A 56859-nucleotide genomic window follows, 5' to 3' on the forward strand; every position below is an offset into this window, starting at 1 on the left:
TCGGAGACCCCCGACATCGCAACGGCGCGTGCGCTCGTGCGTTTCGACTACGCGCACGGACGCGCCGTCGCCGAGGCTCTGCGCGCCGGAGTCATCGCCGACGCGCTACGCGCCCGCAAGTCGCGCAAGGATCGCGGCCCGAAGCCGCGCAGTACGCTCAGAGTCCGTCTCGACATCCCCGAACCCGACCTGTGAGCGGCACGCGCCTTCGGCCGACCGCCACCGTGGTCCGTGCCGGCGCACCCACCCAGACCCACCCGCCCCGAACCGCCTGAGGAGAACCATGCGCCTCGTCTTCGCCGGTACCCCCGCCGTCGCCGTCCCCTCCCTCCGCGCCTTGGCCGCCGGTCCTCACGAGATCGCCGCGGTCGTGACCCGCAGCGACGCTCCGCTCGGACGCAAGCGCGTGCTCACCCCGTCGCCGGTCGCTCAGGCCGCCGACGAGCTCGGCATCCCGACCATCAAGGCCGACCGCCTGGACGCCGACGTGACCGAGCGGATCGCCGAACTCGCGCCCGACCTCGGCGTGATCGTGGCCTACGGCGGACTCGTGCGCGAGCCACTGCTGTCGACCCCCGCGCATGGGTGGATCAACCTGCACTTCTCACTCCTCCCGCGCTGGCGCGGCGCAGCTCCCGTGCAGCGCGCCCTCATCGCCGGTGACACCGTGACCGGCGCCAGCGTCTTCCAACTGGTCGCGGCGCTCGACGCGGGCGACGTGTTCGCCGAGGAGCGCTACGAGGTGCCCCCCGGCGCCACCACCGCCGACGTGCTCGACGCCCTCGCCGACATCGGCTCTCCCGTGCTCGCCCGCGTGGTCGACGGCATCGCCGACGGCACGGCGGTCGCGACCGCGCAGCGCGGCGAACCGACTCTCGCGCCCAAGCTCACCCTCGACGACGGCGCTCTCGACTTCACCCAGGATGCCGAGACCCTCCTCCACCGCATCGCCGGCGTCACGCCCGAACCCGGAGCCCACACGACCCTCGACGGCGCCCGCTTCAAAGTGCTGCGCGCAGCTCCCTCCGAGGCGCCGCCGCTCACGCCGGGACGGGTCGCGGCATCCGGAAAGGACGTGATCGTCGGTACCGGCACGGCGCCCCTGCGCCTCGAGACCGTCCAGCCCGCAGGCAAGGGGGCGATGGCCGCCGGCGACTGGTTCCGAGGTCTGCGCACCGACGAACCGGTGCTCGGCGCATGAGCGTGCAGGGAGCGCGCGCCGTCGCGTACGAGGTCCTCCGCGCCGTCTCCGGCGACGAGGCCTACGCCAATCTGCTGCTGCCGCACGCGATCGTACGGGCGAAATTGGATGCCAAAGACGCCGGCCTCGCAACGGAACTGACCTACGGCACCCTTCGCCGGCGGGGAACGTACGACGCCATCATCGCCGCCGCGGCCGACCGCACCGTCGATCGCATCGACCCGAACGTGCTCGACGCGCTCCGCCTCGGGGTGCACCAGCTGCTGTCCACCCGCGTCGCCTCGCACGCCGCGGTCAACGAGTCCGTCGAACTCGCCCGTCGGCACGGCGGGGGAAAGGGCGCGGCGGGGTTCGCCAACGCCGTGCTGCGCCGCGTCTCGCGCGACACGCCCGGCCAATGGATGGACCGCATCGCCGCCGCCGCGCGCAGTGACGACGAGCGGATCGGGCTGACCACCTCGCACCCCGTGTGGATCGTGCGAGCTCTCCGTCGCGCGCTGACCGCAGAGGGCCGCGCCGACGAGCTCACCGCCCTGCTCGAGGCCGACAACATCGCCCCGCGCGTGGCCATGATCGCTCTCCCCGGACTCGCCGAAGTGCCCGACGATGCCGCACCCACACGCTTCGCTCCTACCGCGTTCACCACCCGCGGCGGAGACCCCGAGGGCCTCATCCGCGGCTCCGGCGGCCGCATACGCGTGCAGGACGAGGGGTCGCAACTCGCCGCGCTCGCCCTGAGCCGCGCCCTCCCCGTTCGCGAGGGTGAACGCTGGCTCGACCTCTGCGCCGGACCCGGCGGCAAAACCGCCTTGCTCGCGGCCGAAGCGCTCGCGCACGGCGCGACGCTGGATGCCAACGAGATCTCACCGGCGCGCGCCGGGTTGGTGCGACAGGCCCTGGCATCCGTGCCCCTCGAGGTCGAGGTGAGCGAGGAGGACGGGCGCGAGCGCGCGGCCCGGATGCCGGGGGAGTACGACCGCATCCTCGTCGACGCCCCGTGCACCGGCATCGGAGCGCTGCGCCGCCGGCCCGAGGCGCGCTGGCGCAAAACCCCCGCCGACGTACCCGATCTGACGGCCCTGCAGCTGGATCTGGTGCTCGCCGCGTTCGAGGCGCTGAAGACCGGCGGTGTCGTCGCGTACGTGACGTGCTCGCCGCATCTGGCCGAGACCTCCGGCGTGCTCGCCGAGGTCAAACGCGAGCTCGGAGACGCGGTCGAGGAACTCGATGCCCGCGCGGTCGTGCGCTCCGTGGCTGTCGACGAGATCGACCTGCCCGACCAGGCCGACGGCTCCCTCCGCGCGCAACTCTGGCCCCACCGCCACGGCACCGACGCGATGTCGATCGCCCTGCTGCGCAAGCGCTGACCGGTTGCTCGCCCGCTGCGAGCGGACAAGCCCGACCCCGCCGTGCGCGGACAAGCCCGGGCCCGCCGTGCGCTGACGGGCCCGACCCCGCCGTGCCCGGACAGTCCCGGGCTCGCCGCGAGCTGGACGGGCCCGACCCCGCCGTGCGCGGCCGGTCCCGTCCAGCTCGTCGAGTGTCCAAGACACGCCGCGCGGGAGCCCCGTCGAACGGCGTGTCTTGGACACTCGACTGGACGGCCCGGGGGAGCGCGGCGACGGGACGAGCGCAGTGCCCGCCCATAATGGTCGGGTGCCTACCGACGCCTCCCGCATCAACCCGAGCATCCTCGCCGCCGACTTCGTGAACATGGAGGCCGAGCTCGCGCGCATCGCGGGTGCCGACTTCGTGCACGTCGACGTCATGGACAACCACTTCGTGCCCAACCTCACGTTCGGGCCGCAGATGGTGGCGCGCATCCAGGAGACGAGCCCGGTGCCCCTCGACGTGCACCTGATGATCGACGACCCCGACCGCTGGGCTCCGGCCTACGCCGAGCTCGGTGCGGCATCCGTGACCTTCCACCTCGAGGCGGCTGCATCCCCGATCGCCCTGGCGCGCCGGTTGCGTTCCATCGGCGCGCGCGCCGGCGTCGCCGTGAAGCCCGGTACACCCGTGGAGAACCTTCTTGATGCTCTCAACGAGTTCGATCAGATCCTCGTGATGACCGTCGAACCCGGCTTCGGCGGCCAGTCCTTCATGCCCGAGACCATGCCCAAGCTCCGTGCCCTGGCCGACGAGGCGAAGCGGCGCGGCTCGAGCGTCTGGCTCCAGGTCGACGGCGGCATCGGCGAGTCCACGATCGCGCAGGCCGCTGAGGCGGGGGCCGACACCTTCGTCGCCGGGTCCGCGGTCTTCGGCGCAGACGACCCCGACGCGGCCATCCAATCGCTGCGCACCACGGCGTCCCGCCACCGCCATTGAGCAGGGCGCGGTCCGTCCTCGCTCGGCGTCCGCGGTTGCGTCGCGCCACGCGAACTCACGGATAAACGCGATCCATGCCCATAAACGCGCGCTCCTCGCGTTTCTGCGCGCAGCAAGCGTTTACGCGTGACGGAGACACGGCATCCGGATGCCAGATCCTCGGCCGAACCGCAAGCCCCGCGCCACGCCGAGCCCACGCCGGCACCCGCCCGACCTCGTCGAGGCAGCCCCGCTGCGCCCACCCGACCCTACGCATAAACGCGATCCACGCGCATAAACGCGCTCTCCTCGCGTTTCCGCGCGCAGCAAGCGTTTATGCGCGAGCTGCCCCGCACGCGGCGCCGCACGCACGCGCACCCCACGCCCCCCGCCCGCAAACGCACCGGCACCCACACCCAGGCCCCACTCACATACCCACCCCGCGCCACCCACCCCCATCCGCGCCACGCCCCGCGGCACCGCCCACCCCGGCCGACCCGATACCCTGGAACCGTGAAGACCTTCGACGACCTGTTCGCGGAACTCAGCGCCAAGGCCGTCGAGCGACCCGAGGGGTCCGGCACCGTCGCGCAGCTCGACGCGGGCGTGCACGCCATCGGCAAGAAGATCGTCGAAGAGGCCGCCGAGGTGTGGATGGCCGCCGAGTACGAGTCCGACGCCGCGACGGCCGAAGAGATCTCGCAGCTGCTGTACCACCTGCAGACCCTCATGCTCGCGAAGGGCCTGACGCTCGAAGACGTCTACCGACATCTCTGAGCCGTCACCCGTCCCGTTCGCTCACTTCAACACGAAAGCCCCCGTCATGCTGCGAATCGCCGTGCCGAACAAGGGGTCGCTCGCCGAGACCGCCGCCGAGATGCTCTCGGAGGCCGGGTACGCCGGACGACGCGACTCGAAAGACCTGTACACCGTCGACCCCGTCAACGAGGTCGAGTTCTTCTATCTCCGCCCCCGTGACATCGCGACCTACGTCGGCTCCGGCGCGCTGGATGTCGGCATCACCGGCCGCGATCTGCTGTTGGATGCCCGCATGCCGGGCGCCCGCGAGGTCGAATCACTCGGCTTCGCCGGCTCCACGTTCCGCTTCGCCGGTCGTCCGGGCCGCTTCACCGACGTGCACGACCTGCAGGGCCTGCGCGTCGCCACCGCCTATCCGGGCCTGGTCGACGCGTTCCTCGATGAACGCGGCATCGCCGTCGACATCGTGCCGCTCGACGGTGCGGTTGAGTCCGCCGTGCAGCTCGGAGTGGCGGATGCCGTGGCCGACGTCGTCTCCACGGGCACTACGCTCCGTCAGGCGGGACTCGAGATCTTCGGGCCCGTCCTGCTCGAGAGCGACGCTGTCCTGATCGCCGGCCCGCAGGAGGCCGAGGGGACCGAGACACTGCTGCGGCGTCTGCGCGGTGTCCTCGCCGCCCGCAAGTACGTCCTCATCGATTACGACCTGCCCGCCGCCCTCGTGGAGCAGGCCGTCGCCGTGGCTCCGGGCCTGGAGTCGCCGACGATCTCGCCGCTGCGCGACCCCGAGTGGGTGGCCGTGCGCGTCATGAGCCCGCGCCGCGACGTCAACCAGGTCATGGACGCGCTCTACGCGATCGGAGCCCGCGCGATCCTGGTGACCGAGATCCTCGCCGCGAGGCTCTGATGACCCTCGCACGTCGCGTCATCCCCTGCCTCGACGTCGCGGCCGGTCGCGTCGTCAAGGGCGTCAACTTCCTCGACCTGCGCGACATGGGCGATCCTGTCGAGCTCGCCAAGCTCTACTTCGACCAGGGCGCCGACGAGGTCACCTTCCTCGACGTGACCGCCACCGTCGACGAGCGCTCGACGACCTACGACGTTGTCCGCCGCACCGCCGAGCAGGTGTTCATCCCGCTCACCGTCGGCGGGGGAGTGCGCTCCGCCGACGACGTCGCCCGGCTGCTCTCGGTCGGCGCCGACAAGATCGGCGTGAACTCCGCCGCGATCGCCCGTCCCGCCCTCATCGACGAGATCGCCGACCGCTTCGGCGCTCAGGTGATCGTGCTCTCGCTCGACGTGAAGCGGGCGGCATCCACCCCCTCGGGTTTCGTGGTGACCACGCACGGCGGCCGCACCGAAACCACCCTCGACGCCCTGGAGTGGGCTCGTGAGGCCGTCGAACGCGGAGCCGGAGAACTACTGGTCAACTCGATCGACGCCGACGGCACGAAGCAGGGCTTCGACCTCGAACTCGTCCGCCTCATGCGCCAGGTCGCCGCGGTCCCGGTCATCGCGTCGGGCGGCGCGGGAGAGCTCGGCCACTTCGCCCCGGCCGTGCAGGCGGGCGCCGACGCGGTGCTCGCGGCATCCGTCTTCCACTCCGGTCAGCTCACCGTCGGACAGGTCAAGGACGCCATGGCCGCCGAGGGAATCGAGGTGCGCCGATGAGCGTCGACCGCGTGAAATACGACGCCGACGGCCTGGTGGCCGCCGTCATCCAGCAGTTCGACTCACGCGAGGTGCTCATGGTCGGTTGGATGGATGCCGAGGCACTGAAGCGCACGCTCACGTCCGGCCGCGTGACATTCTGGTCGCGTTCACGCCAGGAGTACTGGCGCAAGGGCGACACCTCGGGCCACATCCAGCTGGTGAAGGGTGCGCGTCTGGACTGCGACGGTGACACGCTGCTCATCGAGGTCGACCAGATCGGCGCGGCCTGCCACACGGGCGACCACACCTGCTTCGACGCCGACGACCTGCACCCGGTCGTGGGGGAGCGCTGATGCGGCGCGCCCGCTCGACGGCCGTCCTCGCCATGCTCGCCGCCGGAGCGCTGGGCGTGATCGCATCCACCCAGACGTGGATAGACGTCACCCTCGACGACGGCGCGCAGCAGACCCTGGCCGTCGCCGGCGCTGACGCCCTGCCGATCCTCACCCCGCTCAGCCTGGCCGCGCTCGCGTTGGGCGCCGCCCTGTCGATCGTCGGTCCCGTGCTGCGCCACGTATTCGGCGTCGTCGGCGCCCTGATCGCGGCGCTGGTGGGCTTGGGTACCGCGCAGCTGCTCGTCGGCCGCCCCGTCGCCGCCGCGGCCTCGACCGTCACCGAGGCCACCGGGATCTCGGGAACGGATGCCGTGGCCTCCCTCGTCACGGGGTTCTCGCTGACGCCCTGGCTGGCGCTCACCCTGCTCGCGCAGGCGGTGCTGTTCGCCGCTGCGGTCTTCACCCTCGTCACCGCCCGCCGCTGGGCATCGGGCGCGAGCCGCAAGTACCGCACGGCCACCGAGGCCGGCACCGGTCGCCCGCACGACGCGATCGACTCGTGGGACGACCTCTCCCGCGGCGACGACCCCACGGCCTGAGCCTCCCGCCGCGAGGCCCGAGCCGCCCGCGCGAGCCGTCGCACGGCGGAGCGTCGCGACATCCATGGCGTGCGGTCGATGGCGATGCGAAGCGTTGTCGCACGCGGAGCTTCGCGGCATCCACCAAGCGCGGTCGAGGAACGTGTTCGCGTGGAGGAAACGCCGTGAGGGCGCGTTTCTCCACGCCGATCGCGTTTCTCGAAGCGGAGGGGCGGTGGGTGGATCAGACGGCTGCGACGGCGGACCTCGCGACATCGAGACGTCGAAGCCGTGACCCCCCTTGCGCTTCGATAGACTGCATCGACGCTTTTCCCCGCGCCCGCGCGCGACTGTTAGGAGCCCCATGAGCAACCCCATCGGTGACCCCGGCCACGGACACTCGCCCGCCGCCTGGACGGCCGTGATCATCATGCTCGTCGCGTTCACGCTCGGCACGCTGTTCTTCTGGCTCGACATCCCCGCGCTCGTGTGGGCGTCGGTGGGTCTGCTCGTCGTCGGTGCGATCGTCGGCCTGGCGATGAAGAAGGCCGGCTACGGCGCGGACGGCGCGAAGTCCAACCCGAAGGCGCACTGACCGTGCTGGCCGATCTCACGGCCGGAGCGGTTCAAGATGCCGAGCAGCGCGCCGCGTCGCGTTCGCTCGCCGACGTCGAACGCGACGCCCTCGCACAGTCGCCGGCACTCGACGCCCTGGCGATGCTCGCCCCCGCAGACCGGGTGAAGATCATCGCCGAGGTCAAGCGTGCGAGCCCCTCGCGCGGCGACCTCGCCGCCATCCCCGACCCGGCACGCCAGGCGCGCCTGTACGAAGAAGGCGGAGCGTCGGCCATCTCGGTGCTCACCGAGGGGCGCAAGTTCAAGGGCAGTCTGGCCGACCTCGAGGCCGTGCGCGCCGCCGTGGGCGTGCCGGTACTGCGCAAGGACTTCTTGGCGACGCCCTACCAGGTGCTCGAAGCGCGTGCATCCGGCGCCGACCTCGTGTTGCTGATCGTCGCCGCCCTCGACCAGAAGACGCTCTCGGAGCTGTTCGCGCTGACCAACGAGCTCGGAATGACCGCCCTCGTCGAGACGCATTCGGCGGAAGAACTCGAACGCGCCGCCGACATCGGCGCGAAGCTCATCGGCGTCAACGCCCGCAATCTCTCGACGTTCGAGCTCGACCGCGATCTGTTCGGCTCGCTCGCCGACCGCTTCCCCTCCGACACGGTCAAGATCGCCGAATCCGCGGTGCTCGCGCCCGCCGACGTCGCCCACTACCGAGCCGCGGGCGCCGATGTGGTGCTGGTGGGCGAGGCCCTCGTGACCGGCGACCCCGTCGCCACCCTCCGTGCGTTCCTCCAGGAGACCTCATGACCACCCTCAGTGACCACGCACAGGGCGACCGGCCCGCGAGCCTTCGCGACCAGAAGGGGCCGTTCTTCGGCGACTTCGGCGGCCGCTACATGCCCGAGTCGCTGATCGCCGCGATCGACGAGCTCACCGAGGTCTACGAATCCGCGATGGCCGACCCGACCTTCCACGCCGAGCTGCGCGCCCTGCTCCACGACTACGCGGGCCGCCCCTCGGTGCTCACCGAGGTGCCGCGATTCGCCGAGCACGCGGGCGGCGCCCGGGTGTTCCTCAAGCGCGAAGACCTGAACCACACCGGCTCGCACAAGATCAACAACGTGCTCGGCCAGGCGCTGCTCACCAAGCGCTTGGGCAAGACGCGCGTGATCGCCGAGACCGGCGCGGGCCAGCACGGCGTGGCCACGGCCACCGCGGCGGCGCTCTTCGGCCTCGACTGCGTGGTCTACATGGGCGAGGTCGACACCGAGCGCCAGGCGCTCAACGTCGCGCGCATGCGTCTGCTGGGCGCCGAGGTCGTGCCCGTCACGACCGGCTCCCGCACCCTCAAGGACGCGATCAACGAGGCGTACCGCGACTGGGTCGCCTCGGTCGAGACGACCAACTACATCTTCGGCACGGCCGCGGGCCCCCACCCGTTCCCGGCCATGGTGCGCGATTTCCAGAAGATCATCGGCGAAGAGACACGCGCGGAGTTCCTCGAACGCCTCGGCCGCCTCCCGGATGCCGTGTTCGCGTGCGTCGGCGGCGGCTCCAACGCCATCGGCATGTTCGATGCGTTCCTCGACGACGAAGGCGTCGCGCTCTACGGCGTCGAGGCCGCCGGCGACGGCGTCGACACCCCCAAGCACGCGGCATCCATCGGTCGCGGCCGCCCCGGTGTGCTGCACGGCGCCCGCACGTACGTGCTGCAGGACGAAGACGGTCAGACCACCGAATCCCACTCGATCTCGGCGGGCCTCGACTACCCGGGCGTCGGCCCCGAGCATGCGTGGCTCGCCGACCTGGGTCGCGCGAAGTACATCCCGGCCACCGACGACGAGGCGATGCAGGCCCTGCGCCTGCTGTCGCGCACCGAGGGCATCATCCCCGCGATCGAATCGGCCCACGCCCTGGCCGGCGCCCTCCGCGTCGGACGGGAGATGGGTCCGGATGCCGTCATCGCCATCAACCTCTCGGGTCGCGGCGACAAAGACATGGACACCGCGGCTCGCTACTTCGACCTCTATGACGCCGAGCACGCGTCGGAGGAGACGGACGGCCCCGCGCAGACGCGCGCGGCCGAGGCCGTGGCATCCGCACCCGGCTCACCGGTCGATGTGACAGCCGCGCCCGACGCCGCGAGCGGTGCGGGGGTCGAGCTGTGACCTCGCGCGTCTCCGCCGCCATCGACGCCGCGCGCGCAGAGGGCCGCGGCGCGTTCGTGGGATACCTGCCCGCCGGCTTCCCCGATGTGCAGACGAGCATCGACGCCGCCGTCGCCCTGGCCGAGGCCGGTGCCGACGTGATCGAACTCGGCCCGCCGTACAGCGACCCGGTGATGGACGGTCTGGTCATCCAGGAGGCCACGCAGACGGCGCTCGCCAACGGCTTCCGCATGAGCGACCTGTTCACGATCATCCGCGAGGTCACGGCGCGCACGGATGTGCCGGTCCTGGTGATGACGTACTGGAACCTCGTCGAGCAGTACGGCGTCGACCGGTACGCCGACGAGCTCGTCGCCGCAGGCGGCGCGGGTCTCATCACCCCCGACATCACACCCGATGCCGGCGCCGCATGGATCGCCGCGAGCGAACGAACGGGTCTCGACCGCGTGTTCCTCGCCGCTCCCACCTCGTCGGACGAGCGCCTGCAGATGATCGTCGAGGCCTCCACGGGCTTCGTCTACACCGTGTCGACCATGGGCATCACGGGGGAGCGCACGCAGCTGGATGCCGCAGCGCGCACGCTCGTCGGGCGTCTGCGCAGCTTCGGCGCAGAGCACGCGTGCGTGGGTATCGGCATCTCCAATGCCGAGCAGGTCGCGGGCGTCGTCGACTACGCCGACGGCGCGATCGTCGGTACCGCACTGGTCAAGGCGCTGCGCGACGGCGGCGTCGAGGGGCTGTCGGACCTCGCGCGGGAGCTGTCCGCGGGCACGACGCGGCGCGCCTTAGACTCGTTCGCATGACGTTCGCCCTCTCGAGCGCCGCCTCCGGCGCGCTCGCCAGCATCCCGAGCCCGACGATCTCCTACGTCGATCTCGGTCCGCTCCGCATCCACTTCTACGCGCTCTGCATCATCGCGGGCATCATCGTGGCGGTCTTCCTGACGAACGCGCGTCTGACGCGTCGGGGGGCTGAGAAGTGGGTCGTCATCGACATCTGCCTGCTGGCGGTGCCGCTCGCCATCATCGTGGCGCGCATCTACCACGTCGTCACGCACCTTGGTTTCTACTTCGGTCCGGGATCCAACCCCTGGAACATCACCCAGCCGGGCTCCGTGTGGGCGATCTGGGAGGGTGGCATCGCCATCTACGGCGCGCTGATCGGTGGCGCAATCGGCGCGATCCTCGGATGCAAGTGGACCGGCATCCGGTTCTGGACCTTCGCCGACGCCGTCGCACCGGGCCTCATCATCGCGCAGGCCATGGGCCGCTTCGGCAACTGGTTCAACCAGGAGCTCTTCGGCCAGCCCACCGACCTGCCCTGGGGCCTCGAGATCGCCGCCGGCAACCCGGCCATCCCCGTCGGGCTGCCATCCGGCACTCTTTTCCAGCCGACCTTCCTCTACGAGGTCATCTGGAACCTGCTCGGCGCCGCCGTCATCCTGTGGGCCGGCAAGCGCTTCGGGCTGCAGTGGGGCAAGCAGTTCGCGATCTACCTCGTGTGGTACTCGGCGGGCCGTATCGTCTGGGAATCCATCCGTATCGACCCCAGCGACATCATCCTGGGCCTGCGCACCAACGTCTGGGCGGCCATCTTCGGCGTACTCCTGGGCATTGTGATCTTCGTCGTGCAGTCCCGTCGTCACCTCGGTCTCGAGCCGTCGCCGTACGTGCCCGGTCGCGAGGGCAAGGCTCCTGGGGCTGTAGACTCAGGCGACCCCTCTGACTTCGTCGACGTGAGCGAGCCGCCCGCGACGAGCGACACCGTCGGCACCAGCGCCACAAGCAGCCCCGCCACGAACTAACACTCTGGGCCGACGTCGTCCCATCCGAAGCATCAACGTGAGGACGGTTGAAATGGCTTCCAGTCTGCGTTCCGACACCGTCGGAGGCTCATTCCCGGCCCGACAGGGAATGTACGACCCGTCGTTCGAGAAAGACGCCTGTGGCCTCGCCATGGTCGCCACTCTCCGCGGCGAAGCGGGTCACGACATCATCGACCTGGCGCTGACGGCGCTGCGTAACCTCGAGCACCGCGGCGCCATCGGCTCCGACGCGGGCACCGGCGACGGCGCCGGCATCCTGACGCAGATGCCCGACGCGTTCCTCCGCGCCGTCGTCGACTTCACCCTGCCCCCGGTGGGGGAGTACGCCGCCGGCATGGTGTTCCTGCCGCTCGGTCACGACGAACGCGCCGCGATGAAGGCGGGCATCGAAGAGATCGCACGACACGAGAACCTCGAGGTGCTCGGCTGGCGCGAGGTGCCCGTCGAGCACGAGAACCTCGGCAAGCTGGCCTACGAGGCGCGGCCCGCGTTCGAGCAGCTGTTCGTCGCACGCCCGGCCGTGGGCGACCAGCCGGCACTGTCGGGCATCGCGCTCGACCGCCGCGTGTACCGCCTGCGCAAGCGCGCGCGTCACGAGATCGACGCCTACTTCGTCTCGCTGTCGAGCCGCACGCTCGGCTACAAGGGCATGGTCACGACCCTCCAGCTCGAGCCGTTCTACCCCGACCTGTCGGATGAGCGTTTCACCTCCGAACTGGCCGTGGTGCACTCGCGCTACTCGACCAACACGTTCCCGTCGTGGCCCCTCGCCCAGCCGCTGCGCATGCTCGCGCACAACGGCGAGATCAACACCGTCAAGGGCAACCGCAACTGGATGCGCGCCCGCCAGTCGCAGCTGGAGTCCCAGCTGATCGGCGACGTGCGTCCGCTTCTGCCGATCTGCACCGAGGGCGCCAGCGACTCGGCATCCTTCGACGAGGTGCTCGAGCTCCTCACCCTCACCGGCCGGAGCCTCCCGCACGCGATCATGATGATGGTCCCCGAGGCGTACGAGAAGCAGGCGACGATCGACCCCGCCCTGCGCGCCTTCTACGACTATCACTCCATGCAGATGGAGCCGTGGGACGGCCCCGCCGCCCTGATCTTCACCGACGGCACGCTCGTCGGCGCCACCCTCGACCGCAACGGCCTGCGCCCCGGGCGCTGGACCGAGACCACCGACGGCCTCGTCGTCATCGGTTCCGAGACCGGTGTGCTCGACTTCGCGCCCGAACGCATCAAGCGCCGCGGTCGCCTGCAGCCGGGCCGCATGTTCCTCGTCGACACGGCCCAGCGCCGCATCGTCGAAGACGAAGAGATCAAGGCCGACCTCGCCGCCCTGCAGCCGTGGGGCGAGTGGGTCGACAAGGGTCGCGTGAAGCTCAGCGAGCTGCCCGAGCGCGAGCACATCGTGCACCCCATCGCCTCGATCACCCGCCGCCAGCGCACCTTCGGCTACACCGAAGAAGAGGTGCGCATCCTGCTCACCCCCATGGGTCAGGGCGGTGCCGAGCCGCTCGGCGCCATGGGCAGCGACGCACCCGTCGCCGTGCTGAGCGACCGCCCCCGCCTGCTGTTCGACTACTTCTCGCAGCAGTTCGCGCAGGTGACCAACCCTCCGCTGGACTCCATCCGCGAAGAGGTCGTCACCTCGCTCTCGCTGGGCCTCGGTCCTGAGCGCAACCTCCTCGACTGGGGACCCGACCACACCCGCACGGTGACGCTCGACTTCCCCGTGATCGACAACGACGAGCTCGCCAAGATCCAGCACATAGACACCGCGCTCCCGGGCCGGTCGTCTGTGACGGTGCGTGGCCTGTACCGCGTCGAAGCCGGTCACAAGGGGCTGCAGAAGCGTCTCGTGCAGATGTGCTCCGAGGTCGACGCGGCCATTGAAGACGGCGCCGAGTTCATCGTGCTCAGCGACCGCGACTCCAACAAAGACCTGGCGCCGATCCCGTCGCTGCTCATGCTCGCGGCGGTGCACCACCACCTCATCCGCAAAGAGACCCGCATGAAGGTCGGCCTCGTGGTCGAGGCGGGCGACGTGCGCGAAGTGCACCACGTCGCCACCCTCATCGGGTACGGGGCCTCGGCGGTCAATCCGTACCTCGCGATGGAGACCGTCGAGTACCTCGTACGCGCCGGCTTCATCAACGACGTCACGCCCGAAAAGGCCGTCAAGAACCTGATCTACGCGCTCGGCAAGGGCGTGCTGAAGATCATGTCGAAGATGGGTATCTCGACCGTGTCGTCGTACGCCGGCGCCCAGGTGTTCGAGGCCGTCGGTCTGTCGCGCGACTTCGTCGAGGCCTACTTCACCGGCACCGAATCCAAGCTCGGTGGTGTCGGGCTCGACATCATCGCCGCCGAGAACGCCGCACGTCACGAGTACGCCTACCCCCAGGATGCCGCGGCCCGGGCGCACGAGCGCCTGTGGACCGGTGGCGAGTACCAGTGGCGCCGCGACGGCGCCCCGCACTTGTTCAACCCCGACACGGTTTTCCGTCTGCAGCACGCCACGCGCGAGCGCCGGTACGACATCTTCCGTGAGTACACGCAGCTCATCGACGACCAGGCGCACGAACTGAAGACACTGCGCGGCCTGTTCGGCCTGCGTACGGGCACCCGCCCCGCCGTGCCGATCGACGAGGTCGAGCCGGTCTCGGCCATCGTCAAGCGCTTCTCGACCGGTGCGATGAGCTACGGCTCGATCTCGAAAGAGGCGCACGAAGTGCTCGCGGTGGCGATGAACCAGATCGGCGGCAAGAGCAACACCGGTGAGGGCGGAGAAGACGTCGACCGTCTGCTCGACCCCACCCGTCGCAGCGCCATCAAGCAGGTGGCGTCCGGTCGGTTCGGTGTGACGAGCCTCTACCTCACCGAGGCCGACGACATCCAGATCAAACTCGCCCAGGGCGCCAAGCCCGGCGAGGGCGGTCAGCTGCCCCCGACCAAGGTGTACCCGTGGGTGGCGCGCACGCGTCACGCGACCGCGGGCGTCGGCCTGATCTCGCCGCCGCCGCACCACGACATCTACTCGATCGAAGACCTCAAGCAGCTCATCTTCGACCTCAAGCGCGCCAACCCCTCGGCCCGCATCCACACCAAGCTGGTGAGTCAGTCGGGTATCGGCGCGGTCGCCGCGGGTGTCGCCAAGGCGCTGAGCGACGTCATCCTGGTCTCCGGTCAAGACGGCGGCACGGGCGCGAGCCCGATGAACTCGCTCAAGCACGCGGGCACCCCGTGGGAGCTGGGCCTCGCCGAGACGCAGCAGACGCTCATGCTCAACGGCATGCGCGACCGCGTGGTGGTGCAGGTCGACGGTCAGATGAAGACCGGTCGCGACGTCATCATCGGCGCGCTGCTCGGAGCCGAGGAGTTCGGTTTCGCCACCGCCCCGCTGGTGGTCTCGGGCTGCATCATGATGCGCGTCTGTCACCTCGACACGTGCCCCGTGGGCGTCGCGACGCAGAACCCCGTGCTGCGTCAGCGCTTCACCGGCAAGGCCGAGTACATCGTCACCTTCATGGAGTTCATCGCGCAGGAGGTGCGCGAGTACCTCGCCGCCCTCGGCTACCGCTCGATCGACGAGATCGTCGGTCACGCGGAGTTGCTCGACGCCAACGAGGCGATCCAGCACTGGAAGGCGCGCGGGCTCAACCTCGCACCGATCCTCGAAGGACCCCGCTTCGCCGACGACGAGCCGCGACGCCACGGCCGCAACCAGAACCACGAGCTCGAAGACCACTTCGACGTGCAGCTCATCGAGCGCGCCCAGGATGTCATCGCGCACGGCGGCCAGCTAACGGTCGACCTGCCCATCCGCAACACCGCCCGTGCGGTCGGAACCATGCTCGGTCACCACGTCACCAAGGCACGGGGCGAGCACGGCCTGCCCGAGAACTCGATCGACGTGCGCCTGACCGGCTCCGCCGGACAGTCTTTCGGTGCGTTCATGCCCGCGGGCATCACGCTGCGCCTCGAGGGCGACTCGAACGACTACGTCGGCAAGGGCCTCTCGGGCGGCACGATCGTGGTGCGCCCGCCGCGCGGGTCGTCGTTCGCGGCATCCGAGAACGTCATCGCCGGCAACGTCATCGGCTACGGGGCCACGCAGGGGCAGATGTTCCTGAACGGCGTCGTGGGGGAGCGCTTCCTCGTGCGCAACTCCGGCGCCACGGCGGTCGTCGAGGGCGTGGGCGACCACGCGCTCGAGTACATGACCGGTGGTCTCGCCGTCATCCTCGGCGCGACGGGTCGCAACCTCGGTGCCGGTATGTCGGGTGGCCAGGCCTACGTCTACCAGCTCGATCGCGATCTCGTGAACCGCGATGCCATGGCATCCGGCGAGCTCGAACTCGGCCCCCTCGGATCCGGGGATGCCGAGATCCTCCGCGACCTGCTCGCAAAGCACGTCGCGGAGACCGATTCCACCCTCGGCCGTCGTCTGCTCGACGACTTCGAGACCGAGGTGGACAACTTCGTCCGGGTGCTGCCACGCGACTACGCCGCGGTACTGCAGACCCGCCAGGAGGCGATGTCGGAGGGGCTCGACCCCGACGGCGACGTCGTCTGGAAGCGCATTCTGGAGGTGACGGGTGGCTGACCCGAAGGGCTTTCTCAAGACCACGGAGCGCGAGCTCCCGAAGCGTCGACCGGTGCCCGTGCGCATCATGGACTGGAAAGAGGTGTACGAGCCGGGCGATTCGGCCGTCATCCGCCGCCAGGCCGGTCGTTGCATGGATTGCGGTATCCCGTTCTGCCACAAGGGGTGCCCGCTGGGCAACCTCATCCCGGAGTGGAACGACCTGACCTGGCGTGGTGAGGGGCGGGCCGCGATCGAGCGTCTGCACGCGACGAACAATTTCCCGGAGTTCACTGGTCGCCTGTGCCCCGCGCCCTGCGAGAGCTCGTGCGTGCTCGGCATCAACCAGCCGGCCGTGACGATCAAGCAGGTCGAGGTCTCGATCATCGACGAGGCCTTCGCCAACGGGTGGGTCGAGCCCGAGCCGCCGGAGCGCCTGACCGGCAAGACCGTCGCCGTCGTGGGCTCCGGTCCCGCCGGACTCGCGGCCGCCCAGCAGCTCACGCGCGCCGGCCACACGGTGGCGGTGTTCGAGCGCGACGACCGCATCGGCGGCCTCATGCGCTACGGCATCCCCGACTTCAAGATGGAGAAGCGCCACCTCGAGCTGCGCCTGCGCCAGATGCAGGCGGAGGGCACGCGCTTCCGCGCGGGCGTCGAGATCGGCAAAGACATCTCGTGGAGCGACCTGCGGGCGCGCTACGACGCCGTCGTGGTGGCCACCGGCGCCACCGTTCCGCGCGACCTCGCCATCCCGGGTCGCGACCTCGACGGCGTCCACTACGCCATGGAGTACCTCATCGAGGGCAACAAGGCGGTCGCGGGCGATCAGGTCCCCCAGCAGATCAGTGCCTCGGGCAAGCACGTCGTCGTCATCGGCGGTGGCGACACCGGAGCCGACTGCATCGGCACGGCGCACCGCCAAGGTGCGCTGAGTGTGACGAACCTCGCGATCGGCAAGCAGCCGCCGTCGGAGCGTCCCTCCGAGCAGCCCTGGCCGATGATGCCGAACCTGTTCGAGATGGCCTCGGCCCACGAAGAGGGCGGGGAACGTTCGTTCCTCGCCTCCACCGTGGAGTTCCTCGGCAATGCCGCGGGCGAGGTGCGCGCCCTGCGCGTCGCCGAGACCGAGTACCTCGACGGCCGCCGCGTGCCCAAGAGCGGCACCGAGCGCGAGATCCCGGCCGACCTGGTGCTCATCGCGATGGGCTTCACCGGTCCCGAGCGCGAGCATCTCGAAGACCAGCTCGGCACGCAGTTCACCGGGCGCGGCAACATCGAGCGCGACGCCACGTACGCCACGACCACGCCGGGCGTGTTCGTCGCCGGTGACGCCGGCCGCGGACAGTCCCTCATCGTGTGGGCCATCGCCGAGGGCCGCGCGGCCGCCGCCGAGGTCGACACGTTCCTCATGGGCGAGACGGTGCTGCCCGCACCGGTGCGCCCCACCGATGTCGCCATCGGCCTCCTGCCCGCCTAAGCTGGCAAGGGCCGATCGGCCACTTCCCGAAAATCCTCACGGAGCTTGAAAACGGATGAGACGCGCCAAGATCGTCGCAACACTCGGGCCCGCCACGTCGTCGTATGAGATGGTTCGCGCCATCATCGACGCCGGGGTGGACGTCGCCCGCCTCAACCTGAGCCACGGAGATTACTCCGTGCACGACGCCAACTTCGCCAATGTGCGCAAGGCCGCAGAAGACGCCGGCCGCCCGGTCGCCGCCCTCGTCGACCTGCAGGGCCCCAAGATCCGCCTCGGCAAGTTCGAGAACGGCCCCCACGACCTGCTGCCCGGCGACATCTTCAAGATCACCATCGAAGACATCCTCGGCACCAAAGAGATCGTCGGCACCACGTTCAAGGGGCTGCCCCACGACGTCAAGCCCGGTGATTTCCTGCTGATCGACGACGGCAAGGTGCGCGTGCGCGTCGTCGAGACCGACGGCACCGTCGTGACCACCGAGGTTATCGTCGGCGGCCCCGTGTCGAACAACAAGGGCATCAACCTGCCCGGCGTCGCCGTCAACGTCCCCGCACTGAGCGAGAAGGACGAAGCCGACCTCCGCTGGGGCCTCAAGGCCGGAGCCGACCTCATCGCGCTGTCGTTCGTGCGCGACGCCTCCGACATCGTGCGTGTGCACGAGATCATGGCCGAAGAGGGACGCTACGTGCCCGTCATCGCCAAGATCGAGAAGCCGCAGGCGGTCGACAACCTCGAAGAGATCATCGACGCGTTCGACGCCATCATGGTCGCCCGTGGCGACCTGGGCGTCGAGCTGCCGCTCGAGGCCGTGCCGATCGTGCAGAAGCGCGCCGTCGAGCTGGCCCGCCGTATGGCGAAGCCCGTCATCGTCGCGACGCAGATGCTCGAGTCGATGATCAACAACCCCGTGCCCACGCGCGCCGAGACCTCCGACGTCGCCAACGCCGTGCTCGACGGCGCGGACGCGGTCATGCTCTCGGGCGAGACCAGCGTCGGCGACTTCCCGGTGGTGGTCGTCGAGACGATGGCCCGCATCGTGGAGTCCACCGAGGAGCACGGTCTGGACCGCATCGCGCCCCTGACCAACAAGCCCCGCACCCAGGGTGGCGCCATCACGCTCGCCGCGGTCGAGGTCGCCGACTTCGTCGAGGCGAAGTACCTGTGCGTCTTCACCGAGTCGGGTGACTCGGCCCGCCGTATGTCGCGCCTGCGTTCGACCATCCCGATGATCGCGTTCACGCCCGAGCCCGGCATCCGTCGTCGCCTGGCGCTGACGTGGGGCGTGCGCTCGACGCTGGTGGAGCACGTGTCGCACACCGACAAGATGTTCCTGCAGGTCGACGACTACCTGCTCTCGCACGACCTGGCCAAGGTCGGCGACAAGGTCGTGGTCATCTCCGGTTCCCCTCCCGGAATCGCCGGGTCGACGAACGACCTGCGGGTGCACCGCGTGGGCGACGCCGTTCACGGCGCAGCCCCCGGGTACCAGGAAGTCTGAGCCCAGACGACGCGCGCCGGTGCATCCGGCGCGCGTCGTCGCGCTCCCGCCCGCTAGGTTGGGAGCGCAACACTTGCCGGTGTGGCGGAATGGCAGACGCGGGGCACTCAAAATGCTCTGTCGAAAGACGTGTGGGTTCGAGTCCCACCACCGGTACCCGTACAGCATCCCGTGCGATCCAGGGCTAGGCGCCCTTCCAGACTTAGGATGGTTCCGTGACTGATCAAGAAGCCGTTACCGGCAGCGCACCCGCGGCTCCCCGTCGCGTCGTCGTGGCGGAAGACGAGTCGCTCATCCGCCTCGACATCGTCGAGATCCTCCGCGACAACGGCTACGACGTCGTCGGAGAGGCCGGCGACGGTGAGACCGCTGTGCAGCTGGCGACCGAGCTGCGTCCCGACCTCGTCATCATGGACGTCAAGATGCCGCAACTCGACGGCATCAGCGCCGCCGAGAAGCTGAGCAAGAACCACATCGCCCCCGTCGTTCTGCTGACGGCCTTCAGCCAGAAGGAGCTCGTGGAACGCGCGAGCGAGGCCGGTGCCCTGGCCTACGTCGTCAAGCCCTTCACGCCCAACGACCTCCTGCCGGCTATCGAGATCGCCCTGGCTCGCTACGAGCAGATCATCACGCTCGAGGCCGAGGTCGCCGACATGGTCGAGCGCTTCGAGACCCGCAAGCTCGTCGACCGCGCCAAGGGCCTGCTCAACGAGAAGATGGGCCTCAGCGAGCCCGAGGCGTTCCGCTGGATCCAGAAGGCCTCGATGGACCGCCGCCTCACCATGCAAGACGTCGCGAAGGCGATCATCGAGCAGCTGGCCCCCAAGAAGGCCTGACGAGACGATTCGCCGAATGGATGCCACCGCGGTGGCATCCATTTCGCGTTTCCGGAAGAGGAGGCTGAACCCGCCGAGGGGTCAGTCAGCGCTGCGGTGCGTCCTTGATCATGTTCGTGATGCGCACGGTCGAGCAGCGGCGGCCCTGTTCGTCGGTCACCGCGATCTCGTGCACCGTCAGCGAGCGGCCGAGGTGGATGGGCGTGCAGACCCCGGTCACGACACCCGACGTCGCGGACCGCGTGTGCGTGGCGTTGATGTCGACGCCGACGGCGAGGCGTCCGGCGCCGGCATGCAGGTTGGCCGCCATCGACCCGAGTGACTCACCGAGCACCACATAGGCCCCGCCGTGCAGCAGGCCGACCGGCTGGGTGTTGCCCTCGACCGGCATGGTCGCAACGCACCGCTCGACGGTGAACTCAACCCATTCGATGCCCATCTTCTCGGCGAGGGCGCCCATTCCGCGCATCTTCGCCCAGTCGAGGCCGGAGGTGGTGTCGCCTGTCGTCGACGTCATCGTCGCCTTCCTGTCGTCGCCCTGTTCGGGCGGGGCCGGGGGAGTGTCCGTGGTTCTCGTTACGCTGGAGGGGTGACGGATGCCGAAAAGCCTACTCTCCTCGTCGTCGACGGCCATTCGCTGGCGTACCGGGCGTTCTACGCCCTGCCGGTCGACAACTTCTCGACGAAGGACGGCCAGCACACCAACGGCATCTACGGCTTCTTGTCGATGTTCGTGAACCTCGTCAAGGCTGAGAAACCGACCCACCTGGCGGTCGCGTTCGACACGTCGCGGCAGTCGTTCCGCACTCGCGAGTACGCCGAATACAAGGCCAACCGCAGCGAGTCGCCGTCCGAGTTCAAAGGCCAGATCCCGCTGTTGCAGGACTGCCTCGAGGCGATGGGCGTGCCGGTGCTAAAAAAAGAAGACTTCGAGGCCGACGACATCCTCGCCACCCTCGCCACCAAGGGCGAAGAGCAAGGGTTCACCGTGCTGGTGTGCTCCGGTGACCGCGACACGATCCAGCTCGTCACCGACGACATCACGCTGCTCTACCCCAACGTGCAGGGCGTGTCGCAGCTCAAGCGCTACGACACCGACGCCGTGGTCGAGAAGTACGGGCTCCCGCCCGCCCAGTATCCCGAGATCGCGGCGCTCGTCGGCGAGACGAGCGACAACCTGCCCGGCGTGCCCAAGGTCGGCGAGAAGACCGCGGTCAAATGGCTGACGCAGTGGGGCTCGCTGGAGGCGCTGCTCGACAACGCCGACAAGATCACGGGCGTGGTCGGCAACAACCTTCGCGAGCACCTCGACGGCGTTCGGCGCAATCGCACGCTGAACCGCCTGCTGCGCGACGTCGAGCTACCCGTCGGACCCGGCGACCTGGCCGTGAAGCCGCTCGACGCGCAGGCCGTGCGCGACATCTTCGCGCGCCTGGAGTTCCGCACCCTGCTGCCCCGGGTTTTCGACGCGTTCGGCGCTGACATGGGCGTTGCCGAAGAGGCACGACCGACCGCCACCGCCCCCACTCCGTCGCGCCTCGACGCCGACGCCCTCGCCGCCTGGGTGGCATCCGCAGAGGGCTCGGTCGGCGTCACCGTGACCCTCGCGGGCAGCGTCCCCGTGCAGATCGGGCTCGCCTCGGCGTCGGCCGCGGTCGAGGCCGACTGGACCCCGGCGGTGCGCGACGCGCTGGCCGCGTGGCTGGCATCCGATGCCCCGAAGGTGTTCGCCGACGCCAAGCCGCAGGTCAAGGCGCTGGCCCGCGAGGGCGTCGAGGTCGGCGGGGTCGCGTTCGACGTGATCCTGGCCGGGTGGCTGGTGCGCCCGAGCTTCCCCGACAAGACGCTCGCCGACCTCGTCGAGCGCGCCCTCGACGAAAAGCTTCCCGTCGCCGACCCGACGCAGCTCGTGCCCGAGACCGAGGGCGCCACCCCCGGCCAGTTGTCGTGGTTCACGCGGCGCGTGGCCGAGGTGCAGCGCGCCGAGATGCCGGAGCGCGTGGCCGAGGTGCTCGACGACATCGAGATGCCGACGCTCACCGCGCTGGCAGACATGGAGCTCGCCGGCGTCGCCGTTTCGCACGACAAGCTGGCGGGATTCTCGTCCGAGCTCGGCGCTCGCGCCGACGCGCTCGCCCGCGACGCGTACGCGGCGATCGGACACGAGGTGAACCTCGGTTCCCCCAAGCAGCTGCAGGAGGTGCTGTTCGACGAACTGCAACTCCCCAAGACGCGTAAGACCAAGAGCGGCTACACCACGGATGCCGCCGCCCTCGCCGACCTGCAAGAGAGCGCCGACCACCCCTTCCTCGACCTGCTGCTGCGTCACCGCGAGGCGACGAAGCTGAAGCAGATCATCGACGCCCTCGACACTGCGACGGGTGCCGACGGGCGCATCCACACCACTTACGTGCAGACCGGGAGCCAGACCGGACGCCTGTCGAGCACCGACCCGAACCTGCAGAACATCCCCATCCGCACCGAGGAGAGTCGTCGCATCCGCGCCGCCTTCGAGGTCGGCGAGGGCTACGAGACGTTGCTGACGGCCGACTACTCGCAGATCGAGATGCGCATCATGGCGCACCTGTCGGGCGACCCCGGGCTCATCGAGGCGTTCAACTCGGGTGAAGACCTGCACCGGTTCGTCGGCGCGCGCGTCTTCGGCGTCGAGCCTGCCGACGTCACCCCGGCGATGCGCACGAAGGTCAAAGCGATGTCGTACGGCCTCGTGTACGGCCTGTCGGCGTTCGGGCTGTCGAAGCAGTTGCGCATCGAGCAGTCCGAGGCGAAGAAGCTCATGCTCGAGTACTTCGCCCGTTTCGGCGCGGTCCGCGACTACCTGCGCGGCTCCGTCGAGCAGGCCCGCCAAGACGGCTACACCGAGACGATCTTCGGCCGCCGCCGCCCGTTCCCCGATCTCACCAGCATGAACCGCGTGCTGCGCGAGAACGCCGAGCGCGCGGCTCTGAACGCCCCCATCCAGGGCAGTGCCGCCGACATCATGAAGGTCGCACTGTTCCGCATCCGCGATGACCTGGCATCCGCTCGACTGCGTTCGCGCGTGCTGCTGCAGATCCACGACGAACTGGTCGTCGAGGTGGCGACGGGGGAGTGGGATGCCGTGGAGCAGATCGTGCGGGCGCGCATGGCCGACGCCGCCGAGCTGTCGGTGCCGCTCGACGTGCAGATCGGCCGCGGCGGCGACTGGGACGAGGCGGGCCACTGAGCGGTTCGCGGCCGGGATCAGCGAGCCGACCTCGCGGAACACGGGCGACGACCTCGTCGTCATCGACCTGGGTTCCCGCGTCCTCGCGACCGGGGGTGTGCGCCGCCGCCGTCAGGTGCCTAGGCTCGGAGGATGACTGACGCACAACGCACACCCACGCCGATCGACACGATCGCCGACGCGTGGGTGGACACCCTGGCAGAGCGCGAGCCGACGCTGGCGACCTACATCGGTCGCTTCGAGCACAACGGACGCTTCGGCGACTACAGCCCCGAGGGAGCCGAAGCCCTTATCGCTGAGGCGCGGTCTACGCGGGCCGCGCTCGCGGCCGCCGACGCGGTCGACTCGATCGACACCGTCACCAAGATGGATCTGGGTCGCGAGCTCGACCTCATGGTCGAGCAGCACGAGGCCAAGACGCACCTGCGGGACCTGAACGTGATCGCCTCTCCCGCGCAGGACATCCGCGCGACCTTCGACCTCATGCCCACCGCGACGGTCGACGACTGGGCGACGATCTCCACACGCCTGGGCGCCCTTCCCGCCGCCGTCGACGGCTACGTCGCCACGCTCCGACGCGGCATCGCCGAGGGGGTCGTCCCGGCGCGCCGCCAGGTGAGCGAGGTCGTCACACAGATCGCCCGCTACACCGCCGACACCGGGTTCTTCGCCGAATTCGTCGGCGACGCCGCCCCCGAAGAGGGCCAGCTGCCGGCATCCCTTGCGCGGGACCTCTCGACGAACGCCAACGCCGCCCGCCTCGCCTACGACTCGCTCGCGAAGTCCCTGTCGTCGGAGCTGGCACCCGTGGCCGGTGACACGGACGCCGTCGGGCGGGAGCTGTACGCGCTGCACTCCCGCCGGTTCCTGGGGGCCGAGATCGACCTCGACGAGACCTACGACTGGGGTGTCGAAGAACTTGCACGCATGGTCGCCGAGCAGGAGGCGATCGCGAACGAGATCCTCCCCGGCGCCACGGTCGAGGAGGCGGTCGCGTTCCTCGAGAAAGACGAGTCGAGAAAACTCCGCGGCACCCAGGCGCTGCAGGAATGGATGCAGCGCACGAGCGACAGGGCGGTCGAGGAGCTCGGCCGCACGCACTTCGACATCGCCGAGCCCATCCGCCAGCTGGAGTGCATGATCGCCCCCACGAACGAGGGCGGTATCTACTACACCGGACCGACTGACGACTTCTCGCGTCCGGGTCGCATGTGGTGGTCGGTGCCCGAGGGCGTCGACACCTTCGACACCTGGCGCGAACTCACCACCGTGTACCACGAAGGCGTTCCCGGACATCACCTGCAGATCGCGCAGGCGGTCTACAACCGCGCACAGTTGAATTCGTGGCGGCGCCTGCTCGCCGGCACCAGCGGACACGCCGAAGGGTGGGCGCTGTACGCCGAGCGCCTGATGGAGCAGCTGGGCTACCTCGACGATCCCGCCGACCGCCTCGGCATGCTCGACGGGCAGCGCATGCGCGCAGCGCGCGTGGTGCTCGACATCGGCGTGCATCTGCAGAAGCCCCGCCTCGACGGAAGCGGCACCTGGGACCACGACTACGCTCTGGCGTTCATGCTCAAGAACGTGAACATGAGCGAGGAGTTCGTGCGGTTCGAGGTCAATCGCTACCTCGGCTGGCCGGGACAGGCGCCCTCGTACAAGGTGGGCCAGCGCATCTGGGAGCAGGTGCGCGACGAGGAGCAGGAGCGCCGCGGCGCCGACTTCTCGATGAAGCAGTTCCACACGCGGGCCCTCGACATCGGCGGCGTCGGTCTCGACACGCTGCGTGCCGCCCTGGCATCCGGTTGATCTCCCCGAGGGGCGTCGCTTCGGTGGCGCCCCTCGGTGATGCGGGGGAATACTCCGCCGTCGCGTAAAGTTCATTCATCCGAATGCAAGGAGACCCCATGGACGACCGTCCCCTCGAGCTCGGACTCGACACCTTCGGAGACATCTCGCGCGGCGCCGACGGGTCGCTGCAATCGGACGCGCAGACGATCCGCAACGTCGTGGAACAGGCGGTGCTCGCCGATCAGGTCGGCCTGTCGTTCTTCGGGGTGGGGGAGCACCACCGCAAGGACTTCGCGGTCACGAGCCCCGAGATCGTGCTGGCCGCCGCGGCTGCCCGCACGACGAACATCCACCTCGGCACCGCCGTGACGGTGCTGTCGAGCGATGATCCCGTACGGGTGTACGAGCGCTTCGCGACGCTGGACGCCGTCTCGAACGGACGCGCAGAGGTGATCCTCGGCCGCGGGTCGTTCATCGAGTCGTTCCCGCTGTTCGGCTACGACCTCGCCGACTACGAGCAGTTGTTCGAGGAGAAGCTCGAGCTGTTCTCGCTCCTGCTCGACGAGAAGCCCGTCACCTGGTCGGGTCGCACGCGCGCCGGGCTCCAGGATGCCGACGTGTACCCGAAGACCGAGAAGGGGCTGACGGCCTGGGTCGGCGTCGGCGGCTCCCCGGAGTCGGTCGTGCGCGCTGCGCGCTACGGGTACGGCCTCGTGCTCGCGATCATCGGCGGATCGTCGGCACGGTTCCGTCCGTATGCCGACCTCTACCGGCGATCGCTGCAAGAACTCGGCAGACCGCAGCTGCCCATCTCGGTGCACTCGCCCGGCCACATCGCCGAGACCGACCAGCAGGCGTGGGACGAAGCCTACGAGGGCGTCGCCGAGCTGAACACGACGATCGGTCGCGAGCGCGGGTGGCCCGCGTACAACCGCCTGCGCTTCCAGCAGGACGTCGGCCCCGAGGGGGCGATGTACATCGGCTCGCCCGAGACCGTCGCGCGCAAGATCGTCGCCACGGTCCAGGCGCTGGGCAACACGCGCTTCCAGATGAAGATCGCCAGCGGCTCCATCTCGCACGACCGTCTCATGTCGAGCATCGAGCTCTATGGCACGCGGGTGCTGCCGCTCGTCCACGAAATGCTCGCCGACAGCGACGCGCGCGTCACGAGCGACGTCTCCGGCATCCGGTGACCACCAGCACCGACGCCGTCCGGGTGTCCGAACGCCTCGATGCGCTGCCGTTCACCCGCCGGCACGCGAAGATCCTCGGCGGGTCGGGTCTGGGCTGGGCTCTGGATGCCATGGACGTCGGGCTCATCTCGTTCGTCATCGCCGCCCTCAGCGTGCAGTGGCAACTCGCGCCGACCGAGGCGTCGTGGATCGCGTCGGTCGGATTCGCCGGTATGGCCATCGGCGCGAGCGTCGGAGGGCTGCTCGCCGACCGCTTCGGTCGCCGCCACGTCTTCGCGCTCACCCTGCTCGTCTACGGTCTCGCGACGGGTGCGAGCGCCCTCGTCGGGGGACTCGCCGCCCTTCTCGTGCTGCGCTTCGTGGTGGGGCTCGGCCTCGGCGCGGAACTCCCCGTCGCTTCCACGTACGTGAGCGAGTTCGCCCCGGCGCGCATGCGCGGGCGGCTCATCGTGTTCCTCGAGGCGTTCTGGGCCGTGGGGTGGACCGCCGCGGCGCTCATCGGCTACCTCGTCGTGCCGTCCTCGGCCGACGGCTGGCGCTGGGCCTTCGCGATCGGGGCGATCCCCGCGGTGTACGCGCTCATCGTGCGATGGGGCCTTCCCGAGTCGCCTCGGTGGCTCGCCTCGCGCGGACGCAACGCCGAGGCCATCGTCATCGTGCGCGATCTGGAGGCCGCGGCCGGTCGCGTGGCCCTTGAGGCGTCGACGGAGGGTGTCGCGGCATCCGCTCCGGCCGCCCGACCGAGGGTGAGCGACCTGTGGGCACCGGCGCTCCGCCCCCGCACGGCGAGTCTGTGGGTGTTGTGGTTCTGCGTGAACTTCTCGTACTACGGCGCGTTCATCTGGATCCCCACGATCCTCGTCGCCCAGGGCTACGACCTCGTGCGCTCCTTCGGCTTCACGCTCATCATCACGCTCGCGCAGCTGCCCGGGTACGCCGTAGCCGCCTGGCTCATCGAAGCGTGGGGCCGGCGCGCGACGCTCGCGGCGTTCCTCGCCGGTTCGGCGGTGGCGGCGGTGCTCTTCGGGACCGCGTCGGGCGAGTTCTCCGTGATCGCGACGGGCATGATGCTGTCGTTCTTCAACCTCGGAGCGTGGGGTGCCCTGTACGCGGCGACTCCCGAGACCTATCCCACGACGCTGCGCGCGACCGGGGCCGGCTGGGCCGCCGGGGTGGGGCGCATCGCGTCGATCATCGCCCCTCTCGCGGTGCCACCGCTGCTGGGCCTCGGCGGGGCGCAGCTTCTGTTCGTCGTGTTCGCGGCGTTCTTCGCCGTCGCGGTGGTCGCCGCGCTTTTCCTTCGGGAGCAGCGGGGGCGTGCGCTGGCGTGACGGTTGCGTCCGCGATCGCGGGCCCGACGGTCGCGTCTCGCTCTTCCGTCGAGTGTCCACGACACGCCGCACCGTCGCGGCGCGTCCGGCGTGTCCTGGACACTCAACCGAGGGGAKCMGGCGTGCRCGCCCACCCCATCGAGCGTCCACAACACGCCGCACCGTGGCAGCACGCGCGGCGTGTCCTGGACACTCAACCGAGGGGAGCCGGCGTGCACGCCCACCCCATCGAGCGTCCACAACACGCCGCACCGTCGTGCCACGCGCGGCGTGTCCTGGACACTCGACCAGGGATCGGGCCCGCGTAGGCTCGGAGCATGGCATCCGTGCGCTACGTCGCGATCGGCGACTCGTTCACCGAAGGGGTCGGCGACGAACTGCCCGACGGCACCGTGCGGGGGTGGGCCGACCTGGCGGCCCAGGGATGGGCGGATGCCGTGGGCGAGCCGATCCGGTACGCCAACCTCGCGATCCGCGGCAAGCTCATCGAGCCGATCGTCGAGCAGCAGCTCGAGCCGGCGCTGGCGCTGAAGCCGACCCACTTGTCGTTCAATGGCGGGGGCAACGACATGCTGCGCCCGCGCGCCGACCTCGAACGCATCGTGGGGATCTTCGAGCACGTGCTGCGCCGCTGCGACGAAGAGGGAGTGCAGCTCATCGTGCTGTCGGGGGCGAACCCGTCGGCGGGCCTGCCGCTCGGGCGTGTGCTGCAGACGCGGGGCGATCGGCTGTCGAGCGCGGTCGAAAAGCGACTCGAGGCGCGCGCCGACATCATCACCGCCTACAACTGGTTCGACCGCGACTTGGCGGGCGGAGAGTTCTGGTCGGTGGACCGCCTGCACATGAACACCCGCGGACACCATCGCGTGGCCGCCCGTGTCATCGAGGCGGTCGGGCTCACCCCGCCGCAGGAGTGGTGGCGTCTGCGCGAGATCCCCGAGATCGAGCGACTGAAGGGCACGGCCTACTACCGCGAGCACGTCGGACCGTGGGTGCGCCGGCGTCTCGCGGGCACCTCCTCGGGCGACGGCCGCGCGGCGAAGTTAGGTGGGGCGTGGGTCGAGCTGACACCCGGCGGCTGAGAGAGTACCTCCTCCCGAGCCTGGCCCGATACGACCTCACCCGTCACGGCCCCGGGGCGGACCCGACGACGAACGTACCGACGACCGTGCGCCCGTCCGCCTCGTAGACCGGGATCGCGGACACCCGTCCGGCATGCTGCTCCTGCCACGCCAGCGCGTCGGCGGGGGAGCGGAACGATTCGGCGGCCGCCGTGCCGTCGGCCTCCTCGAGGTCGGTACGACGCACGTATCCGTCCTGCCCGTTCGTTGCGAGGACCGCGATGAGATCCGGCGTCTCACCGCCGGCCACCGAGCCGTACGTTTCTCCGTCGGCGTTCGTCGCCAACGGCGCGATCTCGCGCGAGGCGTACCCGGCAGTGAGCCGCCAACGGGCACCCGGATCGGCGACGACGGCGAGGCGTGACGGGTCGACGGCGTTCACGGCGACCGTCCACGACGCCGCAGAGTCGGTGGGGCCATCGCACACCAGCGACCCGCTCCCCGGGAGACCGAACGTGCCCGCGTCGAGGCAGCGCAAGGTCAGGGCGATGTCGGTGGCGCCGGCAGGTACGGGGCCGAGGTCGAGGGCACCCGGACCCTGCCCCTCGACGCTCCGCGCGGCCCCCAGGGCGGTGTCGTGCGGCGCGCCTGGCAGGGGGAGCACTCCGGATGCCACGGCCGCCGACGTTCCGCCCACGATCAGCGCAACGACAGCACCCGCCGTCCACACGGCACGCCGGCGGCGTCGACGACGAGCGCCCACCTCGGCCACGAGTCGCACGCGTAGCGCTGCGGCCAGAACGGGGGAGAGAGTGGGAGTGGTCATGGCGTCTCCGTGAGGTGGGGAGCGCGGACGGATCGCCCGAGATCGCTCTGCAGTGTCGCCCGGATGCGGTGAAGGCGGGTGCGGGCGGCACCGGGGGTCAGCCCGACGACCAGCGCGGCCTCGCCGATCTCGAGGTCGCCGAGCGCCACGAGGGCGAGCAGGCGGGCATCGCGGGGCCGCAGGCGTGCGATGGCGGCGACCAGCGCTGCGTCCAACGGATCCGGAGGGGGATCCACGGTCGATTCGCGCGGCAAGGCGTCCAGGACGGCCTGGTAGCGGCGCCGCGATCGGGTGAGGTTGCGCGCGCAGTTCGTCGCGGTCAGCAGCAGCCACGGCCGCACCGATCCGTCGACCAGGCGCACCGCGCCGCGACGACGCCACAGCTCGAGGAAGGCCGCGGCGGTGGCATCCTCGGCATCCGGGACGTGCTGGAGGAGCCGGTAGGCGTGCCGGAAGACGCGGCCCTGGTGGCGGTCGAAGAGCGCGCCGTAGGCGGCGCCGTCTCCGGCGACAGCTTCGCGCCACAGGTCGGCGTCCGTTTCGATGGTTCCCACGCTCTGTGATGTCCGGTCCAGGCGCGTGCGTTACATCTCGACGCAGATCATGGATGCCGCGTCATCGGCCGATGACCACGGGCCGCAGGGTGAACGGCGAGGGACAGGGGCCAGGGGCATCCTCCACATACGGCACGGGCAGCCACTCGTCGCGGACGGTCTCGCCCGCGGAATCCATGATCACCACGCGAACGCCCTCTGTCGGATGCACGCCGTCGTTGTCGGCGGGGGCGTACGGCGGCTCGGGCGGGACGTTCCAGACGCCGGGCTTCGCCGAAGCCACGGGGGCGGGGTCGCAGTCCCTGCCGAGGCACGCCGCGAGCGACCCGTCGCCCACGAGATCCGGATCGGCTTCGATGACGACCGGCCCCACGTTGATGTACATGATCGCGGGGCAGACGACATCCGGGGGCACGCATCCGGCGAGCGTTGCCGACGCGGCGAGCGTCGCGGCGGCGGCGAACGCGCGAATTCTCATGCCCCGCACCCTAACAGCGGCCCGTGAAGCCGCGGCCCGCGTGCGACGGTACCCGCGGCGCTGGCGCGCCTTGACGGCGGTGCTGGTCGGCTCGCCCTGCGTGGCACGGTTGTGGATCTCGCGGCGAAAGCGAGCTGGCGCGTCCTCCTCCGTGTCGCCCCGGCGGGGGAGTGCTGTTCACCCACCCCCTCAGGCCGCGGTGACGGGCTGAGGCCGCTGTGCGACGCCGCGCCGTGTACGGGCGGTCAGGGCGACCAGCAAGGCCGCGAACGGGACGATGAAGGCGAACGTTGGTGCCATCACCATCCCGAGGAACGAAGAGTACAGCGCGCCCGTCGCGAGGCCGATGGTGACGGCCGCAGCGCGGGGGAGCGGGGCGCGCGCGATGACCGCCCACGCAACACCGGCCCCCGTCAGCACGGCCCCCACCTGGGATCCCGGTTGCATGATTCGGAAGTCCGGTGCCCCGATGTACGCGAGCCCGGCGGCGCACAGCCCGAGCGACACGAGGATGAGCGGCGCCCACCGATCACGCGCGCTGATCCTCGATGGCCGCCCCGCGATGCGCACTCCGACCGCAGCCAGGAGCGGCAGCGCTGAGAGCAGGAGCAAGGCGATGCCCTGCCGCATGGCTACGGTGCCGTCGGTGGCGCCGGCCGACCAGCCCGCTCCGGTGAGGGCGTACGCGGCACCGAGCGAGCTTCCGCCGACGGCGAGCCACGCCAGACGACGGACGGCGACCGCGTGTCGATTGCCAAGCGGTGGCGTCGCGGCAGAGGGAGTGGATGCCGCGGGCGAAGGCAGCCGAGGAGGACCCGAGGTTCGTCGCCGCAGAGGGAGAAACGCGAGCGCGACTGCCGCGCACGAGGCCGCCGCCGCGACGACCGGACTCAGCGTCGACACACCGAGGACCGGCGCCACGGCAAGGCCCACCGCCCCGGCAGTCGCACCGCGCACACCCGCATGCAGCCGAGTCGCGCCCCGCAGTGCCTCGTCGACGACGACGGCCAGGCTCGCGCCGCCCGCGGCGACGGCCGCACCGACGAGGGGTAGCCACGCGGCAGCGAAGCCCTCGATCGGCCGCCCGTCATCAGCCGCGTCGAAGCCGACCGACCAGGACAGCGACGCACCGGCGTTCAGGCCGCAGGTCAGCGTCAGCAGAGGCGTGAGCAGAAGTACCCGCCCGTCGCCGAGCAGACCACGCGTCCGAGCGGTAGCGAGGAGCGACAAGCCCGCAAGCAACGGAATGACGCCTGCCCCCAGAAGCGGGAGGAACGGACCCGACGCCCCCACCGCAGTGAGCGCGCTCATCACCAGCGCGAGAACCGTCGCGGCGATGCCGGTGACGATCGCGAACGTGCGCTCCATCCGCGCCGCCGCGCCGTGCAGCACCGCGTTAGCAGCTTCAGCAGCGGTCGGCGACGTGCGCCCATCGGCCTCGGCGGCGTCGAGCAGCGTCGCCAGCATCACCTCGCCGTGACGGCGACGCCAGCCGCGCGGATAGCACCGCACCAGACGCGTGAACGCCCGCTCGTTCGGAACCGTCATGGCAGGACCGTCCGTCCGGGCACGAATCCCGGGCCGGCCTCGGCGAGTTTGGCGCGCGCCACACGTGCCTGGGTCTCCAGCGCCTCCACCTCCGCGGTCAGCGACGTGGTTCCGCGTTCGGTCAGCGCGTAGTAGCGACGGGCACGACCGTTGACGATCTCCTCACCGGCCGGGGCGACCAGTCCCTCTCGCTCGAGGCGCTCGAGCGCCGCGTACAGGGTCGCGACACGCAGTGTCACCCGTCCGCCGGATGCATCGACCGTCTCGCGCAGGATGTCGTACCCGTGCCGTCGGCGTCCCGCGAGCGCGGTCAGGATCCAGAACGTGGACGGTGTGAGGGGAGACGACATGTCATCTGTATATTCCACTCATCGGAGTATTACCAGAGAGTGAGAGCCGCCCTCGGAACATTCCCACGTTGCGTGCGCAGCCATCAGGGCGCCTGACACGCACCGCCCAGCTGCAGATGCAGCATGCCGTCGATCGTCGTCCGGTCGCGGGCCGACAGCCGCACTGTACCGTCGTAGCGGATGTCCTCCTGCATCGCGCGATCGGAGGCGTAGCCGGCCGCGGTCCACGCACCGAGGATGGCGGCGTAGGAGGCCTCGTTGTCATCGGTCGCGAAGACCAGCTCGACACCGGTCGTCCCGTCGCACGACAGCTCGTCGGCTGAGGGCACGCGGATGGGTGCCCCCGCGGCATCCACCGCCGTCCCCACCGACGATTCGACCGTGAGCGCCGCCATGCGGGCCACCTGCTCGCGGGTGTCGTGCGGTGCGCTCGGCGGCGGCCCCTCACCGCCGTCGGGATCGAACGTCGGCCCCGAGGTCTGGGGCGCTGCCCGCGGTTCTCCGCCCGCAAGGCCGCACCCCGTCTGATCCGAGAGGCGGGGAAGGACGAACGCCGGCTCCGACGAGGTGTCAAGGGGCTCACCGACGCCCTCGACCGTGTGCCACACGCGCACGGTGTCGCCATCCGCGACGGCGAGATAGGACCGGTCCACGAACGGCTTGTGGCCGTCGTCGACCGTCGTGCTGGCGACTCTGGAGCCGATCACCCCGTCCATTCGGAGCACCTGGCCGGAGGCGGCGAAGAGGAACGCCCGCTCGCTGACGACGTACCCCGTCTCGCATCCGTCTGCCACGATCGGGGTGGCCGAGTCGTCGGTCAACCCGACACCGACGCCTCCCAGCAGCGACGCCGTGATGCCGGCCACCCTCAGCGGTACGAGCAGAAGCAACCACCAGCGGGGTGCCGGTACGGCGATGACGAGCACGGTGAGGATCAGGATGGATGCCACGACGCTTCTCGTGGCGAGCACCTCGCCCGGCAACGAACCGATGATGACCTGCTGCATGCCGTTGCTGCGCGCAGGCACCAGCATGACGGCGACGGCGATGGCGGCTGCGGGCAGGAACAACGTTGCGGCCACGACGGCGATCAGTCGGCGTGCGAAGATCACGCGTCGATCCGACAGCGGCAGCGTCCAGGCATCCGTCACCCGCTCAGCCTGGCATCCGCACCTGGGGCCACGCCGACGTGGTGACCCCGACACCCCATAGCTCCCGCACGGGTGCGTGCGACAGCATGTCGTCATGACCCTCGCTCTCGTCACCGGCACCTCCAGCGGCATCGGCCTGCACACGGCCATCGGACTCGCGCTGTCGGGGGTTGAGGTGGTCGCCACCGTGCGCGACGCCTCGCGCGCCGATACTTTGCGCTCCGCGGCATCCGAGGCGGGTGTCGAGCTCGACATCCGATCGTTGGACGTGACGGATGCCGCCGCAACCCAAGCCCTGATCGAGGCGGTGGGTCCCCTCGACATCCTCGTCAACAACGCCGGCCGCGGCGCCGTGGGCACGCTAGAGCAGCTGAGCGACGCCGACCTGCAGGAGCAGCTCGAGACGAACTACCTCTCGGTGGCTCGCCTGACACGCCTTGTGCTCCCGGGCATGCGCGAACGCCGCAACGGCCGGATCGTCACCGTCACGAGCGTCGGGGGAGCGGTGGGACAGCCGTTCGCCGACGCCTACTGCGCCGCGAAGTTCGCCGTCGAGGGACTCATGCAGTCGCTCGCCCCCGTCGTCGCGCCGTTCGGCGTCGACGTGGCGATCGTCGAGCCCGCTGCGGTGGCGTCGTCGTTCACCGACTCGGTGCACCGCGCGGAGCCCGGCCCTTACGCCGAGCAGCAGCAGGCGTATCTCGACCGCACGGCGACAGCCTTCGCATCGGCGCAGTCGGCGGAGGACGCGGCGAAGACGGTGGTGGAGGCCGCGACCACCTCGGCGCCGCGGTTCCGCTGGCAGACGTCGGATGCCGCAGCGCGCTTCGCGAGCCTCTCGCTCGCCGACCTCGACGGCTCACGGGTGCTGTCGGTCACCTCGGGGTGGGTGCGGCCGGGGGAGTGACCACGACCCGCGGGAGTCAACGACGCCGGGCCAGGCGAGCGAGCCACTCCTTCATACGAAGCGTCTGACGATCGGTGTACTCGTTCGAGAGGCGCAGCGCCTCATCGGAGATGTCGGCGCCGGCCTGCATGTTCGCGATGGCGCGGAGCGCCCGTTCCTCCTGCGTCTCGCCGTCGTCGTCGGGCATGTCCCCAGCGTAACGGCGGGGGTTCACGCAAAGGTTGGCCGCGTACGAGGTCGGACGCTAGCATCCGGTCATGGATGACTGGGGCGACTTCAACCTCGCGCTCGTCGGCGCGACGGCGGCCCTCGCGGGTCTCGTGATCGTCGCCGCCAGCGTGAACATCGCCGAGATCGTGAAGGCACCGGCGCTGACTGCGCGTCTCGGGACGGCCATCTCGTCCCTCGTGCTGGCGCTCGTGGTCAGCGCGCTCGGGCTCGCCCCCGGTCTCGACACCGTGGTCTATGGCGCCGTCGCGACGCTGGCATCCCTCGTCGCGGCGACATTCGCTGTCGATGCTGCCCGCCGCATCACGGCCGATCGCAGCCCGCTGAACCGGTTACGCGGTCTGAAGAGTGTGCTGGGTTTTCTCGTTCCCGCCGCGTACGCCGTGGGCGGCATCCTGATGGTCTCGGGGTCGGTGGCTGCAGGAACGGCCGCCTTCGCGTTCGGGGCGTTGCTCTCCATCATCGTGGCCCTGATGATCTCGTGGATCGTGCTCGTCGAGGTGCTGCGCTGACAGGTGCTGCCCTCCGGCTCCACGCGTGAAGCGCGTCCCGTCGCGCGAGTTCGATATGGTGCAGAAATGCCCCACGACATCGACACCTCTCCGCGCGGCCCGTGGGGCTGGATCGGCGTCTGGGTGCGGGAAGAGAAGTTCTGGCGCGACATCGGCGCGCGTGTGCTGGCCGGTGTCGTCACAGCCGCCATCGTCTACGCGGGTGCCCTCCTGCTCGGGTACCTGCACACTCCGGAGATCGGCGCGGGTCTTCTGCTGGGGCTCGGCATCGTCGCGTGCGCCGGCCTCGTCGCAGGGAGCGCCACCCTCGTGCGCAGCGCGCGGGCCCGGAGGAAGGCGGGGGCTTCGGGCGGCGCGCGCGTCGTGCTGGCGGTCGTGCTGCTCTTCGCGGCGATCGCCATCGCGACCGGCGTGGCAACCGACGTGCTGCGCTGAGTGGACTGACCTCGACCGTGGTCGACTCGGGCGATGGGGACGCCGCCGATACCGACGCGGTGTCTATCCACCGCGGTCGCACGCCGCGACGGGGAGGGCCTCCACCCGCGTGCGGGGCGCACCCTTTCACACTCTCGTCGCGCCGGCCACCACATGAAGCCCCCGGGACAGCCTCGCCTAGCGTCGTTGTATGACCCAGAAGATCACGTATCGCACGCTCGTTCTGCTCGGGACAGTGGCCACGGCCGCGCTGGTTCTCGCGGGCTGCACCGGGGGAGCCGACGCCGCCGCACCCTCCACGACCGTTGCGCCCACGGCATCCGTCGACCCCAGCGCGTCGACACCGGATGCCACCTCCGCAGTCGCCGTTCCCACCGAAGAGGCCGCGGCCGTCGTCGAGGACTACCTCACGGCGATCCAGGCCGAGCAGTATGGCGAGGCTTATGCGCTATTGACCGACGAATCCCGCGCCTTAGCCGGTTCCGAGGCGCAATTCGCTGAGTCGGCCGTTTACAGCATCGTCCGCTCGGAGGAGGCAGCCGGGTACCTCGGCACCGGCGGCACCATCGAGGCGGGACCGGGCCCCGCCGAGGGCACCGTTCTGGTGACCGCCGTCAGCGACCGCATCGCGGACGGGTGGCTCGTCCGTGACACGGGCGCGGGAATGCGCATCGACGACGCTGGCGTGCCCTCGACCGGTGCCAGCCCGTATGAATGGGTAAATCCCGCGTCAGGCCCCGAGGATGTGCGCGACTCGGTCGCCGTCGACCCGGCGGCTCCCGCCGCGCTGATCTTCCGCGACCTGGCAGCCGAAGCAGGAGTGGAGGGTCCCGGACTCGTCGGCTTCCCATCCACGATCACCGCATATCTCGGCACGGTGGAGGTTCCCGCCTCGTCGGCGATGAGCGATCTCCAAGCGCGCTGGGACATCGCATGGGAAGCCTCGGCGCCCTCCGCCGAGACGCAGCCTCTGACCGTTGCGTGGGAGGTCGAGCCGGGGAGCTGGCGCACCACCACGACGGCCGTCTACACCGGGTAGCGGGCATCCAGCAGCGGTGACGTGGGTTCGTCCCGCGGGGCACCGCGCCCTCTCGTCCCTCTTCTCGGAACGGAGCGGATAACAGGACCGGATTGCGCGGCTGCTCGCGCTGAGGTCGTCGGAATCGTGTCAGGGGGCCGACGGCTTGTTACCGGACCGCCGCGGGAGGTGTCCCTGCCAGACTGGGGAGATGCAGGGGGAGTACGGGTGGCAGCGGGTACACGCCGGCGACGCGAGGATCTCCGTCGCCGAAGATGAGCCGGTCGCATGCGTCCACCGCCCGGGTGAGCGCGACCGGATGGCGACGTGGCCCGATCTCGATCTCGGGGCGCGCGCGACCCAGATGACCCTGCTGTCCACGTCGTCGGGTGCGTGGGTCGTGTACCGCCCGCGGGAGGCCCCGGACGAGTCGATCGCACCCGGTCGCAGCGCGGCCGTGCACATCGGGCGCGACGCGCGGGTGAGTATCGTCGCCCCGCTGGGCGACCTTCAGCTCATCGGAGCGACCGTCCATGGACTGTGGCTGCGCGACCCGGCCGCCAGCAGCGACCCGGACGACGTCACCGCCTGGCTCTCGGACGACGTGCGAGTTTGGTCCAACGAGGGTGCTGAGCATCGGATGCCCGTGGACCGGCGCATCGCATGGGCGCTCGACGCGGGAGCCTCCGACACTCGCGTGGCTGTCTTTACGGAGCCACCGCGCCGGTCGCCACGGGGCCGGGTACACACGACCGCCCACATCCCTCTGCAGCCGGGAGAACTTCCCGCGGAGATCCGCACCCGTACCCTCGTGCTCGATCCCGTCGACGACGCCGCGATGATCAAGACGATGAGCGCCCTCTTACCGCAACGCGTCGCGCGCGAGCCAGGTGATCCTCGCGCGTCGTGGCGGCCGGCACCGGTGTCCGCCGCCGACCGCACGGCGGCGGTCGCAGCCGTCACCGGGGAATTCGCGGACCTGGCCGCCTACTGGACCGATCCTTCCGGAGCGACGTCACCACTCACAGGGGGCCTGCGCCAACCCCGGGTCGAGGTGGGAGGGGAGTGGCCCGACACCCGCGTGGAGGTGAGTTTTCGGCATCCTCTCTTTCCGGGCGGGCGGATGCGGCGGACGCTCCACGTCTTCGACGCTGCCGGACGGTTCGTGCCTGCGCTTTATGCGTCGGTGCACCTCATGGAGGACCTCGCGACGCACAGGTTTCCGCCGGTCGAGACGGCAGTCGACGGCATCCTCGATATCTGAGGCTTCCGCACGAGTCGCCGGGGCCCGCTAGCCGTATCGCCTCCCGCCAGCCCCGCGACCTTGCGGCCGAACGGGGGAGAGATCGAACCGTGTCGCCGCTGCAAACTGACATAATGTGCATTATCGGCCTTACCGTCGAGCGGGCGGCGCGTGCATGCAGGCGGCGCACGTGACCCGGCTGGGCTCTCATCAGACCGAGCCGTTCATCGACGACCTCGACCGCGTCATCGATGACCTCTCCACGGGTCGACGGACAGGGCTGACGCAGCGGCGACGACCACTCAGCGTCTGGCGAGATTGCCTTCGGCCCACTCGCCGAGCTGACCCAGGATCGGAATCAGACGGCATCCGGCGTCCGTCAGTGCGTACGTCACCGCAACGGGCGGCCCGGAGTCGACGCGGCGGTCGATCAAGCCGGTCTCGGTGAGTTCGGTCAGCCGATCCGACAGAACGGCGTCGCTGATCCCGGCCACCGCGCGCCGCAGACCCGAGAACGACAGCTCCCCCTGGCCGAGCACGTCGAGGATCATGCCGTTCCATCTCTTACCGAGAACAGAGAACGCGTGAGAGACCGCTGCGTCGCAGTGTCGAGCGTCGTGATCTTCGGCCATGCCTTCATCCTAGATGTGCTAGCTTTCCCAAAGTCACTTTGTTTTTCATAGTCACTCTGATCGGAGAAGCGCATGACCCTGTTCCGTCTCGATGCCAGCATCCTGCCCGCCACCTCTGCCAGCCGCGAGCTCGGCGACCTCGTCGAGGCCGAATGGCTCGCCGCGCACCCGTCATCGAAGGTGGTCCGCCGCGACGTCGCCGCCGATCCGATCCCCGCCACCGCCTGGCGCGACTCCGTGACCTCGGGCTTCACCCCCGCCGATCAGCACACCGACGGCCAGCGCGAGGCCATCGCCCTCCGCACGCGTCTCGCCGACGAGCTCGTCGACGCCGACGCCCTGCTGCTCACGGTGCCGCTCTACAACTACGGCGTCTCGCAGCACGTCAAGACGTGGTTCGACCTCGCCTACACCGACCCTCGAATCGATCCGCAGGGCACGGCGCTGCGTGGAAAGGCCGCCACCCTCGTGACCGTCCTCGGCGGCAACTACGAGCCCGGCAGCCCGAAGGAGGGCTGGGACCACTCGACCGGGTGGCTGCGCCGCGTCTTCGAAGACGTGTGGGGCCTCGACCTCACCGTCGTGCACCGCCCCTTCACCCTCGTCGGGGTGAACCCCGCGCTCGATGCCTTCACCGACGTCGCCGCAGGGCTGAAAACGGATGCCGAGCGGGCCGCCGTCACCGCCGGACAGACGCTGGCGGCATCGCGCGCCGCCTGAGCAGCCCCCGCGGGCCCGTCACGCCCCGCCGCCCACCCGGCGCCTCGCGTGACGGTTCCGCGGACCCCTCGGCCGAGGACCTCCGCCAGGGAAGTCTTGATGCGGTCCGTTCGCGCCGCTTTCAATGAAGGCCCGAGATACCCCTAGGGGGTATATTCTCGTCTCACCGGCCTCAGGAGAACGCACGCGCGGGCGCCCTAAGGCGCCCCTCCACCCGGACCGCACGGCACCTCTCCGGGGCGCCGGCCCGGACGCCGATGCCCGCGAACGACGAGGAGCACACCCGTGAACACCCGATACGTGGCCGTGGCCGCAGTCCCCCTGGCAGCGATCCTCGCTCTGACGGGCTGCTCCGGCGGTTCCGGATCCATGCCCGGCATGGATCACGACTCCGCCCCGATGACCACCGCCACGACGGCCGCGTCCGCGTCGGAGTCCGACATCCTGTTCGTCACGATGATGATCCCGCACCACGAGCAAGCCATCGAGATGTCGGACACCCTGTTGTCGAAGGCCGGTGTCGACGAGCGCGTCACCGCTCTCGCCGCGCAGATCACGGCCGTGCAGCAGCCTGAGATCGACACCATGAAGGGCTGGTTGTCCGACTGGGGCGTCTCGATGAGCGACGGTATGAGGGGTATGGATCACGGAGGCATGATGTCGGAGTCGGATATGCAGGCTCTCGCCGCCGCCGACGGGAGCGACGCTGCGCGCCTGTACCTCGAGCAGATGATCGAGCACCACCAGGGCGCGATCGACATGGCGCAGGATGAGATCGACGGCGGTGCCGACGGCGACGTCGTCGCCCTCGCACGATCGATCGTCGACAGCCAAGCCGCCGAGATCAGCACGATGAAGGAGCTGATGGCCTCGCTCTGAGGCGGCGGGAGTCTGCTCGTCAGGGCCCGACCCCGGATCGCCCGCCCCGACCGGTCCGGAGCCGAGACTCTCCCCCGCTACGCTCGAGGGGATGACTCCCCCACGCGCCCGTACCCCTCGAGGGGTCCGCGCATGACGGGCGTCCTCACCGGCTTCGCGGTCGTCGGTCTCGCCGTCGTCGTCGGCTACGTGATCGCGCGCATCGACCTCCTCGGTCCTCACGCCCGACACGTGCTGAGCCGGCTCACGTTCTACGTCCTGTCGCCGTTCCTGCTCTTCACCGTGCTGGCGCGCGCCGACGTCGCGACGTTGTTCTCCGCCCTGCTGCCGGTGTCGATGATCGCGGCCGCGGTCATCATCAGTGTCTCGGTGCTCATCTCGACGCTGATCCTGCGCCGCCCCGCGGGAGAGACCGTGATCAGTGCGTTGTCGGCGGGACAGGTGAACAGCAACAACATCGGCATCCCGATCTCGCTCTACATGCTCGGGAACGCGGCGTACTCCGCTCCCGTCATCCTGTTCCAGTTGCTCGTTCTGATGCCGATCGCGCTGTCGATCCTGGATGCCGTGACCTCCGGCTCCCGCAACATCGGGCGCATCCTGCTGCAGACGGCGAAGAACCCGATGCTCATCGCCTCCGCCCTGGGCGTGGTCGTCGCGCTCACCGGCGTCGACCTGCCGCCGATCGTCTTCGATCCGCTGCATCTCATCGCGGGCGCCTGCGTGCCGGTGCTGCTGATGTCGTACGGCATGTCGCTCTACGGTCAGCGGGTGCTCACCGAACCCGGCCGCCGCGTCGACGTGGTCATCGGGTCGGTGCTGAAGCTCCTGGTCATGCCGGCCCTGGCGTGGGGAGTCGCGACGCTGTTCGGTCTGCCCGACGACCAGATCTTCATCGTCGTGGTGCTGGCGGCGCTGCCGACGGCGCAGAACGTCTTCAACTTCGCGCAGCGGTACGGAGTGGGCGAGATCCTCTCGCGCGATGTCGTGTTCATCTCGACGCTGGGGTGTCTGCCCGTGCTCTTCACGGTGGCCCTGCTGCTCCAGCACTCCCCCGCGTGACATCGCGCGACCGGGGGTTCGCGCCGTCGAACCCTCAGGTCTAGGGTGAGAGCTGTTTTCAGCTTTCACTCAGAAAGGCTCGCCATGTCTTCCGCGACCACGTCCAACCCCGCCATCGGAGCCGTGCGCACCGCACTCGGCGTGAGCGGTGTCCTCTCGCTCGTGATCGGCATCCTGATCCTCGTCTGGCCGGGCCGCACCGCCGAGGTGGCTGTCGGGATCCTCTCGGTCTACGTCATCATCGCGGGCCTCGTGAACATCGCGATCGGCCTGTTCTGGCGCTCCGGTTGGTCGCGCATCGGCTACATCGTGCTCGGTGTGCTGTTCATCGTCGCGGGCATCTTCTCGTTCGCGAACCTCTCGGCCACGACCGCCTGGTTCGGCGTCTTCATCGGCACCCTCGTCGGGATCCTGTGGATCGTCGAGGGCGTCGTCTCGCTCACCACCGTCGGACACGGTTCGAAGGCGCGGGCCTGGACGATCTTCTTCGCCATCATCAGCATCCTGGCCGGAATCGTGCTGCTCTTCTCGCCTCTGCTGGGCGCGGTGACCCTGTTCCTGCTCATCGGCATCTCGCTGGTGATCCTGGGCGTCTTCCAGATCGTCCGCGCGATCCAGTTCGGCAAGGCGGTCTGACCCCGAACGAGGAGGGCCCGGATGCCATGGCATCCGGGCCCTTCTCTCATCCCTCGGCCGGGAGGTATCGACTCCACCACTCGAGGACCGCGTCGAAACGCTGCACCCGGTGCTGCGGACGGCCGGCGCGGGTGAGCTCGTGATCCTCCCCAGGGAAGATGAGCATCTCGGCCTGCGTCCCCTGAGCCTTGAGCGCCGCGTAGTAACGCGTGGCCTGCTCGAGCGGGCAGCGGAAGTCGAGCTCCGAGTGCAGCACCAGCGTCGGCGTCGTGACCTGACCGACCACCGCCATCGGACTCTGCGCCGCGACCTGCTCGGGATCGGTGCCGACGTACTCCTGCCCGAAGAACGATCCGATGTCGCTCGAGCCCGGGAAGGCGGTCGGGTCGAGGAAGCCGCGCTCGACGATGGCGCCCGCGAAGCGGTGGTCGTGCGCGATGACCCAGGCGGTCATGTACCCGCCATACGATCCGCCCATCACGCCCGCCCGTTCGCCGTCGAGGCGCGGGTCGGCCGCGACCACGCCGTCGAAGAAGTCCATGACGTCGAAGTAGTCGAGCGTGCCCATCCGGCGGCGGATGGAGCGACCGTGTTCGCGCCCGTACCCGGCGCTGCCGCGGGGATTGCTGTAGACGACCGCGTAGCCCGCGTCGACGAGCACCTGCGTCTCGTCGAAGACGTGCACGCCGTACGAGGCGTACGGCCCCCCGTGGATCTGGAGGATCACGGGGAACGGTCCTTCGCCCTCGGGCACGGCCACCCAGCCGTGAACCGGGTAGCCGTCGCGGCCGGGGATCTCGTGCTCGACGGGCTGGACGATAGCCCGCTCGCGCACCGCAGCGCCGAAGTCGGTGAGGGTCCGCGCCGCGCCGCCCTCGACGAGGATGAGCTCGCCGAACGACTCGGACGAGGCGACGGATGCCACGACCCGCCCGCGCGCGACGGCATGGCCGTTCACCTCGAGGTCGCCGCCGAGGACCTCGGTCACCGCTCCCCCGCGCGTGACGCGCAGCAGGCGCAGGCGTCCCCGGGTGCGGTCCTGCACGAGGACGTCGTCGCCGTCGAAGGAGATGTGGCTGCCGACCTCACCCAGGTCGATCGTCTCGGCGTCGGTGAGGCGCCGCGGTCCCTCGGACTCGACCGCGAACAGGGCGACGCCGGGAGCGACGAAATCGGTGCCCTCGGAGCCGACGTCGTTCGCGAGGACGAACACGGCCCCGTCGGGAGCGACAGCGACCTCGGAGATCGACAGGTCTTCGCTCAGCACCTCGCGCTGCGCTCCCCCGTCGATCGTCACGGCGACCAGTCGGTCGCGCAGGTCGCGACGGTCGTCCTCGATCACATCGGGGACGCTGAGCAGCTCGGATCCGTCGGCCGTCCAGGCGACGCCGCTCCACCCCGTGTCGCCCTCGGTGAGCTGGGTGGGCTCGGCGGCGACGACGCGCTTCTCGGGGTCGTCGAGGGCGGGCGCCGGTGGATAGAAGGGCTCCGCGTCGGTGGGCGGCGCGTCGACGACGAACAACTGCGTCGGACGATCCAGGTACCCCAGACCGTTCGCATGCCAGCGCACGCCGGTGATGCGACGCGGCGGCTCGGCCGCGGCATCCCGCCCCTCCACGGTGCCGTAGCGGCCCGGCTCGGGCACGCGCGCGGCGAACGCGAGACGCGTACCGTCCGGCGACCAGGAGAGGTCGGTGACACCGCCGGGGAGGTCGGTCACCTGCACCGGCTCACCCCCACCGGCGGCCACGACGAACAGCTGCGCCCGGCTCTTCGCGTCCGCGCGGAGGAACGCGACCGTGGAGCCGTCGGGAGAGAGCGCCGGGGAGCGGTCGGCCACCCCGCGGGTGATCCGCCGTGGCGATCCGTCGGGCAGGTCGACCCGCCACAACTGCCCTACCGAGCGGTCGGCGACGAGGTCGGGGCGGGAGGTCGCGAAGACGGCGAAGGAGCCGTCGGGCGAGATCGCCGGCCGACCGACCGTGACGAGCGTCTCGATGTCGGGCGCGCGCATGCTCACTCGCCTCCGAACGAATCCGTGTCTCCGACGAGTCGGGTGTTGTCGGCGGGCACGGGGTCGACCGCGGCCCGGGCGACCTCGGCGGCGAACTCCGACACGTTGTACAGCTTGCCGGCATCGCCGCGGCGTGCGGCGATCGCCCCGGGGTTGGCGCGCTCGAGCAGCGTCGCCGTGATCGTGCCCTCGATCATGTCGCCCGAGACGACGGTGAACCCGATGCCGCGCTCCTCGAGGGCGGGGATCTTCTCGCGCAACGCGTCTTCTCCGGCGCGCTTGGACAGGGCGACGGGCTCGTACTCGGGCATGGTCGGGGTGGTGCGGATGAAGTGCGCCTGGTGGCTGGTGACGAACACGACGCGCCCATCCTCCTTCACCAGCGGCAGGGCCGTCTCGAGCACGTTCACCTGCGCGTCGCGGTTGAGCAGCAGGGCGTAGTCCTCGGCCATGCCCGACTCCATGCCACCCGAGGCGTTGAGAACGAGGATGTCGAGACCGCCGAAGGTGCGCTCCACCTCGTCGAACATCGCCCGCACCGACACGGGGTCGGTGAGGTCGGCCCCCACGACGAGGGCTTCGACACCGAGCTCGCGCAGCTGCGTCGCGAGCTTCTCGGCACGGGGCGCTTTGTTGCGGAAGTTGATGACGACGTTCGCACCGGCCTCGGCGAAGTAGCGCACGGTGTCGGCACCGATACCGCGCGACGAGCCGGTGACGAGGGCGGTCTTGCCGCTCAGCGAGCCGGACGGAAGGGTCTGGGACACGGATTACTCCTGACGATCGGGATCGACTCACCAGCCTACCGACCGCTCCGCTCGGGGCCGCGGCGACCGTAGTCTGCGGGGTGGTCGAGAACCGGCCTCACCCTCTCCCGCGAGTGCTACGTTCGGGCTCAGGAGGTGCGAAATGGACGTTCTCTCCACTATCGACACGTGGTCCTGGATCGGCTGGCTCGTGTTGATCCTGGTCTTCCTGGTCGTCGAGATGCTCACCGGTGAGCTGACCTTCCTGATGCTGTCGGTGGGCAGCGCCGCGGGGCTACTGACCGGTCTTCTCGGGGCGCCCCTGTGGGGACAGGTCATCGTGGCCGCGCTCGCGGCCGGCGCTCTCCTCACCTTCCTGCGACCGCCCCTGCTGCGACGCCTGCATCGCGGCGCCGACACCCGCTCCTTCAACGTCGAGGCCCTCGTCGGCCTCGAGGGCCTCGTACTGTCGCGGGTTTCCCCGTCGGTCGCGGGGCAGGTCAAGCTCGTCAACGGCGACGTGTGGACCGCACGCGCCGACGCCGACACCCGACTCGACCCCGCCACGCGCATAGAGGTCGTCCGCATCGACGGTGCCACCGCCGTCGTCCGCGCCAGCGTGCAGCGCGCCCACGACCAGGAGGCCGCGACATGAACATCGACAGCATCATCCCCACGACGATCGGGTGGGTCCTCGCGATCGTGGTGGCCGTCTTCGTCATCGTCGTGATCTCCCGCGCCGTCCGCATCATCCCGCAGGCCCGTGCGGGTGTGGTCGAACGGCTCGGCAAGTACCACAAGACCCTCCTGCCGGGCCTCAACCTCGTGGTTCCGCTGGTCGACCGGGTACGCCCTCTCATCGACATGCGCGAACAGGTGGTGTCGTTCCCGCCCCAACCGGTCATCACCGAAGACAACCTCGTCGTCTCGATCGACACGGTGGTGTACTTCCAAGTCACCGACGCCCGCGCCGCGACCTACGAGATCGCCAACTACCTCGGCGCCGTCGAGCAGCTGACCACCACGACGCTGCGCAACGTGGTGGGCGGGCTCAACCTCGAGCAGGCGCTCACCAGTCGCGACAACATCAACGGTCAGCTCCGGGTCGTCCTCGACGAAGCGACGGGGAAATGGGGCATCCGGGTCGGACGCGTCGAGTTGAAGGCGATCGATCCGCCGCACTCGATCCAGGACTCCATGGAGAAGCAGATGAGGGCCGAGCGCGACCGCCGTGCCGCGATCCTGACCGCCGAGGGGTCGAAGCAGTCGCAGATCCTCGAGGCCGAGGGGCGGCGTCAGGCCGCGATCCTCGAGGCCGAGGGCGACAAGCAGGCCGCCGTCCTGCGCGCGCAGGGAGAGGCCGAGGCCATCCACTCGGTGTTCACGGCAATCCACGAGGGCCGCCCCGACGACAAGCTGCTCGCCTACCAGTACCTGCAGACCCTGCCGAAGATCAGCGACAGCTCCTCCAGCAAGCTGTGGATCATCCCGAGCGAGTTCACCGAGGCCCTGAAGGGCATCTCGGGCGCCTTCGCCTCGCGCACCGGCATCGACGACCCACCCGCCGTCGCGCCGAAGGACGCCCCCGCCCGATGACGCGGCATCCGTATCTCTCCCCCGACGCCCCGCGTGTGCTCGCCCACCGGGGACTGGTGACTCCGGATGCCGCGCTGCACGGCGTCGTCGAGAACTCCTTCGCCGCGGTCGCCGAGGCGCACGCCGCGGGTATCGCCTACGTCGAGTCCGACTGCCATCTCACCGCCGACGGGGAGGTCGTGCTGTTCCACGACGACGACCTCCGCCGCGTGGCCGACGACCCGCGGGCCGTCGCCGACGTCCGCCTGCATGAGCTGGAGGAGATCATGTCCGAACGCGGTGGGCTGATCACCCTCGCGCAGGCGCTCGACGCGTTCCCCGAGGTGCGCTTCAATCTGGACGTGAAGGCCGCCGCGGCGGCGGAGCACGTCGGCCGGCTCGTCGCACCGCACGCGGCCCGCGTGCTGGTCACCAGCTTCTCGGACGAACGTCGCCACGCGGCCCTCCGGGCGGCCGCCGCGGCGGGAGCCGCCCTTCCACCGGCGACCTCCCCCGGCTCGTCCACCGTGGCGAGGCTGATGGCCGCTCGCGCGCTGCGTCAGAAGACCCGGGTCCGCCGGTTGCTCGCCGACCTCGACGCCCTCCAGATCCCCGAACGACAGGGCCCCGTCCGCATCGTGACGGACGGACTGATCCGCGACGCGCACGCCGCGGGCGTCGAGGTGCACGTGTGGACGATCAACGCCGACGTCGACATGCGGCGTCTGCTCGACCTCGGTGTCGACGGACTCGTCACCGATCGCGCCGACGCCGCGGTCGCGATGGTGAACGAGCGGGGAACGACAGCTGTCTGAGCATCGTCTGTGAAAGCCTCGCCGTCGCCCGGGGTTCGAATAAAGCGCACAGGTGCAAGCGTTATACATGGTGACCGACGAGAGGACCACACAATGGCAGACCGCAGTCTCCGCGGCATCCGACTCGGCGCCCAGAGCCTCCAAAGCGAAGATGGCGTCGTGTTTCACGACCGTGCTCAGCACACCTACAACTGCAGCACCTGTGGACGTGACACCGTCCTGACGTTCGCCGCCGACGCCGAGGTTCCCGACGCCTGGGAGTGCCGCACGTGCGGCGCCGAGGCGCTGCTGCGCATCGGTGACGGCATGGCGACCGTCGACCACAGCGCCGACAAGGCCGCACGTACCCACTGGGACATGCTGCTCGAGCGTCGCACCCTCCCCGAGCTGGAAGAACTGCTCGAGGAGCGCCTCGCCTTCGTCCGCGCGCGTCGCGGAGCGGGTGGCGAGAAGCTCAGCGCCTGACGCTGACCGACGAGTTCAGACGCCGGCCCCCTCGGGGGTCGGCGTCTTTCTCGTGCCACGGGCGCGAACGAGCACGAGAACACCGGCGACGACGAGTCCGGCGAGACTCCCCCATCCCAGGACGATCTTCACCGCGGGCCCGATGATCACCGCGGGGGTGAGTCCGGTGCGAAGCGGCACGTCGGTGAGCATGTGCCCCGCCGTGTCGATCGGCAGGTCGTCGAGAGTCGACCCGTCGGGCGCGATGACCTGGCTCGTGCCGACCGTCGACAGGTTGACCACCGACCGCCCGGTCTCGATCGCGCGCATGCGAGCGAAGGCGAGCTGCTGAAGGTTCTCATCCGTCCCGCGGAAGTCGGCGTTGTTCGTCTGGAACATGTACACCTGGGCCCCACCGGCGGCGCCGTCCCAGACGACGTCGTCGTAGATGACGTCGAAGCAGATCGCCAGCCCCACGCCGATGCCGTTCACATCGATCAGCGGCGCCGCGGTACCCGGGGTGTACTCGCGGCCGATGAGTCCGATGAGGTCGGGGGCGAACGGCTCCCAGAAGGCGCGATCGGGCACATACTCCCCGAACGGCACCGGATTGCGCTTGTCGTAGGTCGCCGCGGCCTGCCCCTCGGGCGTCCACAGCAACGAGGAGTTGAACAACTGCGACCCTCGCTCGGTCACCGCCGAGATGAGCAGCGGCGCCTCGACCCGCCGGGACAGCTGCTGCAGCACCGCCGCCGTCGACGGGTTCGAGGTGGGATCGGAGTCCACACCGCCCTCCGGCCAGAGCAGCACGTCCATGTCCTGCCCGAGAAGAGGGGCGGATGCCGCGAGCTGCGCGTCCAAGACAGCGCCGCGCGCCCGCTGGTCGAAGTAGCCCGCGGGCCCGTTGCCCTGCACGGCGCCCACGCGCATCGACCCCGCCGCCGCCGTCGGGAATGCCGGCAGGGCGACGAGTACCACCAGGACGACGGCTGCGGGCACGACGCGCGCGAGACGGCGAAGGCCCCCCACCCGGACGAGCTCCACCCCCATCGCGCACAGCAGCACAACCAGGAACGACAGTCCCGACATGCCCACCCAGGAGGCGACCTCGGCGAACGGGCCGTTCACCTGCGAGACGCCGATGCGCCCCCAGGGGAAGCCGCTGTACGGCCACGAGCCGACGATCTGCTCCCGCAGCGTCCACAGGCCAGCGACGAGTGCCGGCAGCAGCACGAGGCGCCCGAGCGTGCCCGGGGCGATCCGCGGCATCCATCGGTAGGCGAGCGCGATCGGCACGGCGAACACCGCCGTCAACAGCGCCTCGAGCACCGACAGGGCCATCCACGGCACGGGGCCGAGGTAGCGGGCCGTGAAGAGCAGGTTGACCGAGAAGAACGCGGCACCGAAGAGCAGCCCGACCAGCACCGCGGACCAGAATCGACGACCGATGAGGGTGACGAGCGCCAGGACCACCGCGGGCACCGCCATCGGCCACCACGCCAGCGCGGGGTAGGCCGTCACCAGGAGCAGCCCCGCCACCACCGCCAGCGGAGCGGCGTACGCCAGACGCAGCAGGGGCGCGGCGCGGTCGGCCCGGTCCACGGACGTCAGGGGGGCGGCGCTCATGCCGACGTGTACGCCACGATGCCCCGGCGCACGGAATCCAACGCCGTGCGGGCGGTCTTCGCCAACTGCGGGTCGGCGACGAGCGAGATCTGATCGAGCAGGTCGATCGTCTGCTTCGCCCAGCGCACGAAGTCGCCCGCCGCCATGTCGGCGAGGGTCAGCACGCTGTCGAGCGGGAGCCCCTTCGCCCAGGCGTGCATCGCGGGCGAGAGGCCCGACGCGGGCGACTCCGACCCGGGGAGACGGTGGTCGCGCTCCAGGTCGTCGAGCTCTTGCCACAGGGTCTGCGTCGCATCCAGGGCTGCACGGAAGGCACCGCGCGGCAGCCCCCGCTCCCCCGGCCCCGCCTCATCGCGCCGGGGCTCGTACACCAGGCAGCACGCCAGGGCGGCGAGTGAGGGCGCGTCGAGCCCCTCCCACAGCCGCTGTCGCAGCGATTCGGCGACGAGCAGGTCGCGCTCGCCGTAGATGCGGCGCATCGTTCGGCCCGCGGGGGTCAGGACGGTCGCACCGTCGTCCTCGACGCGGACGTACTCCAGCGTCGCGAGCACCTCGACCACGCGGTCGAACACGCGCGCGACGGTGCCGGTTCGCTGGTCGATCTGCTGGCGGGTCTTGTCGGTGGACCGCTTGAGCTTCCAATACCGCTCCGCCCAGCGCGCGTGCGCCTCACGGTCGGGGCACGACTGGCAGGGATGCCGCTGCATGCGCTTTCGCAGCGACTGGATCTGCTGCTGCCGCTCGTCGCGCAGCCGGCGGGGCGCGGTGGCATCCCGCCGATTGATCTTCTCGAGGTCGCTGAGCTCGCGGCGGATCGTGGAGTACTCGCGGAAGTCGCCGCGGTCGCAGGTCATCGCCTGCTCGTAACCGGCGAGGGACTCCTCGGCGTCCTTCACCTGGCGGGCGAGGCCCACGACCGAGCGGTCGGCCTGGAATTGCGCGAAAGACGACTCGAGCACCTCGCGGGCGCGGGCGCGCCCGAACTGGTCGATGAGGTTGACGGCCATGTTGTAGGTCGGCCGGAAGCTGGAGTTCAGGGGGTAGGTACGACGCGACGCGAGGGCGGCGACCGACTGCGGGTCGAGACCCTCGGTGAACTGCACGACCGCGTGGCCCTCGACGTCGATGCCGCGGCGACCGGCACGGCCGGTGAGCTGGGTGTACTCCCCCGAGGTGATCGCGACGCGCGCCTCGCCGTTGAACTTCTCGAGCTTCTCGAGCACGACGGTGCGCGCGGGCATGTTGATGCCGAGCGCGAGCGTCTCGGTGGCGAAGACGACCTTGACGAGCTTGCGACGGAAGAGCTCTTCGACGACCTCTTTGAACGCCGGGAGGAGGCCGGCGTGGTGGGCGGCCATGCCCCGCTCGAGGTTGTCGCGCCACTCCCAGAAGTGCAGGACCGCGAGATCCTCATCTTTCAGCGAGAAAGTCAGCTCGTCGACGATCTGGCGGATCTCGACGCGCTCCTCGGCCGAGGTCAGTCGCACGTTCGCGCGGCGCAGTTGCTGCACGGCGGCATCGCATCCGGCACGGCTGAAGATGAAGAAGATGGCGGGCAGCAGGTGGCTGCGCTGCAGCAGCTCGACGACTTCGGGACGGTCGATGCGCTCGATGCGTGGGCCCTGCGAGGCGCGGATCGGCTTGTGCCCGCCGCGCCGCTGGTGCGCATGGCGGGGGCCGCCGGCGTGACGCGCGGAGCGGAACTCCTGCGCGCGGCGGTTGTTCTCGTACCCACCGGCATTTCCACCGCGGATGCGCAGCAGTTCTTGGTTGACCTGGGCCGTGGCGACCCCGGCGCGGTCGTCGAACAGCGGCATCAGATCGCCGCGCACGAGCACGTGCTGCTCGAGGGGCACGGGCCGCGTCTCGGACACGATCACCTCGGTGTCGCCCCGGACGGTGTCGAGCCAGTCGCCGAACTCCTCGGCGTTCGACACGGTCGCCGACAGCGACACGAGCTTCACCGACGGCGGGAGGTGGATGATCACTTCCTCCCACACCGCGCCACGGAAGCGGTCGGCGAGGTAGTGCACCTCGTCCATCACGACGAACCGGAGTCCTCGCAGCGCCAGCGAGTCGGCGTAGAGCATGTTGCGAAGGACTTCGGTGGTCATCACCACGATGCGCGCCGAGGCGTTGATGTTGGTGTCACCGGTGAGCAGGCCGACCTCGTCGTCGCCGTACACCTCTTGCAGCTCGTGGAACTTCTGGTTCGACAGCGCCTTGATGGGCGTCGTGTAGAACGCCTTGTCGCCGGGCTCGAGCATGGCCAGGTGGATGGCGAACTCGCCGACGATGGTCTTGCCCGCACCGGTGGGGGCGGCCACCAGCACGCTCCGCCCGTCTTCGAGGGCGTGGCATCCGGCGATCTGGAAGTCGTCGAGTTCGAAGCGCTGCATCTCGGCGAAGTCCGCCGTGTGCGGGTGCGTGGAGCGGGCGCTGGCACGAGCGAAGCGCTCGGCCGGACTGGGCGCGCTCACGCGGTGGGCCCCGACGCCATCTCCGTTGCGGCGACCCGGCGCGCCTTGCGGCGATCGAACAGCATCGACAGTCCCGCGGCGGCGAAGAACAGCACGACCAGGATGCCGGCGAGCATCAGCATGCTCACCACGTCGGCGGCGGGGGTGGCGAGGGCCGAGAAGATCGTGGCGATGAGGATGGCGACGCGCCACCCCTTCAGGATCGCCTTGCCGCTCATCACACCCGCCACGTTCAGGGCGACCAGGAACACCGGCAGCACGAACGAGACGCCCACCACGATCAGGAGCTTGAAGACGAAGTCGTAGTAGTCGACGGCGTTGTAGAAGTTGACGCCACCCTCGGGCGTGAAGCCCCACATGAGCTCGATCACGTGCGGCACGATCAACAGGCCGACCCAGCAGCCGATGAAGAACAACGGCACGGCGGATGCCACGAACCCGACGGTGTAGCGGATCTCTTTGCGGGTCAGTCCGGGCATGATGAACGCCCAGATCTGCCACAGCCAGATCGGCGCCGACAGGAAGATGCCGATCGAGAACGCGATGCGCATGCGCAGATCGAACGCCGAGGTGACCGAGGTGAAATTCAGGGCCGAGAAGTCGTCGCCGCGGCGCTCCGCGATGACGCGGATCGGCTCGGTGATCAGGTGGATGATCGGATCGGTGATGACGAAGGCGACTACCATGCCGACCACGAGCGCCGCAGCAGCCCACATGAGTCGCTTGCGCAGCTCGACCAGGTGCGCCCCGATCGACATGCGCTTGTCTCGCCGCGGCCCCTCGGGCACGTCGATCCGCGGCGGTCCTGCCGTCGCCACCGGTTAGACGGTGGGGTCGTTCGACCTGCGCGGCTCAGGGGCCGCGGTCGGGGTCGTGCCGGCATCGGTGGGGCGCGGAGCCTCGGCGGTCGACGCGGAGATCTCGTCGTCTCGCTTCATCTCTTTCATCTCGCTCTTGAACACGCGAGCGGACTGGCCCATGCTCTTCGCGAGCGCGGGGAGCTTGGCGGCGCCGAACAGAAGCAGGATGACGGCTAGGACCACCAGCAGGTGCCATCCGGTCAAACCCTGGAACATGGTGACTCCTCGTCGTCGTCGGGCGTTGATGTCAGTCTAACCCGCACACCTGTCTCCGGGCCGGGAGGCGCGGACGGGGGCGGCGGATCACGCGTGATCCGGCTCGGGACTGCGCGGCAGCATCCCGTGGGCGGCCCACCGTGGGCGGTTACGAGGTGCGAGGCTCGCCGCCAGGGGTGCGCGAGGCCGTTCGGAACGGGGCCGGTCAGGGCTGCGCCGGGGCGTACTGCGCGAGGCCTGCCGCCGCCCACTCCGCCGCGGCGCGCCGCGCGCCCGCCGGCTCGAGCAGCTCGACCTCGCCGCCGCGGCGGGCGGCCAGACGCTTCAGGCTCTGCTCGTCGGCGAGACGCAGGGATGCCACCGACGTGTCGTCGTCGGACTCGTCGATCTCGGCCCGCTCGAGGTAGTCGGCCAGCAGGGGTGCGACCGCCCGCGGAAAGCGCAGCCGCGCCACGACCTCGTCATCCGACGGTGCGAACAGGTCGGGCACGTCGTCGCCGCCGTGCACGGCCAGGATGTCGGTGAGTGCGGCGTCGCTCACACGGTCGAGGTGGAACGTGCGCACGGCCTGGCGCAGGTGGCACCAGCCCTGCAGGTACCACTGGTCGTTCGCGATATGCACTTTGATCGGGTCGACCGTGCGCGTCGTGGGACCCGCCCCGGGGGCGCGGTAGGTGAAGGTCACGGCCACGCGTTCGCGGAGCGCGCGGTCGACGACGTCGCGCACGCCGTCGACGGGACCGGGGGCCACGATGACGGCGGGCGGGGCGGCGGCGGCACCTCGGGCGAGCTTGCCGAGCAGACCCGTCACGAGTTCGTTGTCTCCCAACCCGGGAAGACTCCGCGCCAGCTGCAACCCCGCCAGCAGGGCGGCCGCTTCGCGCGCGGTGAGCCGCGGGGCGCGTTCGAGGCCGACCGTGTTGGTGATCGCGATCACGTCGTCGCGGTCGAGCAGGTCCCAGTCGATGTCGAACAGGTCGTGGGGCAGCTGCCAGTAGCCGCTCTCGCCGGGCAGGCCGATCACGGTGAGACGCTCGACCATCGCGCGCATCTCGTCGGGAGTCACGTCGAAGTCCGCCGCCGCCTCGGCGACCGAGACCTCGCCCTTGCCGAGCAGATACGGCACGAGCTGCAGCAGCAGCGCGGCGCGGTCGAGGGCGGCGACGGGGCGCTCGGCGCTCACGCGGCACCCCCGTGCAGGTGCAGGGTCGCCTGGAGTCGGCGCACCACTTCGGCGCGCAGGTCGTCGGGCCCGACCACGCGCACTTCGGGTCCGTACGAGGCGAGCTCGTCGGCGAAGACGTGGAGGTCGACGTAGGGGACGACGATGCCCTGCGGCGCCGCCTCGGCCCGCCGGGCGAGGCGGAGAGCCGCCTCGGTGCCCGGGTGTACCTCGAGCAGCGCCCGCTGGCGGTCGGCGACACGGCGCAGACCCGCGAGCGCCCGCTCCCCCGCCCCCTCGCGGAGCGCGGCCGGGAACACGGCGCGCGTCACCGTGACGTCGCCGACGATGCGCGACAGCAGGAAGGTGCGGTCGGCATCCATGTTGAGGTCGAACCCGAACACATGCCACCGCGCCTCGTACTCCAGTAGGGCCAGGGGTCGAATACGACGCTCGTGCGGACGCGCCTCGCCGGGGCGCAGGTAGGTGAAAGTCACGACACGGCTCTGCTCGATCGCGCGTTGCAACGCGGGGAACGAGGCGTCCCGCACGCGGATGCGGGGCGCGTACCCGATGATCGGCTCGTCGACGGGGATGCCGAGGGCCCGGATCTTGCGCAGGCCGCTGCGCGCATCGACCGAGAGCGACTCGCTCCCCCACACGCTGCCGGCGATGTTGAGCAGGGCCACTTCGGCCGGGCTGAACGAGATGTCGTCGGGGAGGGAGTACTCCGCGGTCGGCACGCGATACCGCGCCTCGCGGAGGTCATCGGGGTCGGTGCGGTTGCCGATCGTCTCGATCGGAACGCCGAGCCCCCGCAGGTTCTCTTTGTCGCGCTCGAACATCTTCTCGAGCGCGTCCTTCGACGCCCCCGCCTCGAGCTGCTCTCGGTAACCCGCGACGGAGGAGAGGATCGTGTCCTTCGTCAGGCCCTGCTCGGTCGCCATGAGGGCGACGACGAGGTTCACCAAGCGCTCCTCGGGAGCACTACGGGAGGCGGTGGCGGACACCCGCCCATCCTAGGCGGCGCGGCGAACCCGGCAGCCGACGCGCGCGTCGACGGGGCGGGAGCCGAGGGCTGGTCGCCGGCAGCTGACCGCTGCGCTCAGCCGGCGATACCGAGGATGTCGACGACGTAGACCAGGGCGGTGCCCTCGGGCGCCTGCAGGATCTGCGTGTCCTGCGCCGTCTGGTCGGCGGGGACGACGATGAGCACCTGCGAGCCGACCGTCTGCCCTTCGAGGGCCGCGGCCATCGCGGGCGGCAGCACCAACACCGTCGCCTGGCCGGGCGCGCCGTTCTTCCAGGTCGAGGCGAAGGTCGTGTCGGATCCCCACGCGACACCCTGCACGTGGATGACCACGGAGGAGTCGGCGGTGAGCGTGTCGCCGTCGCCCTTCTTGATGGTCTGCGACCGGGCCTCGGTCGGCGCGTCTCCCGCGGGGATCACCACGCCGGGCTGCCCGTCGGGCGCACGCACGACAGAGGGCATGCCCGAGTCGGCGTTGTACTGATCGGCACCGTCGGCGGCGGGCAGGAACACCTTGCGCACGTCGAAGACGAACACCGCACCGTCGCCCTCGGCGACCCCGAGCGCCTGCGCGCCCTGGGCGCCGAGATCGGCACCCGGGATGGCGACCGCCACGCGCGATCCCTCGGAAACGCAGCGCATCAGCGGTGCGAGGGAGGGCACCGCCTGGGTGAGACGCGGCAGCGGCGTGGCCGTTGCGACGTCGGAGTTGTAGGGCGTCGCGACCAGCTGCTCACCCGACGCGGCGTCGAGCACCGTGACGTCGACGAGTGCGAGCTGCGAATCGGTGGTGATGCGCGGGCCGTCGCCCTCGACGAGGGTGGCGGTGCCCGCCTGCGACGGGACGAACGGCGACCGCACCGAGACGGTGGGAACCGAGCCGACCTCGCCCGGGGCGTCGACGACCGACGCGATAGCGCTGTCGGTGGGCGTCGGGCACGACGAGGCGGCGGATGCCGAGCACCCGACCAGGCCGAATCCGGCCAGAGCGGTCACGGCAACGAGAGCGGGGAGTCTGCGCACCGGAACAGTTTAGGTGCTCGGGCGGGGCTCCTCCGACGCGGCTCCCGCGACGGACTGCCGCACGCCCTCGGCGGACTTCTGCGCCTCGCGCACGCGCTTGCGCAGGTTCTTGTCGGTGATCTCGCGGTCGCCGACGGCGCCGGGGGTCCACAGCTCCACGTCGTCGTCTCCGTAGCTCGACTTCGACGCGCGACGCTTGACCTCGGGCGGGATCGCTCCGGGTGCGAGCCGCCGGGCGGTGACGAGAAAGCCCGTGTGCGCGACCATGCGGTGATCGGGGCGCACCGCGAGGCCCTCGACGTGCCACCCGCGGACCATCGTCTCGCTGGCATCCGGCTCGGTGAACAGGCCGGTCGCACGGATGTACTCGGCCACGCGGCTGAGCTGGGTCGCGGTCGCGATGTAGCAGAGCACCACGCCGCCGGGGGTGAGCGCGTCCGCCGCGGCATCGATGCACTCCCACGGGGCGAGCATGTCGAGCACGATGCGGTCGACGGATGCCGGGGCCACGGCATCCGGGAGGCTCTCGACGAGATCGCCCACGATGACCTGCCAGGTCGCCGGCATCTCGCCGTGGAAGGTCTCGACGTTCGCGCGCGCGACGTCGGCGAACTCCTCGCGTCGCTCGAACGACAGCAGGCGTCCGGCGGGACCGATGGCCCGCAGCAGCCACAGCGACAGCGCGCCAGAGCCCACACCGGCCTCCACGACCGTGGCGCCCGGGAAGATGTCGGCCTGCGCGAGGATCTGCGCGGCGTCCTTCGGGTAGACGATGGCGGCGCCGCGGGGCATCGACATGACGAAGTCGCGCAGAAGCGGCCGGACGGCGAGGTAGTCGTGGCCGGAGCTGTTCGTCACGACGCTGCCGTCGGGCTGGTCGACCAGCAGGTCGTGCCTGAGCACGCCGTTGTGGGTGTGCAGCTCGCCCTGCTCGCGCAGGGTGATGGTGTGCATGCGGCCCTTGGGGCCGGTCAGCTGCACCCGGTCGCCGACCCGGAAGGGGCCGCTCAGGTGGGGGGTCTCGCTCATCGGGTCACTCGCGTCTCATCGGGGCGGGTCTGAACGTGCGCGGCGTGCAGCGCGCGCAGGTCGGTGCTGGTCCGCCCCGCGAGGTCGGGCCACTGCGCATGGGCGCCGACGCCGTCGAGGGGCACCATGAGCGGGACGCCGAGCGACACGGCGCCGCTCGCGACGGCCGAACGCAGACCGTTGGGGCTGTCTTCGATCGCGACGGTGTCGCGGATGTCGACGCCCAGGGATGCGGCGGCCTGCAGGTAGGGATCGGGGTG

56 protein-coding genes and 1 tRNA gene (2 of these 57 only partly in view) are annotated in these 56859 nt (G+C 70.2%); 37 read left to right on the forward strand and 20 right to left on the reverse strand.

Going from position 1 to position 56859, the window contains the following annotated elements:
- The 19 genes from ASF76_RS06740 to ASF76_RS06830 form a co-directional block, all read left to right on the forward strand.
- Nucleotides 1-195, forward strand: the 3' end of a protein-coding gene (locus ASF76_RS06740) for a hypothetical protein (protein ID WP_055954847.1). Its footprint begins 1788 nt before the window's first position; 195 of the gene's 1983 nt are visible here — the last part of the coding sequence; its start codon lies off the left edge, out of view; it ends in the stop codon at nt 193-195.
- A gap of 88 nt (nt 196-283) precedes the next feature.
- The gene (gene fmt, locus ASF76_RS06745; RefSeq protein ID WP_055954850.1) at nt 284-1201 is read left to right on the forward strand and encodes a methionyl-tRNA formyltransferase; all 918 of its coding nucleotides are present in this window, start codon (nt 284-286) and stop codon (nt 1199-1201) included.
- Nucleotides 1198-2568: an RsmB/NOP family class I SAM-dependent RNA methyltransferase gene (locus ASF76_RS06750; RefSeq protein WP_055954853.1), complete on the forward strand. Its 1371-nt coding sequence runs from the start codon at nt 1198-1200 to the stop codon at nt 2566-2568. Before fmt ends, ASF76_RS06750 begins: the two co-directional genes overlap by 4 nt.
- Before the next feature lie 289 nt (nt 2569-2857).
- Complete coding sequence (rpe, locus tag ASF76_RS06755; RefSeq protein WP_200936090.1) at nt 2858-3529, forward strand: ribulose-phosphate 3-epimerase; 672 nt, start codon at nt 2858-2860, stop codon at nt 3527-3529.
- A gap of 492 nt (nt 3530-4021) precedes the next feature.
- Nucleotides 4022-4285, forward strand: a complete 264-nt coding sequence (locus tag ASF76_RS06760; RefSeq protein WP_055954861.1) for a phosphoribosyl-ATP diphosphatase — start codon at nt 4022-4024, stop codon at nt 4283-4285.
- 46 nt (nt 4286-4331) lie between these two features.
- On the forward strand, nt 4332-5174 hold the full coding sequence (gene hisG / locus ASF76_RS06765; RefSeq protein ID WP_055954864.1) for an ATP phosphoribosyltransferase: 843 nt from the start codon (nt 4332-4334) through the stop codon (nt 5172-5174).
- Nucleotides 5174-5938 (forward strand): imidazole glycerol phosphate synthase subunit HisF, encoded by a 765-nt coding sequence (hisF, locus tag ASF76_RS06770; protein WP_055954867.1) that lies wholly within the window; start codon nt 5174-5176, stop codon nt 5936-5938. Before hisG ends, hisF begins: the two co-directional genes overlap by 1 nt.
- Nucleotides 5935-6273 carry a phosphoribosyl-AMP cyclohydrolase gene (hisI, locus tag ASF76_RS06775; RefSeq protein WP_055954870.1) on the forward strand — a complete coding sequence of 113 codons (339 nt, stop codon included), beginning with the start codon at nt 5935-5937 and terminating at the stop codon, nt 6271-6273. The genes hisF and hisI overlap by 4 nt, the downstream gene beginning before the upstream one ends.
- Nucleotides 6273-6854, forward strand: a complete 582-nt coding sequence (locus tag ASF76_RS06780; RefSeq protein WP_055954873.1) for a Trp biosynthesis-associated membrane protein — start codon at nt 6273-6275, stop codon at nt 6852-6854. The genes hisI and ASF76_RS06780 overlap by 1 nt, the downstream gene beginning before the upstream one ends.
- 343 nt (nt 6855-7197) lie before the next feature.
- A complete protein-coding gene (locus ASF76_RS06785; RefSeq protein WP_055954875.1) occupies nt 7198-7428 on the forward strand; it encodes a DUF6704 family protein in 231 nt (76 codons plus the stop codon).
- 2 nt (nt 7429-7430) lie between these two features.
- Nucleotides 7431-8207, forward strand: coding sequence for an indole-3-glycerol phosphate synthase TrpC (gene trpC, locus ASF76_RS06790; protein WP_055954878.1), 777 nt, complete (start codon nt 7431-7433; stop codon nt 8205-8207).
- On the forward strand, nt 8204-9568 hold the full coding sequence (gene trpB, locus ASF76_RS06795; RefSeq protein ID WP_055954881.1) for a tryptophan synthase subunit beta: 1365 nt from the start codon (nt 8204-8206) through the stop codon (nt 9566-9568). The genes trpC and trpB overlap by 4 nt, the downstream gene beginning before the upstream one ends.
- The gene (gene trpA / locus ASF76_RS06800; protein ID WP_055954884.1) at nt 9565-10371 is read left to right on the forward strand and encodes a tryptophan synthase subunit alpha; all 807 of its coding nucleotides are present in this window, start codon (nt 9565-9567) and stop codon (nt 10369-10371) included. Before trpB ends, trpA begins: the two co-directional genes overlap by 4 nt.
- Nucleotides 10368-11372 carry a prolipoprotein diacylglyceryl transferase gene (gene lgt, locus ASF76_RS06805; protein WP_055954888.1) on the forward strand — a complete coding sequence of 335 codons (1005 nt, stop codon included), beginning with the start codon at nt 10368-10370 and terminating at the stop codon, nt 11370-11372. Before trpA ends, lgt begins: the two co-directional genes overlap by 4 nt.
- A gap of 52 nt (nt 11373-11424) precedes the next feature.
- On the forward strand, nt 11425-16002 hold the full coding sequence (gltB, locus tag ASF76_RS06810) for a glutamate synthase large subunit (protein WP_055954892.1): 4578 nt from the start codon (nt 11425-11427) through the stop codon (nt 16000-16002).
- On the forward strand, nt 15995-17461 hold the full coding sequence (locus ASF76_RS06815) for a glutamate synthase subunit beta (protein WP_055954895.1): 1467 nt from the start codon (nt 15995-15997) through the stop codon (nt 17459-17461). Before gltB ends, ASF76_RS06815 begins: the two co-directional genes overlap by 8 nt.
- A gap of 55 nt (nt 17462-17516) precedes the next feature.
- On the forward strand, nt 17517-18962 hold the full coding sequence (gene pyk / locus ASF76_RS06820) for a pyruvate kinase (RefSeq protein ID WP_055954898.1): 1446 nt from the start codon (nt 17517-17519) through the stop codon (nt 18960-18962).
- Nucleotides 18963-19037: 75 nt separating this feature from the next.
- Nucleotides 19038-19118, forward strand: a tRNA-Leu gene (locus ASF76_RS06825).
- Between the two features lie 59 nt (nt 19119-19177).
- The gene (locus tag ASF76_RS06830; RefSeq protein ID WP_055954901.1) at nt 19178-19798 is read left to right on the forward strand and encodes an ANTAR domain-containing response regulator; all 621 of its coding nucleotides are present in this window, start codon (nt 19178-19180) and stop codon (nt 19796-19798) included.
- A gap of 85 nt (nt 19799-19883) precedes the next feature.
- Here the strand turns inward: ASF76_RS06830 and ASF76_RS06835 are convergent, their stop codons facing one another.
- Nucleotides 19884-20315 carry a hotdog fold thioesterase gene (locus tag ASF76_RS06835; protein WP_055954904.1) on the reverse strand — a complete coding sequence of 144 codons (432 nt, stop codon included), beginning with the start codon at nt 20313-20315 and terminating at the stop codon, nt 19884-19886.
- A 72-nt stretch (nt 20316-20387) separates the two neighbouring features.
- On the opposite strand from ASF76_RS06835, the gene polA reads away from it, so the two are divergent.
- The 5 genes from polA (at nt 20388) to ASF76_RS06860 (ending at nt 28421) form a co-directional block, all read left to right on the forward strand.
- Nucleotides 20388-23024: a DNA polymerase I gene (gene polA / locus ASF76_RS06840; protein ID WP_055954906.1), complete on the forward strand. Its 2637-nt coding sequence runs from the start codon at nt 20388-20390 to the stop codon at nt 23022-23024.
- Nucleotides 23025-23156: 132 nt separating this feature from the next.
- Nucleotides 23157-24833: a DUF885 domain-containing protein gene (locus ASF76_RS06845; protein WP_055954909.1), complete on the forward strand. Its 1677-nt coding sequence runs from the start codon at nt 23157-23159 to the stop codon at nt 24831-24833.
- A gap of 98 nt (nt 24834-24931) precedes the next feature.
- Nucleotides 24932-26008: an LLM class flavin-dependent oxidoreductase gene (locus ASF76_RS06850; RefSeq protein ID WP_055954912.1), complete on the forward strand. Its 1077-nt coding sequence runs from the start codon at nt 24932-24934 to the stop codon at nt 26006-26008.
- Nucleotides 26005-27339, forward strand: coding sequence for an MFS transporter (locus tag ASF76_RS06855; RefSeq protein ID WP_055954916.1), 1335 nt, complete (start codon nt 26005-26007; stop codon nt 27337-27339). Before ASF76_RS06850 ends, ASF76_RS06855 begins: the two co-directional genes overlap by 4 nt.
- Nucleotides 27340-27656: 317 nt before the next feature.
- Nucleotides 27657-28421: an SGNH/GDSL hydrolase family protein gene (locus tag ASF76_RS06860; protein ID WP_200936091.1), complete on the forward strand. Its 765-nt coding sequence runs from the start codon at nt 27657-27659 to the stop codon at nt 28419-28421.
- A gap of 43 nt (nt 28422-28464) precedes the next feature.
- Here the strand turns inward: ASF76_RS06860 and ASF76_RS17310 are convergent, their stop codons facing one another.
- The 6 genes from ASF76_RS17310 to ASF76_RS06890 all read right to left on the reverse strand — a co-directional run bounded on the left by ASF76_RS17310 (nt 28465) and on the right by ASF76_RS06890 (nt 33307).
- The gene (locus tag ASF76_RS17310; RefSeq protein ID WP_055954919.1) at nt 28465-29226 is read right to left on the reverse strand and encodes a hypothetical protein; all 762 of its coding nucleotides are present in this window, start codon (nt 29224-29226) and stop codon (nt 28465-28467) included.
- Nucleotides 29223-29780, reverse strand: a complete 558-nt coding sequence (locus ASF76_RS06870; RefSeq protein WP_082484900.1) for an RNA polymerase sigma factor — start codon at nt 29778-29780, stop codon at nt 29223-29225. Before ASF76_RS06870 ends, ASF76_RS17310 begins: the two co-directional genes overlap by 4 nt.
- Before the next feature lie 61 nt (nt 29781-29841).
- The gene (locus tag ASF76_RS06875) at nt 29842-30258 is read right to left on the reverse strand and encodes a hypothetical protein (protein WP_055954926.1); all 417 of its coding nucleotides are present in this window, start codon (nt 30256-30258) and stop codon (nt 29842-29844) included.
- A 189-nt stretch (nt 30259-30447) separates the two neighbouring features.
- The gene (locus ASF76_RS06880; RefSeq protein WP_055954929.1) at nt 30448-31806 is read right to left on the reverse strand and encodes a hypothetical protein; all 1359 of its coding nucleotides are present in this window, start codon (nt 31804-31806) and stop codon (nt 30448-30450) included.
- Nucleotides 31803-32156, reverse strand: a complete 354-nt coding sequence (locus tag ASF76_RS06885) for a PadR family transcriptional regulator (protein WP_055954932.1) — start codon at nt 32154-32156, stop codon at nt 31803-31805. Before ASF76_RS06885 ends, ASF76_RS06880 begins: the two co-directional genes overlap by 4 nt.
- 83 nt (nt 32157-32239) lie before the next feature.
- The gene (locus tag ASF76_RS06890; RefSeq protein WP_055954935.1) at nt 32240-33307 is read right to left on the reverse strand and encodes a hypothetical protein; all 1068 of its coding nucleotides are present in this window, start codon (nt 33305-33307) and stop codon (nt 32240-32242) included.
- Nucleotides 33308-33401: 94 nt separating this feature from the next.
- Between ASF76_RS06890 and ASF76_RS06895 the strand changes: the two genes are divergently transcribed.
- Nucleotides 33402-34214, forward strand: coding sequence for an SDR family NAD(P)-dependent oxidoreductase (locus ASF76_RS06895; protein ID WP_055954937.1), 813 nt, complete (start codon nt 33402-33404; stop codon nt 34212-34214).
- A 16-nt stretch (nt 34215-34230) separates the two neighbouring features.
- Here the strand turns inward: ASF76_RS06895 and ASF76_RS17015 are convergent, their stop codons facing one another.
- Entirely contained in the window at nt 34231-34401 is a 171-nt protein-coding gene (locus ASF76_RS17015) for a hypothetical protein (protein WP_156459160.1), read from the reverse strand.
- Between the two features lie 70 nt (nt 34402-34471).
- Between ASF76_RS17015 and ASF76_RS06900 the strand changes: the two genes are divergently transcribed.
- From ASF76_RS06900 to ASF76_RS06915, 4 genes are all read left to right on the forward strand, one after another.
- The gene (locus tag ASF76_RS06900) at nt 34472-34954 is read left to right on the forward strand and encodes a hypothetical protein (protein ID WP_055954940.1); all 483 of its coding nucleotides are present in this window, start codon (nt 34472-34474) and stop codon (nt 34952-34954) included.
- A 66-nt stretch (nt 34955-35020) separates the two neighbouring features.
- Nucleotides 35021-35389: a hypothetical protein gene (locus ASF76_RS06905; RefSeq protein ID WP_055954943.1), complete on the forward strand. Its 369-nt coding sequence runs from the start codon at nt 35021-35023 to the stop codon at nt 35387-35389.
- A gap of 190 nt (nt 35390-35579) precedes the next feature.
- The gene (locus ASF76_RS06910) at nt 35580-36428 is read left to right on the forward strand and encodes a hypothetical protein (protein WP_055954946.1); all 849 of its coding nucleotides are present in this window, start codon (nt 35580-35582) and stop codon (nt 36426-36428) included.
- A gap of 190 nt (nt 36429-36618) precedes the next feature.
- Entirely contained in the window at nt 36619-37671 is a 1053-nt protein-coding gene (locus tag ASF76_RS06915; protein WP_055954950.1) for a hypothetical protein, read from the forward strand.
- A 281-nt stretch (nt 37672-37952) separates the two neighbouring features.
- Here the strand turns inward: ASF76_RS06915 and ASF76_RS06920 are convergent, their stop codons facing one another.
- Complete coding sequence (locus ASF76_RS06920) at nt 37953-38282, reverse strand: winged helix-turn-helix transcriptional regulator (RefSeq protein ID WP_055954954.1); 330 nt, start codon at nt 38280-38282, stop codon at nt 37953-37955.
- A 72-nt stretch (nt 38283-38354) separates the two neighbouring features.
- Between ASF76_RS06920 and ASF76_RS06925 the strand changes: the two genes are divergently transcribed.
- From ASF76_RS06925 to ASF76_RS06940, 4 genes are all read left to right on the forward strand, one after another.
- Nucleotides 38355-39002: an FMN-dependent NADH-azoreductase gene (locus tag ASF76_RS06925; protein WP_055954958.1), complete on the forward strand. Its 648-nt coding sequence runs from the start codon at nt 38355-38357 to the stop codon at nt 39000-39002.
- A 285-nt stretch (nt 39003-39287) separates the two neighbouring features.
- Nucleotides 39288-39881 carry a DUF305 domain-containing protein gene (locus ASF76_RS06930; protein WP_055954961.1) on the forward strand — a complete coding sequence of 198 codons (594 nt, stop codon included), beginning with the start codon at nt 39288-39290 and terminating at the stop codon, nt 39879-39881.
- A 132-nt stretch (nt 39882-40013) separates the two neighbouring features.
- A complete protein-coding gene (locus tag ASF76_RS06935) occupies nt 40014-40943 on the forward strand; it encodes an AEC family transporter (RefSeq protein WP_055954964.1) in 930 nt (309 codons plus the stop codon).
- Between the two features lie 84 nt (nt 40944-41027).
- Nucleotides 41028-41579: an HdeD family acid-resistance protein gene (locus tag ASF76_RS06940; protein WP_055954967.1), complete on the forward strand. Its 552-nt coding sequence runs from the start codon at nt 41028-41030 to the stop codon at nt 41577-41579.
- 46 nt (nt 41580-41625) lie between these two features.
- On the opposite strand, the gene ASF76_RS06945 is transcribed toward ASF76_RS06940, so the two are convergent.
- On the reverse strand, nt 41626-43593 hold the full coding sequence (locus tag ASF76_RS06945; protein ID WP_055954970.1) for a S9 family peptidase: 1968 nt from the start codon (nt 43591-43593) through the stop codon (nt 41626-41628).
- A 2-nt stretch (nt 43594-43595) separates the two neighbouring features.
- Entirely contained in the window at nt 43596-44360 is a 765-nt protein-coding gene (locus ASF76_RS06950) for an SDR family oxidoreductase (RefSeq protein WP_055954973.1), read from the reverse strand.
- 142 nt (nt 44361-44502) lie between these two features.
- On the opposite strand from ASF76_RS06950, the gene ASF76_RS06955 reads away from it, so the two are divergent.
- From ASF76_RS06955 to ASF76_RS06970, 4 genes are all read left to right on the forward strand, one after another.
- Nucleotides 44503-44994 (forward strand): NfeD family protein, encoded by a 492-nt coding sequence (locus ASF76_RS06955; protein WP_055954978.1) that lies wholly within the window; start codon nt 44503-44505, stop codon nt 44992-44994.
- Nucleotides 44991-45935 carry an SPFH domain-containing protein gene (locus tag ASF76_RS06960; protein WP_055954980.1) on the forward strand — a complete coding sequence of 315 codons (945 nt, stop codon included), beginning with the start codon at nt 44991-44993 and terminating at the stop codon, nt 45933-45935. The genes ASF76_RS06955 and ASF76_RS06960 overlap by 4 nt, the downstream gene beginning before the upstream one ends.
- Nucleotides 45932-46729: a glycerophosphodiester phosphodiesterase family protein gene (locus tag ASF76_RS06965; RefSeq protein ID WP_055954983.1), complete on the forward strand. Its 798-nt coding sequence runs from the start codon at nt 45932-45934 to the stop codon at nt 46727-46729. Before ASF76_RS06960 ends, ASF76_RS06965 begins: the two co-directional genes overlap by 4 nt.
- A gap of 93 nt (nt 46730-46822) precedes the next feature.
- Nucleotides 46823-47194 (forward strand): RNA polymerase-binding protein RbpA, encoded by a 372-nt coding sequence (locus tag ASF76_RS06970; RefSeq protein WP_055954986.1) that lies wholly within the window; start codon nt 46823-46825, stop codon nt 47192-47194.
- A gap of 15 nt (nt 47195-47209) precedes the next feature.
- Here the strand turns inward: ASF76_RS06970 and lnt are convergent, their stop codons facing one another.
- The 9 genes from lnt to ASF76_RS07015 all read right to left on the reverse strand — a co-directional run.
- Nucleotides 47210-48799 (reverse strand): apolipoprotein N-acyltransferase, encoded by a 1590-nt coding sequence (lnt, locus tag ASF76_RS06975; protein WP_055954989.1) that lies wholly within the window; start codon nt 48797-48799, stop codon nt 47210-47212.
- On the reverse strand, nt 48796-51279 hold the full coding sequence (locus tag ASF76_RS06980; protein WP_055954993.1) for a DEAD/DEAH box helicase: 2484 nt from the start codon (nt 51277-51279) through the stop codon (nt 48796-48798). Before ASF76_RS06980 ends, lnt begins: the two co-directional genes overlap by 4 nt.
- Nucleotides 51276-52037: a twin-arginine translocase subunit TatC gene (gene tatC / locus ASF76_RS06985; protein WP_055955430.1), complete on the reverse strand. Its 762-nt coding sequence runs from the start codon at nt 52035-52037 to the stop codon at nt 51276-51278. The genes ASF76_RS06980 and tatC overlap by 4 nt, the downstream gene beginning before the upstream one ends.
- 63 nt (nt 52038-52100) lie before the next feature.
- On the reverse strand, nt 52101-52355 hold the full coding sequence (gene tatA / locus ASF76_RS06990) for a Sec-independent protein translocase subunit TatA (RefSeq protein ID WP_055954996.1): 255 nt from the start codon (nt 52353-52355) through the stop codon (nt 52101-52103).
- Between the two features lie 205 nt (nt 52356-52560).
- Complete coding sequence (locus ASF76_RS06995) at nt 52561-53538, reverse strand: helix-turn-helix transcriptional regulator (RefSeq protein WP_055954999.1); 978 nt, start codon at nt 53536-53538, stop codon at nt 52561-52563.
- The gene (locus tag ASF76_RS07000) at nt 53535-54527 is read right to left on the reverse strand and encodes a helix-turn-helix transcriptional regulator (RefSeq protein ID WP_055955002.1); all 993 of its coding nucleotides are present in this window, start codon (nt 54525-54527) and stop codon (nt 53535-53537) included. Before ASF76_RS07000 ends, ASF76_RS06995 begins: the two co-directional genes overlap by 4 nt.
- Nucleotides 54528-54622: 95 nt before the next feature.
- Nucleotides 54623-55570: an FKBP-type peptidyl-prolyl cis-trans isomerase gene (locus ASF76_RS07005; protein ID WP_055955004.1), complete on the reverse strand. Its 948-nt coding sequence runs from the start codon at nt 55568-55570 to the stop codon at nt 54623-54625.
- A 9-nt stretch (nt 55571-55579) separates the two neighbouring features.
- The gene (locus tag ASF76_RS07010) at nt 55580-56599 is read right to left on the reverse strand and encodes a tRNA (adenine-N1)-methyltransferase (RefSeq protein WP_055955007.1); all 1020 of its coding nucleotides are present in this window, start codon (nt 56597-56599) and stop codon (nt 55580-55582) included.
- Nucleotides 56596-56859: the end of an HAD family hydrolase gene (locus tag ASF76_RS07015; protein ID WP_055955010.1), read on the reverse strand. The gene runs 435 nt beyond the window's last position; only the last 264 of its 699 coding nucleotides appear in the window; its start codon lies beyond the right edge, outside the window; it ends in the stop codon at nt 56596-56598. Before ASF76_RS07015 ends, ASF76_RS07010 begins: the two co-directional genes overlap by 4 nt.

This window comes from Microbacterium sp. Leaf151 (assembly GCF_001424225.1).
In the GTDB taxonomy this organism is placed as follows: Bacteria; Actinomycetota; Actinomycetes; order Actinomycetales; family Microbacteriaceae; genus Microbacterium.

What these genes read in the sequence shown, in the direction of transcription:
- fmt (WP_055954850.1), top strand. Translation starts at nt 284, where the DNA reads ATGCGCCTCGTCTTCGCCGGTACCCCCGCCGTCGCCGTCCCCTCCCTC.
- ASF76_RS06750 (WP_055954853.1), top strand. Translation starts at nt 1,198, where the DNA reads ATGAGCGTGCAGGGAGCGCGCGCCGTCGCGTACGAGGTCCTCCGCGCC.
- hisG (WP_055954864.1), top strand. Translation starts at nt 4,332, where the DNA reads ATGCTGCGAATCGCCGTGCCGAACAAGGGGTCGCTCGCCGAGACCGCC.
- hisF (WP_055954867.1), top strand. Translation starts at nt 5,174, where the DNA reads ATGACCCTCGCACGTCGCGTCATCCCCTGCCTCGACGTCGCGGCCGGT.
- hisI (WP_055954870.1), top strand. Translation starts at nt 5,935, where the DNA reads ATGAGCGTCGACCGCGTGAAATACGACGCCGACGGCCTGGTGGCCGCC.
- ASF76_RS06780 (WP_055954873.1), top strand. Translation starts at nt 6,273, where the DNA reads ATGCGGCGCGCCCGCTCGACGGCCGTCCTCGCCATGCTCGCCGCCGGA.
- ASF76_RS06785 (WP_055954875.1), top strand. Translation starts at nt 7,198, where the DNA reads ATGAGCAACCCCATCGGTGACCCCGGCCACGGACACTCGCCCGCCGCC.
- trpB (WP_055954881.1), top strand. Translation starts at nt 8,204, where the DNA reads ATGACCACCCTCAGTGACCACGCACAGGGCGACCGGCCCGCGAGCCTT.
- lgt (WP_055954888.1), top strand. Translation starts at nt 10,368, where the DNA reads ATGACGTTCGCCCTCTCGAGCGCCGCCTCCGGCGCGCTCGCCAGCATC.
- gltB (WP_055954892.1), top strand. Translation starts at nt 11,425, where the DNA reads ATGGCTTCCAGTCTGCGTTCCGACACCGTCGGAGGCTCATTCCCGGCC.
- pyk (WP_055954898.1), top strand. Translation starts at nt 17,517, where the DNA reads ATGAGACGCGCCAAGATCGTCGCAACACTCGGGCCCGCCACGTCGTCG.
- ASF76_RS06835 (WP_055954904.1), bottom strand. Translation starts at nt 20,315, where the DNA reads ATGACGTCGACGACAGGCGACACCACCTCCGGCCTCGACTGGGCGAAG.
- ASF76_RS06845 (WP_055954909.1), top strand. Translation starts at nt 23,157, where the DNA reads ATGACTGACGCACAACGCACACCCACGCCGATCGACACGATCGCCGAC.
- ASF76_RS06850 (WP_055954912.1), top strand. Translation starts at nt 24,932, where the DNA reads ATGGACGACCGTCCCCTCGAGCTCGGACTCGACACCTTCGGAGACATC.
- ASF76_RS06860 (WP_200936091.1), top strand. Translation starts at nt 27,657, where the DNA reads ATGGCATCCGTGCGCTACGTCGCGATCGGCGACTCGTTCACCGAAGGG.
- ASF76_RS17310 (WP_055954919.1), bottom strand. Translation starts at nt 29,226, where the DNA reads ATGACCACTCCCACTCTCTCCCCCGTTCTGGCCGCAGCGCTACGCGTG.
- ASF76_RS06875 (WP_055954926.1), bottom strand. Translation starts at nt 30,258, where the DNA reads ATGAGAATTCGCGCGTTCGCCGCCGCCGCGACGCTCGCCGCGTCGGCA.
- ASF76_RS06880 (WP_055954929.1), bottom strand. Translation starts at nt 31,806, where the DNA reads ATGACGGTTCCGAACGAGCGGGCGTTCACGCGTCTGGTGCGGTGCTAT.
- ASF76_RS06885 (WP_055954932.1), bottom strand. Translation starts at nt 32,156, where the DNA reads ATGTCGTCTCCCCTCACACCGTCCACGTTCTGGATCCTGACCGCGCTC.
- ASF76_RS06895 (WP_055954937.1), top strand. Translation starts at nt 33,402, where the DNA reads ATGACCCTCGCTCTCGTCACCGGCACCTCCAGCGGCATCGGCCTGCAC.
- ASF76_RS17015 (WP_156459160.1), bottom strand. Translation starts at nt 34,401, where the DNA reads ATGCCCGACGACGACGGCGAGACGCAGGAGGAACGGGCGCTCCGCGCC.
- ASF76_RS06900 (WP_055954940.1), top strand. Translation starts at nt 34,472, where the DNA reads ATGGATGACTGGGGCGACTTCAACCTCGCGCTCGTCGGCGCGACGGCG.
- ASF76_RS06905 (WP_055954943.1), top strand. Translation starts at nt 35,021, where the DNA reads ATGCCCCACGACATCGACACCTCTCCGCGCGGCCCGTGGGGCTGGATC.
- ASF76_RS06910 (WP_055954946.1), top strand. Translation starts at nt 35,580, where the DNA reads ATGACCCAGAAGATCACGTATCGCACGCTCGTTCTGCTCGGGACAGTG.
- ASF76_RS06915 (WP_055954950.1), top strand. Translation starts at nt 36,619, where the DNA reads ATGCAGGGGGAGTACGGGTGGCAGCGGGTACACGCCGGCGACGCGAGG.
- ASF76_RS06920 (WP_055954954.1), bottom strand. Translation starts at nt 38,282, where the DNA reads ATGGCCGAAGATCACGACGCTCGACACTGCGACGCAGCGGTCTCTCAC.
- ASF76_RS06925 (WP_055954958.1), top strand. Translation starts at nt 38,355, where the DNA reads ATGACCCTGTTCCGTCTCGATGCCAGCATCCTGCCCGCCACCTCTGCC.
- ASF76_RS06935 (WP_055954964.1), top strand. Translation starts at nt 40,014, where the DNA reads ATGACGGGCGTCCTCACCGGCTTCGCGGTCGTCGGTCTCGCCGTCGTC.
- ASF76_RS06940 (WP_055954967.1), top strand. Translation starts at nt 41,028, where the DNA reads ATGTCTTCCGCGACCACGTCCAACCCCGCCATCGGAGCCGTGCGCACC.
- ASF76_RS06945 (WP_055954970.1), bottom strand. Translation starts at nt 43,593, where the DNA reads ATGCGCGCGCCCGACATCGAGACGCTCGTCACGGTCGGTCGGCCGGCG.
- ASF76_RS06955 (WP_055954978.1), top strand. Translation starts at nt 44,503, where the DNA reads ATGGACGTTCTCTCCACTATCGACACGTGGTCCTGGATCGGCTGGCTC.
- ASF76_RS06960 (WP_055954980.1), top strand. Translation starts at nt 44,991, where the DNA reads ATGAACATCGACAGCATCATCCCCACGACGATCGGGTGGGTCCTCGCG.
- ASF76_RS06965 (WP_055954983.1), top strand. Translation starts at nt 45,932, where the DNA reads ATGACGCGGCATCCGTATCTCTCCCCCGACGCCCCGCGTGTGCTCGCC.
- ASF76_RS06970 (WP_055954986.1), top strand. Translation starts at nt 46,823, where the DNA reads ATGGCAGACCGCAGTCTCCGCGGCATCCGACTCGGCGCCCAGAGCCTC.
- lnt (WP_055954989.1), bottom strand. Translation starts at nt 48,799, where the DNA reads ATGAGCGCCGCCCCCCTGACGTCCGTGGACCGGGCCGACCGCGCCGCG.
- tatC (WP_055955430.1), bottom strand. Translation starts at nt 52,037, where the DNA reads ATGTCGATCGGGGCGCACCTGGTCGAGCTGCGCAAGCGACTCATGTGG.
- tatA (WP_055954996.1), bottom strand. Translation starts at nt 52,355, where the DNA reads ATGTTCCAGGGTTTGACCGGATGGCACCTGCTGGTGGTCCTAGCCGTC.
- ASF76_RS07010 (WP_055955007.1), bottom strand. Translation starts at nt 56,599, where the DNA reads ATGAGCGAGACCCCCCACCTGAGCGGCCCCTTCCGGGTCGGCGACCGG.